Source organism: Pseudomonas sp. 9.3L, assembly GCF_058536285.1.
The window spans coordinates 1299997-1356848 of sequence record NZ_JBZUBK010000001.1 but is presented as its reverse complement, the minus strand read 5'-3'; the positions used below and the strand labels follow the sequence as shown (position 1 = coordinate 1356848).

Here is a 56852-nt window from a genome sequence, read left to right as displayed (position 1 = left end):
CCGCCGCGGTAACCGATAAGCCAGCACCGAGGCCTTGTAATGCTGCTTGACCTGTTTACTCACTTACGTGCAGCCCGCGTGCCCGTTTCCCTGCGGGAATGGTTGGACCTGATCAGCGCCTTGGCGCAGCACCTGGCGTTCGCTGACAGGGAGGCGTTCTACTACCTGGCGCGCACCCTTGTGGTAAAGGATGAGCGCTATTTCGACCGCTTCGACCGGGCGTTCACGGCCTACTTCGACGGTGTGGACAGCCCTGATGACGCCTTGCAGGCCGCTATTCCTGAAGACTGGCTGCGCAAGACCTTCGAACGTAGCCTAAGCGCCGAGGAGCGTGCCCAGTTGCACGCCATGGGTGGTTTGAACGCGCTCATCGAGGCGTTCAAGGCGCGGCTGGCGGAACAGAAAACCCGTCACGCTGGCGGCAATAAGTGGATAGGTACGGGGGGGACCAGCCCTTTCGGCTCAGGCGGCTTCAACCCTGAAGGCATCCGTATGGGGGAGGCAGGCGATCGCCAGGGCAAGGCCTTGAAAGTGTGGGAACAACGCGAATACAAGAACCTGGACGATCAGGTGGAGCTGGGTACGCGCACCCTCAAGATGGCCCTGCGCAGGCTACGTACTTTTGCCCGCGAGGGTGCGGCCGAAGAGCTGGACATCGACGGCACCATCGACCACACCGCCCGGGATGCGGGGCTGCTCAACATTCAGTTAAGGCCGGAGCGCCGCAACCGGGTCAAGCTGTTGCTGCTGTTCGACATCGGCGGCTCGATGGATGACCATGTCAAAACCTGCGAAGCGTTGTTCTCGGCCTGTAAAACCGAGTTCAAGCACCTTGAGTACTACTACTTTCACAACTTCGTGTATGAGGCGGTGTGGAAGAACAACCTGCGACGTACCTCCGAACGCACGGCCACCTACGACCTGCTCAACACCTATGGGGCGGACTACAAAGTGATCTTCGTAGGCGACGCGGCCATGGCGCCCTACGAGATCACCCACCCTGGCGGCAGTGTAGAGCACTGGAATGAAGAAGCAGGGGCCGCGTGGATGCGGCGTTTTCGGGATAAATTCCAGAAGATCATCTGGATCAACCCTTACCCCAAGGATGCCTGGCATTTCACTGCGTCTACTGCGCTGGTACGTCAACTGGTAGACGACAGGATGTACCCCCTCACGCTGGCCGGGCTCGAAGAGGGCATTCGTCACCTGACCAAATAATGTAAATGACGACCCTGTTCGGCAACTGGCGTTACCTCCCACAAGAGCGCCTGCAGGGGCGCCTGCAAGGGCACCCGCTAATCATGAGGCGCAAGCGATTTTTTGTGGGAGAGAACGCAGCCAACGGCGAAATTCGCGAAAAGACGCGAACTTGTACCAAGCGTTTAGGGCTTTCGCAAAATCACGCTACCAATGGAATACCCTGCGCCAAATGAGCTCAGTACCCCGACCGCCCCACTGGGCAGGTCATCCTGGTGGATGTGCAGGGCTATCACCGACCCTGCGGAGCTGGTATTGCCATACGTATCGAGGATAACCGGCGCTTCCTCAGGCGTGGCGTCGCGGCCTAATAGCTTTTTGGCAATCAGCTGGTTCATGCTCAGGTTCGCCTGGTGCAGCCAGAACCGTGAGACCTGAGTAACGTCGATCGCGTTCTCTGCCAAGTGGTTGGCGATCAGCTCAGCCACCATGGGGCAGACTTCCCGGAACACCTTTCGGCCTTCCTGCACGAACAGTTTATCGTCGGCGCCCAGGCCTTCCTCTGCCGTTCGGTTGAGGAAGCCGAAGTTATTACGGATGTTGTTGGAAAACTGCGTTAGTAATTTGGTGCTGACCACCTCGAACTGGTGAGGTGAGCTGGCAAGGTCTGCCCGCTCTACCAAGACAGCGGTCGCAGCGTCGCCAAAGATAAAGTGGCTGTCACGGTCACGGAAATTCAGGTGCCCGGTGCAGATCTCGGGGTCTACCACCAGTACCGCGCGGGCTTGACCCAGCTGTACGGCATTGCAAGCGGTTTGAATACCGAAGGTGGCCGAGGAGCACGCCACGTTCATGTCAAAACCAAACCCCTGGATGCCCAAGGCCTGCTGCACTTCGATAGCCACTGCTGGGTAAGGGCGCTGCAGGTTGGAACAGGCGACGATTACCGCATCCACATCCGCCGCGGTACGGCCGGCACGCTCAAGGGCCTGTCGTGCGGCGGCCACCGCCATTTCACACAAAATGGACGGGCTGTCGTTACTGCGTTCTGGCAAGCGAGGCAGCATGCGCTGTGGGTCAAGGATGCCGGCTTTGTCCATCACGAAGCGGCTTTTAATGCCCGAGGCTTTCTCGATGAACGCGGCGTTGGACTCACCCAGCGGCGCTCGCTCCCCACGGGCGATGGCATCAGCGTCAGCGGTGTTTTGCTGGTGTACCCAGGTATTGAACGACTCCACCAGCTCGTCATTGCTGATGCTATAAGGCGGTGTGAACAGCCCGGTGCCGCTGATAACGACCTTGTGCACGTGCGTTTCTCTCGAAGGTGGCGCCTGGTCAGGCAGACCCAGGCGATTTTGCCACATCCACAACGAACGTGCCCATTGGCGTCAGGCCTCCACCAGCGCCCATTGCTTAGCCAGGCGCTTGTCAGAAATCGGTACCTTGGTGCCTAATTGTTGAGCGAACAGCGACACGCGGTACTCCTCCAGCCACCAGCGATACAGCACCAGGTTAGGGTCTCGCTTGCCCTCCTGGGCGTGTTTGAGCGCACGGGCCTGATAACGCGCCCACAGCTCGCTCAGCTCGCTGCTCCAAACCCGATCACGCTGCACCTGGGCACCGACCTTATCAAGCCGCAGCTCGATGGCCTTAAGGTAGCGAGGTAACTCCTTGAGCCAGGGCATGGGCGTCTCTCTCACAAAACCTGGGTATACCAGGCCGGCCAACTGCTGCTTGATGTCATTGAAGGCAACTGCCTGAGCCAGGTCGATACGCCCCTTGAAGCGCTTCTGCAGGCCGTGCCACAACGTAAGAATCTCCAGCACGAGGCGCGACAGGCGCTCAGCGTGCTCGGCCCAGCCTCCGCGCTTGCGTTCAGCGAGGCGAGCGAGGCCTTCGCCGTCACGCGGCAGGCTGGTTTCGCCGTCCAGAATGCAACTGTCCAGGCTGGCCAGCAGGATGTCCTCCACCAGCGCCTCGATGCGGCCCAAGTCTCGGTAAAGCAAACCCATTTGCGTCTGCCCAGGCAATTTGCCTCGCAGGAAACGTGCAGGCTCGGCCAATTGTTGCAGCAACAGCCGTTGCAGGGCTCGCCGATGCTGATGCTCTGCCTCGGCAGTGGTAGCGAAGCGGCCCTCGCGCACTTCCCCCTGCTCCTCTACCAACGCGGGGTACACCGTGAGTTGCAACCCGGCCACCTGATGGCGAGCGGTTTGCGCCACGGCAGCAAATGCCTTGGGCTGCACCGGTGCTGGCGCTTGGGCGGCCTTGGGCATGGCCAGTGCAGCTTGACCCTCTTGGGCAAACCGTGCCGAGAGGGTATCCAGGTCGCGACCTTCCCCCAGGAACTTACCCGTGGCATCTACCACTTCCAGGTTCATGCGCAGGTGCCCTTCCAACTGGCGTTCAGCCTCGACCCAGTCGTCTTCGCTTACACGAGCACCGGTCATACGGGTCAGCTCTGCGCCCAGCGCCTGGGGCAAGGCACCCTGACCAAAGACCATGCGGCCCAGGGCGGCCTTGACAAAGTCGGGTACGGGCACGAAGTTCTTGCGTACGGCTTTAGGCAGGTTGCGCACCAAGGCAATACACCGCGCCTCGATCAGGCCCGGCACCAGCCAGGCCAGGCGCTCGGCAGGCAGGGTGGACAGCAACGGGGCGGGCACGCGCAAGGTGACGCCATCGCGTGGGGTGCCCGGTTCGAAGTGATAACTGAGCGGCAGTGAAAGATCACCCAGTTTTAACGTATCTGGGTACAAGGTCGCCGTGACCTCGTGGGCCTCCCGCGCCAATACGTCCTCTTCACGCATGATGAGCAGGTCAGGCTGCTGTTGGCTTTCAGTTCGGTACCAATGATCGAAGGTCGCAGTCTGGTAGACCGTGGCCGGCACCCGCGCCTCGTAGAAGGCGTACAGGGTTTCTTCATCGGCCAGGATGTCTCGGCGCCGGGACTTGGCCTCCAGCTCATCAAGCCGCTCCAGCAATGCACGGTTGGCGGACAGGCAGCGCGCCTTGGACTGAATCTCGCCGCGCACCAGGCCTTCGCGGATGAACAGCTCGCGGGAAGCTACCGGGTCGATCGGCCCGAAATGCACCGGGCGCCGGCCTACGATAATCAGCCCATACAGCGTGAGCTGTTCGAACGCGACTACCTGCCCGCGTTTTTTCTCCCAGTGGGGCTCGAAGTGATTGCGCTTTATCAAGTGCTCGGCCAAGGGCTCCAGCCACTGCGCATCGATGCGCGCTACCCCTCGGGCGTAGAGCTTGGTGGTCTCGACCAATTCGGCCGCCATCAACCACTGCGGCCGCTTGCGCCCCAAGCCACTGGAGGGGTGTACCCAGAACCTGCGCTGGCGCGCGCCCAGGTAATCGCCTTCTTCGGTCTTTTGCCCTACCTGGCTCAGCAGGCCTGACAACACGGCCCGGTGCAACCGTGCGTAGTCCGCGGGCTCGGCGTTGACCGGCAATTGCAGGTCGCGGCAGATCAGCGCCAACTGGCGGTGAGCATCACGCCACTCGCGCAGGCGCAGGTAGTTGAGAAACTGCTTGCGGCACCAAGCCCGCAAGGGGTTGGAGCCTAGCGCTTGGCGTTGAGCTTCGAACCCGTTCCATAGGTTGACCAGGGCGGCAAAGTCCGAGTCTACGTCCTTCCATTGGGCATGCGCCTGGTCCGCCGCCTGCTGGCGCTCAGGGGGCCGCTCGCGCGGGTCTTGTACCGACAGCGCGCTGGCAACGATCAGCACTTCAGCCAGGCTGCCTTGCTGCGCCCCTTCGAGCAGCATGCGCCCAAGCCGCGGGTCCACCGGCAGCCGAGCCAACTGCCGCCCAAGCGGCGTGAGTTGATTGTCGCGGCTGACCGCGCGCAGCTCCTGCAACAGGTTGAAGCCGTCGCTCACGGCTTTGCCGTCTGGCGGCTCGATGAACGGGAAGGCTTCTATGGCGCCCAGACGCAGGTGCAGCATTTGCAGAATCACTGCCGCCAGGTTGGTTCGAAGGATTTCCGGGTCGGTAAAGGCGGGCCGTGCGTTGAAATCCTCCTCGCTATACAGGCGCACGCACAGGCCAGGCTCCACCCGCCCACAACGGCCCTTGCGCTGGTTGGCGCTGGCTTGGCTGACCGCCTCGATAGGCAAGCGCTGCACTTTGGCGCGGTAGCTGTAACGGCTGATACGGGCCGTACCGCTGTCGATCACATAACGGATACCGGGCACCGTGAGCGAGGTTTCCGCCACGTTGGTAGCCAGCACCACACGACGCCCTGGATGGGACTGGAAAATCCGCTGCTGCTCGGCTGGGGACAACCGTGCGTAAAGCGGCAGAATCTCGGTATGACGCAACTGCGCCTTGCGCAGGTAATCAGCGGCATCGCGAATTTCCCGCTCACCGGGCAAGAACACCAACACATCCCCGGGGCTTTTGTGGGCGTGGCGCTCCAGCTCTGCAAACTCTTCCAACGTGGCCAGAATGCCTTGGTCGATGCTCAGGTCTTCCTCGACCGTATTACCGTCTTCATCCTGCTCCCCCACCAGTGGCCGGTACCACACATCCACCGGGTAGGTCCGCCCTGACACTTCGATCACTGGCGCGCCGTCGAAATGCTTGGAGAAGCGCTCCAGGTCGATCGTAGCCGAGGTGATGATGACTTTGAGGTCTGGGCGGCGTGGCAGCAAGGTTTTGAGGTAACCCAGCAGGAAGTCGATGTTCAGGCTGCGCTCGTGGGCTTCGTCCACAATGATGGTGTCGTAGCGCTCAAGAAAGCGGTCATGCTGGGTTTCAGCCAACAGGATGCCATCTGTCATCAGCTTGACCAGGCTGCCGGGGCCGGTCTGGTCCTCGAAGCGCACCTGATACCCCACCAGCCCTCCCAGGGGCGTACCTAGCTCCTCAGCGACCCGCATGGCCACGCTGCGGGCGGCGATACGGCGAGGCTGGGTATGGGCAATCAGCCCCGCCTGGCCACGGCCCAACTCCAGGCAGATCTTAGGTAACTGGGTGGTCTTGCCCGAGCCGGTCTCGCCCGCAATGATCACCACTTGATGCTCGGCGACCAGTGTTTTGATCTCATCACGCTTGGCGGCGATAGGCAGTTGATCGTCATAGCGAATAGCAGGCACGCTGGCCCGGCGCGCCTCGACGACCGCGCAAGAGGCTCGATAACGCTCCAGCCAGCGCGCCAGTTTGGCGTCATCGGGTTTTTTGCGCAGCTCATGCAACTGCCGCCGCAGACGGTGACGGTCAGCGGTTTGGGCAAGGTCGATGTGGGTGAGCAGTGTATCGAGGGCGGGTGTAGGTTCGGTCATTAGTCTGGCCCGGGCGGGCACGGCAAAAAATGTACGCCAATTGTGGCAGATTTAGTGGCCCTTAGGGGCACGGAGGCGCAGGCTGGGTGCGCTCGGCTGAGCGCCCTGCCTGCTCCGTAGGGGATAGGGCCGCCAGCCTTTAGGCGATTTTTTTCAAGCCGAGCTTTTTGAGTTCTTCATCTCGCAGCGCTCGGCGCAGGATCTTGCCTACGTTCGTGGTAGGAAGGGCGTCCCGGAACTCGACAGACTTGGGTACTTTGTACCCGGTAAGGTTGGCGCGCATGTAGTCGAGCACCTGGTCACGGGTGAGCGTCATGCCCGGCTTGATCACCACGAACACCTTGATCACTTCACCGGATTTTTCGTCTGGTATGCCGATGGCGGCGCACTGAAGCACCCCAGGCAGCGTAACTAGTACATCTTCCAGCTCATTGGGGTACACATTGAAGCCGGACACCAGAATCATGTCCTTCTTGCGGTCCACGATACGGATGTAGCCGTCCGGCTGAATCAAAGCGATATCACCGGTCTTGAGCCAACCCTCCGTGTCGAGCATCTCAACAGTCGCCTCCGGGCGCTCCCAGTAGCCCTTCATCACCTGGGGGCCTTTCACACACAGCTCGCCGATCTCGCCAAAGCCCAGCACATTACCGCTGTCGTCAATCACTCGACACAGGGTTGAGGGCACGGGCATACCGATCGTTCCTACCTGCACACCCTGCTTGGGGTTCACGGTGGCCACCGGGCTGGTTTCAGTCATGCCGTACCCTTCGCAGACGTTGCAGTGGGTAACCTCTTCCCAGCGCTCGGCGACCACCGCCTGCAAGGCCATGCCGCCTGATAACGTCAGCTTGAGGTTGGCGAAATCCAGCCGCCGGAACTCAGGGCTGTTACACAGCGCCACGAACAAGGTGTTAAGCCCCACAAAGGCATTGAACCGCCACCTACTCAATTCCTTGACCATGGCTGGCAGGTCGCGCGGGTTGCTGATCAGCACGTTGTGGTTGCCCATCAGCATCATCGCCATGCAATGAAAGGTAAAAGCGTAGATGTGATACAGCGGCAACGGGGTAATGATCACCTCGCTGCCTTCGTTGAGGTTCGAGCCCATTGCAGCCTTGCACTGCAACATGTTGGCCACCAGGTTGCGATGGGTGAGCATGGCGCCTTTGGCGATCCCTGTAGTGCCGCCAGTGTATTGCAGCACGGCCACCTCCTCGGCACCGGGCGAGGCGTCGTTGACCTCTTTACCTTGCCCCAGTGATAGCGCCTCGTTGAAGCGAACTGCGTTAGGCAGGTGATAAGCCGGAACCATTTTCTTGACGTAACGCACCACACTGTTGACCAGCAGGCGCTTAAGGGGTGGGAGCAGGTCTGCCACCTCGGTAACGATCACGTGGCATACGGCGGTTTTGGGCACCACAACCTGCGCCAGGTGCGCCATGTTGGCCAGGCACACCAAGGCCTTGGCGCCGGAATCCTTGAACTGGTGCTCCATTTCACGGGCGGTATAAAGTGGGTTGGTATTGACCACTACAAGCCCTGCACGGATCGCACCGAACACAACCACAGGGTATTGCAGAACGTTGGGCAACTGAACTGCAATCCGGTCGCCAGGGGCCAGGTCGGTATGGTGCTGGAGCCAGGCCGCAAATGCGCCGGACAGGGCATACAGCTCGCCATAGGTAAGCGTCTTGCCCAGGTTGCTGAAGGCTGGCTTATCGGCAAACCGCTGGCACGCCTGCTGAAGCACCGCCTGGATATTAGGGTACGCGTCAGGGTCAATGTGAGCAGGAATGCCCGGCGGATACTTGTCTGACCAGAAATTTTCAGCCATGGGAACCCTGCTCCTCGCGCAGCGAAATCACCGCATTCGATGCGATTTTATAGATAGTTCAAAAGCGCGCCGAGATTATCATTTTTGCCAAAGACCGCCTAGCGCTGGTAAGGGCCAAGCGGTCATGGCATGAACGAATGCTCTGCTTCGGTCACATTCAGAACTCTTTGCATTGAGTTATGCCTCGCCGAGTTCGGCCTCGGCCTCCTCCCGCAAAGCGCGCCGCAACACCTTGCCCACCGCAGACATTGGCAATGCTTCGCGCACCGTGATGTGCTTCGGTACTTTATAGGCGGCCAAGTGGGCACGGCACCAGTCGTTCAGGCTTTGCATACTTAACGACGCGTCACGCGGCACTACGAACAGGCGAATGGCTTCACCGGTGCGCACGTCTGGCACACCGATTGCCGCGCAGTTGAGCACCTCCGGGTGCGCCATCACGACGGCCTCGACCTCGCTGGGGTACACGTTGAAGCCCGACACGATGACCATGTCTTTTTTGCGGTCCACGATGCGGATAAACCCATCGGCCTCAATTACACCAATGTCGCCTGTTTTCAACCAGCCTTGCGCATCCAGCACCAAGGCCGTGGCGTCTGGCTGCGCCCAATAGCCCTTCATCACCTGAGGGCCTTTTATACACAACTCGCCGGCATGGCCTGGAGGGAGGGGCTCACCCGCCTCCCCAATGACCTTTACTTGCGTGCCTACCAAGGGCAGCCCTACTGTGCCTACATGCCCCGCCTGGCCATAAGGGTTACTGGTGACCCCTGGAGACGCCTCGGTCAGCCCATACCCCTCGGTGATCCGGCAGCCGGTGAGTGCTTCCCAGCGCTCGGCCGTGGCACGGGACAGGGCAGTGCCGCCAGCCGTGGTGACCCTGAGGTCGGAAAAATCCACTCGTGAAATATTGGGGTGATTTATCAAGGCTTCAAAAAGGGTATTCAAGCCCACGAAAGCAGTGAATCGCCAGCGCTCCAGCGCCTGTATCAGTACGTGGATCTCGCGTGGCCGGCTGATGAGTACGCTGTGGTTACCCGTTGCTATCATGCACAGGCAGTGCGCCGTAAACGCGTAGATGTGGTACAGGGGCAAGGGTGCAATAACGGTTTCTCCACCTTCGCGGACCCAGGGCTGGCCATCCGGGGCAAGCTGCTCAAAGCCTGCCAGCACCTGTTGCATATTGGCCAACAGGTTGCCGTGGGTGAGCACCGCGCCCTTGGCGGTGCCGGTAGTACCGCCGGTGTATTGAAGCAGCGCAGTGTCTTCCCGACACAACCGCACCGGTGCGAACACGCCCTTGCGCCCGCGTGCCAGCGCGCACTTCAAGCGCACCGCGCTGGGTATCGAATAGGCAGGCAGCGCCTTATAGAGCCTGGCTACAGCGAAGTCTGCCATCCAGCCTTTCAGGGTGGGCATCGAGTCGCTGATCCGTGCCTCGATCACATACTCGATGGGCGTGTCTGCCAAGACCTCCTCAACCCGGTCGCCGAACAGGTTCAGGTAAACGAGGGCGCGGGCCCCAGAATCCTTGAATTGATGGCGCATCTCCCGAGGGGTGTAAAGCGGGTTGGTATTGACCACGACCAGGCCGGCACACAGCGCGCCAAAGACCACCACGGGGTATTGCACGATGTTGGGGAGCTGCACCGCGATCCGGTCGCCGGGCTTGAGGCCCGTGTGCTGCTGAAGCCAGGTGGCAAAGGCCAGGGCCTCGCGCTCCAGGCTGCCAAAGGTGAAGGTATGGTCCGTGTCACTGAACGCATATTTATGGGAAAAAAGTGTGCAAGAGGCGTGGAAAAGCTCCACCACCGAACTCCACGTACTGAAATCGAGCGTGGAAGGCACGCCCTCGGGGCGCTTGTCGCTCCGGACATCGGGATGCATGGTTGTTTTCCTTGTTTTAACACGCGAGCGTCTTGCCCGCGTAATGCAGGGCGGAAATTAGCAGCCTGAGCCCATATGGCAACCGCTGATCGCCGCTTATTTACATCCTGAATTGATATGCCTGAGGCGCATGGCGATACACTAGCGCCTTTACCTTCAGGAGCGCCCACCCATGACTGACAGCACCAACACCCCCTACGAAGCCCTTGAGGTTGGCCAGACCGCCAGTTATTTCCGAACGGTGAGCGAGCGTGAAGTGCAGCTGTTCGCGGAGCTTTCCGGCGACCGCAACCCGGTGCATCTGGACGCCCAGTACGCGTCTAAAACCCTGTTCAGAGAGCGAATTGCCCATGGCATGTACACCGGTGCCCTGATCAGCGCAGCCGTGGCGTGCGAGTTGCCCGGCCCCGGCACTATTTACCTGGGTCAGAAGATGACTTTTGAAAAACCGGTCAAGCTGGGCGACACCCTCACGGTGCGCCTGGAAATCCTTGAGAAATTGCCTAAATTCAAGGTGCGGATCGCCACGCGCGTATTCAACCAGCGCGATGAACTGATCGTGGACGGCGAGGCCGAGATCCTCGCACCGCGTAAGCAACAGAGCGTGACCCTGACCACGCTGCCTACCATTACAGTGGGCTGAATAAAAAAAGGCGGCCGAAGCCGCCTGAAAAAATGCCTTGCGTGTCGAGCACAACGGCTGACGCTGTGTCGAGATCACAGCCTAGCGTTGGCGCCCGTTAAGGGCGGTGACACAGATCAACGCTTCTTCGGTTTCTTTTTCGGTTTCTTTTTGGCCGTAAGGGGCATCGCCTGCTCGAACGCGCGCCGCATCTCGGCCAGGCGCTTGTCGTTCAGGTCATGTTGCCGGCGTGCGCGCTCAGCGTTGAAGTCCAGCAGGTTCGTGTCGTCAGTCATGGTCGGGGCCAGCGGCGGTGAGGCCATTATCATCCCCTGTCATCGTGCCCATGACCAGTCACACCTGAAGGTCTACCCACAACCCTTGACGAGCCGGGGCGTCCATCAGCGGCACCGCCGGCACGGTGTTGTCGGCATTGAGCGTATCGCCAGGGACCACCAACGGCTCGTCTGACGCCACGCCCAACTGGGCCTCGCGCTGACGCCGACGGCGCTGCTCATGCTCTTGCAGCAACAGCGCAGCATCTTCGCGCTCCCGGTTTCGCAGGTCTATCTCAGTCTCGCTGGAGGCCGGCTGTGGCGCCGCGACCTCCGGAATGTTCGGCGTTGGCTTGACCGGGTCGAGCTGTGGGTTGACCGGTACAAAAGGCTGCAAGCTCACAGGTGGGATCATCGGGCCTCCGATTACCTGTCCAAAGGGCTGCGGCAGGGTACTTAACCCTGCGTGCGCAGTAGGGGTTGACCGATGTATCGGCCGCTGCGCGACAAACTTGAGGGCAAGCGCCACTGCCCTTGTGCCGCGCTGAACTACAATTGCGCCAGGCAACTTTGGTTCTCGTGAAGCGATCCGTTAGAATCCTTGGCTTTTGGCAGGCGGAGTACGGCATGGCGCAGCAGTATCAACCAGGACAACGCTGGATCAGCGACAGCGAAGCGGAGCTGGGCCTGGGCACAGTGATCGCCCAGGATGGCCGCCTGCTTACGGTGCTTTACCCTTCCACCGGCGACACCCGGCAATACGCCTTGCGTAATGCCCCGCTCACACGCGTGCGTTTCTCACCTGGGGATGTGATCACCCATTTCGAGGGCTGGAAGCTCACGGTACGGGAAGTGGACGACGTGGACGGCCTGCTGGTGTACCACGGCTTCGATGCCCAACACCAACCCTGCACCCTGCCCGAAACGCAACTGTCCAATTTTATTCAGTTCCGGTTGCCCAGCGACCGCTTGTTCGCCGGCCAGATCGACCCTCTGCAGTGGTTCGCGCTGCGCTACAACACCCTTGAACACAATAGCCGCCTGATTCAGTCGCCGCTTTGGGGCCTGGGTGGGGTGCGTGCGCAACCCATTGCGCACCAGTTGCACATTGCCCGTGAAGTCGCGGACCGGATTGCGCCGCGAGTACTGCTGGCTGACGAAGTCGGCCTTGGCAAAACCATCGAGGCGGGCCTGGTGATCCACCGTCAGTTACTCGCGGGCCGCGCCAGCCGGGTCTTGATCCTGGTGCCTGAAAACCTCCAGCACCAGTGGCTGGTAGAAATGCGCCGTCGCTTCAATCTGCAGGTGTCCCTGTTCGACGCTGAGCGCTTCCTTGAAAGCGATGCCAGCAACCCTTTCGAAGATGCGCAGTTGGCACTGGTATCGCTTGAATGGCTCACCCGTTCCGAAAAGGCTCAGGATGCCTTGTTCGCCGCCGGCTGGGACATGCTGGTGGTAGATGAAGCCCACCACCTGGTATGGCACCCTACCCAGGTCAGCCCTGAATACGCGCTGGTCGATCAGCTGGCGCAGGTGATCCCCGGCGTGCTGCTGCTCACCGCGACGCCCGAGCAACTGGGCCAGGACAGCCACTTTGCCCGTCTACGCCTGCTCGATCCAAACCGCTTCCACGACCTGGAGGCCTTCCGCCGTGAAAGCGAGCACTACCGGCCAGTGGCCGAAGCGGTTCAGGAACTCCTCGATCAAGGACGTTTGTCAGAGCGTGCCCACGCTACCATCCACGAATTCCTGGGGGCCGAGGGCGAGGCCTTGCTGGGGGCGGTGCAGGACGGCGACGCCCAGGCCAGCGCACGCTTGATCCGCGAGTTGCTCGACCGTCACGGTACCGGCCGGGTGCTGTTCCGTAATACCCGGGCTGCGATCCAGGGCTTCCCTGAGCGTGAACTGCACCATCACGCACTCGAAGCGCCTGCGCAGTACGCCACCCTTCACGGCCGCGAAGCGCTGTACCCGGAAGTTGCCTTGCAACGTACCCAGACCGAAGGCGACGAAGACCGGTGGTGGCGCTTCGACCCACGGGTGGCCTGGCTGATCGACACGCTCAAGGCCCTCAAGAAGGTCAAGGTGCTGGTGATCTGCTCCCGCGCTGAAACGGCTATGGATCTGGAAGATGCCCTGCGCGTGCGTTCTGGCATCCCGTCTACCACGTTCCACGAGGGCATGAGCATTCTTGAACGAGACCGGGCCGCTGCCTACTTCGCAGACGAAGAATACGGCGCCCAGGTATTGATTTGCTCGGAAATTGGCTCCGAAGGCCGCAACTTCCAGTTCGCGCACCATCTCGTGCTGTTCGATCTGCCAGCGCACCCGGATCTACTGGAGCAGCGCATCGGCCGGCTGGATCGTATCGGCCAGAAACATGTGATTCAGCTTCACGTCCCTTACCTCGCGGGCACGGCCCAGGCGCGCCAGTTCCGCTGGTACCATGAAGCCTTGAACGCCTTCCTTAATACCTGCCCTACCGGCAATACCCTTGAGCACCACTTCGGTGAGCGGCTAAGTACTGAGCTGGCAGGCGGTAGCGAGGAAGGCTTCGACGCGCTTATCCAGGAAGCCAAGGCAGAGCGCGAGCGCCTGGAAGCCGAGCTGCACAGTGGGCGTGACCGCCTGCTGGAGCTCAATTCCGGCGGTGCTGGCGAAGGCCAGGCGCTGGTCGTCGACATAGAGGAGCAGGACGATCAGTTCGCGCTGCCTATCTATATGGAAACCCTGTTCGATGCCTTTGGCATAGACAGCGAAGACCATTCGGAAAACGCCCTGATCCTCAAGCCCAGTGAGAAGATGCTCGATGCCAGCTTCCCGCTGGGTGACGACGAAGGCGTGACCATCACGTACGACCGTGAGCAGGCGCTGGCACGTGAAGACATGCAGTTCCTGACCTGGGAGCACCCTATGGTCCAAGGCGGCATGGACTTGGTACTGTCCGGTTCGATGGGCAACACGGCCGTGGCGCTCATCAAGAACAAAGCCCTCAAGCCCGGCACGGTATTGCTGGAGTTGCTGTACGTCAGTGAGGCCGTGGCGCCCAGGGCCCTGCAACTGGGCCGTTTTCTGCCCCCTGTAGCGCTGCGCTGCCTGCTTGACGGTAATGGTAACGATCTCTCGCCCCGGGTAGCGTTCGAAACCCTCAACGATCAGCTTGAAAGCGTGCCCAAGGGCAGCGCCAACAAGTTCATCCAGGCCCAGCGCGACGCACTTTCGCCCCGCATCAATGCTGCTGAGGCGAAGGTCACGCCACGCCATGCAGAGCGCGTGGCCGAGGCACAACGCCGACTGGCAGCAGAGCTGGATGAGGAAATTGCACGCCTTACTGCCTTACGCGCCATCAACCCAAGCGTGCGCGAAAGCGAAATCGATGCACTAAGGGCTCAGCGCGAACAAGGGATGGCCATGCTGGAAAAGGCTGCATTGCGACTTGAGGCCATACGCGTATTGGTGGCTGGATAACCACGCCGCCGGCGGCGCCGCAATAGCGCTGCCGGCGCCGCTGCTACCAACCACCACTCGCCGCACCATTACTGTGCAGCTATCACTCAGTTGCACGCTCCTGGAACACAACCCAGGGCGAAACCACCACCGCCCACAACTGAGGATCACGCTCTAGCAAATCGGCAGCGTGGCGCTCACTTACTTTGCACAGGGTGCCGGCCTCTAGCCAGGCACTTACCCGCGTGTGTTGGTTTTCTGCCATGGCTTCGGCCACTGAGATAAGGTCCAGCGTTGGCGCGACCCACAACAGTGCGTCTCGGGCAAAGAAGGGCTGGAGCTCTTCCCAAGTGATTCTCGCTGTCTCACCCAGAAGTTTGGCATAGAGGGTGCTTGTCTGTTGCGTCATGGATCAGGGCCGTAAGTCTTTGAGTAGCCGCCATAATAGCGGCTGCCCTTCGCCGGAAAAACCCGGTTTCAAATTCAAGAGCCGTGGCGAGGCCTCGTTAATCCAGGCGCTTAGCCAACAGCGCCGATACCCTGCGCCCTGATTCTATAAGAAACGTTCATAAAAGCGACATTGCGCCAGCGCTTGATAACCGGCCTGCTTTTCAAGGGTTCAACCTGCGCTCTACACTGCGTCGGTCACACCAAGGGGAGCTGACCGGCTGATCGATCTTGGTGCACCCTGCCACGGCAGGCGCAGCGCCATGGTCCTACGGTGTCAGCCGCAAGGACTATAAAAACTAAAAACACACGAGTGGAGCCTTATGCACAACACTACCAAGCTGTCCAAGTTGTTTGCCGCCATGGTGCTTGCAGGCGCCGCCAGTTACTCATTCGCCGCCGACACTATCAGGGTAGGCATCGCAGGGCCCAAAACCGGCCCAGTCGCCGAATACGGCAGCATGCAATTTCGCGGCGCTCACATGGCCATCGATCAGATCAACGCCAAAGGTGGCGTGGATGGCAAAAAACTCGAAGCCGTTGAATACGACGACGCCTGCGATCCTAAGCAGGCGGTAGCCGTGGCCAACAAAGTGGTCAACGACGGTGTGAAGTTCGTGGTGGGCCACTTGTGCTCCAGTTCTACCCAGCCTGCATCGGACGTCTATGAAGATGAAGGCATCCTGATGATTACCCCGGCTGCCACCAGCCCGGAGATCACCAACCGCGGTTACAAGCTGGTGTTCCGCACCATCGGCCTGGACAGCGCCCAAGGCCCTGCGGCCGGTAACTACATTGCCGACCACGTGAAGCCTAAGATCGTGGCGGTCGTTCATGACAAACAGCAGTACGGCGAAGGCATTGCCACCGCCGTGAAAAAAACCCTGGAAGACAAGGGCGTGAAAGTCGCCCTCTTCGAAGGCGTGAATGCCGGCGACAAAGACTTCTCCTCGCTGATCGCCAAGCTCAAGCAAGCCAACGTAGACTTCGTGTACTACGGCGGTTACCACCCCGAGCTGGGCCAGATCCTGCGCCAGGCTAAAGAAAAAGGCCTGACTGCGAAGTTCATGGGCCCGGAAGGCGTGGGCAACGATTCCATCTCGCAGATCGCCGGTGAAGCGTCCGAAGGCCTGCTGGTAACCCTGCCCAAGTCATTTGACCAGGACCCAGCCAACCAGGCATTGACCAAGGCGTTCAAAGACAAAAACGAAGACCCGAGTGGGCCGTTCGTCTTCCCGTCTTATACCGCTGTGCAGATCATTGCCGACGGTATTAAAGCGGCTAAAAGCGAAGACACCGATAAAGTCGCGGAGGCCATCCATGCAGGCATGTTCAAAACCCCAATGGGCGACTTGAGCTACGACGCCAAGGGCGACCTGAAGAACTTCCAGTTCGTGGTCTACGAATGGCACTTCAACAAGCCTAAGACCGAGGCGAAGTAAACACCCCCGCTGCGGCCCCCGAAGCCCACTGCTTACCGCGGTGGGCTTTGCTTTATGAGTACCGAAGCCTGGCCTGCGTAGCCAGGCTTCCCTGAACATCTTAAAACCATCACCCGCAGCCAACCGGCGCGGCTGACGCCAGGCGCACTTCTATTGTGCCTCGCTCGGCCCATCGCACTGGCGGCATGCGGGAGGGTTTTTAGGAGCGCGGCACATGCCCGATATTTTTCACTTTCTGCAACAACTGGTTAACGGTCTTACCGTTGGCAGCACCTATGCCTTGATTGCCATCGGCTACACAATGGTCTACGGCATCATTGGCATGATCAACTTCGCTCACGGCGAGGTGTACATGATTGGCTCTTATGTCGCCTTCATGGCGCTGGCCGGCCTGGCCATGATGGGCGTGCACAGCCTGCCGGTACTGATGATCGCAGGCTTTGCCGCAGCCATCGTGGTTACCAGCGCCTATGGCTACAGCATCGAACGGGTTGCTTATCGCCCGTTGCGCAACAGCAACCGCCTGATTCCGCTGATCTCCGCCATCGGCATGTCCATCTTCCTGCAAAACGCTGTGCAGCTGTCGCAGGGGTCGGGCAACTTCGCTATTCCCAACTTGCTACCGGGCAACCTCACGTTCGGCCCAGGTGGTGCGCAGGAAGTAGTGATCTCCTACATGCAGATTCTGGTATTCGTGGTCACGCTGGTGACCATGTACGGCCTGACCCTGTTCATCGCCCGCTCGCGCATGGGCCGTGCCTGCCGCGCCTGTGCCGAAGACATGAAAATGGCCAGCCTGCTTGGCATCAACACTAACAGCGTGATCGCGCTTACGTTCGTGATCGGTGCAGCATTGGCTGCGGTTGCGGCCATGCTGCTAAGCATGCAGTACGGCGTCATTAACCCGAGCGCGGGCTTCCTGGTGGGCCTTAAAGCCTTTACCGCCGCCGTGCTGGGGGGTATTGGCAGCATTCCCGGCGCCATGCTGGGTGGGTTGGTACTGGGCGTGGCTGAGGCCTTCGGTGCAGACGTATTCGGCGACCAGTACAAGGATGTGGTTGCGTTCGGCCTGCTGGTCTTGGTGCTGCTGTTCCGCCCGACCGGCATCCTGGGTCGCCCGGAGGTAGAAAAAGTATGAGCAAGTCCATCAAGTCGGCACTGTTCAGCGCGTTGCTGGTGTGGGCCGTGGCCTACCCGGTGTTCGGCCTCAAGTTGGTGTTCGCGGGCGTCACCCTCCAAGTGCAGGGCGCAGACACCACTACCCTGGCAATCATCGCGGCCTGTTCACTTGCCTTGTTTGTGCGGGTACTGCTGGCCGGCCAGCGCACTGCACCTCGATCCCGTAGTCAGGCGCTGCTCCCTACACACATAACCGATTGGCTGACCCTGCCCAGCACTCAGCGCTGGGGGTTGGCAGCGCTTATCGTGCTGGCGTTCATTTGGCCCTTCTTCGGGTCACGCGGCGCCGTGGACATCGCAACCCTTGTGCTGATCTACGTCATGCTAGGGTTAGGCCTGAACATCGTCGTGGGCCTGGCCGGCCTGCTCGACCTGGGCTACGTAGGGTTCTATGCCGTAGGCGCCTACAGCTACGCCCTGCTCTCCCACTACCTGGGCCTGAGCTTCTGGGAATGCCTGCCGCTGGCTGGCTTGCTGGCGGCCTTGTTTGGCTTCGTGCTGGGCTTCCCGGTGCTGCGACTGCGTGGCGACTACCTGGCCATCGTGACCTTGGGCTTCGGCGAGATCATCCGGATCTTCCTGCGCAATCTCACCAGCATCACCGGTGGCCCCAACGGCATCGGTGGTATCGACAAACCCACCCTGTTCGGCTTGAGCTTCGAGCGCCGGGCCGCAGACGGCGCGCAAACCTTCCACCAGTTCTTCGGGCTGGACTACAACCCTGCGGACAAAGTGGTGTTTCTCTACCTGATCGCGCTGCTGTTGGCGCTTGTGGCCCTGTTCGTGATCAATCGGCTATTGCGCATGCCCATCGGGCGCGCGTGGGAAGCCCTGCGTGAAGATGAAATCGCGTGCCGCGCACTGGGCCTCAACCCGACCATCATCAAGCTGTCCGCCTTTACGTTAGGGGCTGCCTTTGCAGGGTTCGCGGGGAGCTTCTTCGCAGCCCGCCAAGGGCTAGTCACGCCAGAATCCTTCACCTTCATCGAATCGGCCATCATTCTGGCCATCGTGGTGCTGGGCGGGATGGGCTCGCAACTGGGCGTTATCCTGGCGGCAATCGTAATGATCCTGTTGCCTGAGTTGATGCGCGAGTTCAGCGATTACCGCATGTTGATGTTCGGTGCCTTGATGGTGCTGATGATGGTGTGGCGCCCACAAGGCCTGCTGCCTATGCAACGCCCCCATATGGAGCTGCGTCGATGAGCCGTAACCTTTTGCAAGTAAGCGATCTGTCCATGCGCTTTGGTGGGTTGCTGGCGGTCAATGGGGTGGCCCTGACCGTCAAGGAAAAACAAGTCGTGTCCTTGATCGGTCCCAATGGGGCAGGCAAAACGACAGTGTTCAACTGCCTGACCGGGTTCTACCGGCCTTCGGGCGGGCGCATCGTTCTGGACGGCGAAGAGGTGCAGGGCCTGCCGGGCCATGTGATAGCGCGCAAGGGTGTGGTGCGCACGTTTCAGAACGTACGCTTGTTCAAAGACATGACCGCAGTCGAAAACCTCCTGATTGCCCAGCACCGGCACCTGAACACCAACTTTCTGGCAGGCCTGTTCAAAACTCCGGCATTTCGCCGGAGCGAGCGCGCGGCCATGGAGTACGCCGAGCACTGGTTGGAGCGGGTCAACCTTAAGGACATGGCCAACCGCCCGGCGGGCACGTTGGCTTATGGGCAGCAGCGGCGCCTTGAAATTGCTCGATGCATGATGACCCGCCCGCGCATCTTGATGCTGGACGAACCCGCCGCTGGCCTCAACCCACGGGAAACCGACGAGCTGAAGGCGCTGATCGGGGTATTGCGCGAGGAGTACAACGCCACCGTGCTGCTGATCGAGCATGACATGAAGCTGGTTATGACCATTTCCGACCACATCGTGGTCATCAACCAAGGCACCCCTCTAGCCCACGGCACGCCTGAGCAAGTCCGGGACAACCCCGACGTCATCAAAGCCTACCTGGGGGAAGCCTGACATGCTGCAGTTTGAAAACGTATCGACCTTCTACGGAAAAATTCAGGCTCTGCACGAGGTGAACGTAGAAATCCGCCAGGGCGAGATCGTCACTCTCATTGGCGCCAATGGTGCAGGGAAGTCCACGTTGCTGATGACCCTGTGCGGGTCGCCACGGGCGCACTCGGGCAGCATTCGCTACCTGGGTGAAGAACTGGTTGGGCTGGAGTCGGCCCAAATCATGCGTAAAAGCATTGCCGTAGTGCCCGAGGGGCGGCGGGTGTTTGCCCGGCTTACCGTGGAAGAAAACCTCGCCATGGGCGGCTTCTTCACAGATAAGGACGACTACCAGGCGCAGTTGGACAAAGTGCTGGCGTTATTTCCGCGCCTCAAAGAGCGCTATAGCCAACGCGGTGGCACGATGTCCGGCGGCGAACAGCAAATGCTCGCCATTGGCCGGGCGCTAATGAGCAAGCCACGGCTGCTGCTGCTCGATGAGCCATCGCTAGGTCTGGCGCCTATTATCATTCAGCAGATTTTCGACATCATCGAACAGCTGCGCCGTGATGGCGTGACGGTGTTCTTGGTAGAGCAGAATGCCAACCAGGCCCTGAAAGTCGCAGATCGCGCCTATGTACTGGAAAATGGCCGGGTGGTCATGACAGGTACCGGCGAGGCGCTGCTGGTAGACCCAAAAGTGCGTGATGCGTACCTGGGCGGCTAACCTCGGCCACTGGGGTACCTTGCCGTACCCCATGGGGTGCAGGCCAGGAGCGTGATAACGTGGCGGCCTGCTTACCTGGAGGTCTCATATGTTTGCTGCTCGCCCATTGCTACTTGCTGCCCTGCTGCCGATGTTCGCCGGCTGCCAACTGGCGGGGTCGTTCGGAAACGACGCCCCGCCTGAGCTTTCGGGGCAAACCCGGATGCAAGGCACCCTCAAAGTGGACAGTGGGCAGTGGGTATTCGCGCCCTGCGACTCTGCGCGCACATTCATTGTGGAAGACAACGGCCGCACTGGCCTTGCCGACTATGTGACTAGCCTCCCCATGCAACCAGGGGCGTTATTCGCCGACCTACGAGGCCGCTTTGACGGCACCACCGTCGAAGGCACGCCGGGCCATCTGAACCTTCAACGCCTCTACCGTGTGGAGCGCACGCCAGGCGCGTGCAAGGACAGCAATTTTAAACTGACGCGCTTTTATGCCCAGGGCACCGGGTGGGCAGTACGCGCCAATGCCAGAGGCATGATGCTGGTACGCGAGGGGCAGCCCGACCTGGCCGTGCCCTACGTGATTGAACAAATGCCGGGGGGTGGCACCAGCTTGAGCAGTGAGGCCAATCATCAGCGCATCGAACTGTGGCTAGCCCCTCAAACCTGCACCAGCGACACGGGAGTTAGCGCACTGACGGCTGAACTGCGTACGGGCGACCAAGTGCAGCGTGGCTGTGCCTACGCCGGTGGCGCCCAGGATGATTGAACCGCGCGGCTAACCCAACCTAGACCGACGGGTGCTCGGTGGCCGATGCTCCCAGAGCAGGTATAATCGCCGGCTTGCAATTGCGCCGCGCCGTCGCGCTGGCCCCTGGACTTTCAATGCTACGAATTACCGAACTCAAACTCCCCTTGGATCACGCCGAGGACGCACTGCGCCTGGCGATTATCCAGCGGCTGGCCATCACCGAAGCCGAACTGCTGGCCTTCAGCATCTTCAAGCGCAGCTACGATGCCCGCAAAAAAAACAGCGAGTTGCTGTTCATCTATGCAGTGGATGTCGCCGTGGCACAAGAAGCCGTGCTGTTGCAGCGATTCGAAGGGGACCACAACATTAGCCCCACGCCCGACATGGCGTATCGGTTCGTGGGCCAGGCACCGGCCGACGCCGGCGCACGGCCGCTGGTAGTCGGGTTTGGCCCTTGCGGGATTTTCGCCGCCCTGGTGCTGGCGCAAATGGGCTTTCGCCCGGTGGTGCTGGAGCGTGGCAAGGAAGTACGCCAGCGCACCAAGGACACCTGGGGCCTGTGGCGTAAAGGCGAGCTGAACCCCGATTCCAATGTGCAGTTCGGCGAAGGCGGCGCCGGTACCTTCTCCGACGGCAAGCTCTACAGCCAGATCCGGGACCCTCAGCACCACGGCCGCAAGGTACTGGAAGAATTCGTCAAGGCGGGTGCGCCCGACGAGATCCTTTACGTCAACAAACCCCATATCGGCACCTTTCGCTTGACGGGCATGGTCGAAAACATGCGCCACGAGATCATCGCCCTGGGCGGGGAGATTCGCTTTGAAGCCAAGGTCACCGACCTGCTGGTGGAAAGCGGGCAAGTGGCAGGCGTCCAACTGGCCAGCGGCGAGCAATTGCTGGCACGTCATGTAGTGTTGGCGTTGGGGCATAGCGCTCGTGATACGTTCCGTATGCTGCACGCCCGCGGCGTGTTCATGGAGGCCAAGCCATTCTCGGTGGGCTTCCGTATCGAGCACCCGCAATCAGTCATCGACAAGGCCCGCCTGGGTAAATATGCCGGTCATCCCAAGTTGGGCGCGGCCGATTACAAACTGGTGTACCACGCCAGCAACAACCGCTCGGTGTACAGCTTCTGCATGTGCCCAGGGGGTACCGTGGTGGCGGCCACCTCCGAGCCAGGGCGGGTGGTCACCAACGGCATGAGCCAATACTCACGCAACGAGCGCAACGCCAATTCCGGCCTGGTAGTGGGTATCTCGCCCGAACGTGATTACCCCGGTGGGCCCTTGGCGGGGATCGAGCTACAGGAGCAACTGGAAACCGTCGCCTATGTAATGGGTGGCAGCAGTTACCATGCGCCGGGCCAATTGGTGGGGGACTTCCTGGCAGGCCGTGCCTCAACTGCACTGGGTAGCGTGGAGCCGTCCTACAAGCCCGGCGTGGCGCTCATAGACCTGGCGGCCACTTTGCCGGCATTTGCCATCGAAGCCATTCGCGAGGCACTCCCGGCCTTTGACCGCCAGATCAAAGGCTACAGCATGCACGACTCCGTGCTCACGGGCCTTGAAACCCGTACCTCCTCGCCCTTGCGAATCACCCGGGACGAGCACTTCCAGAGCCTCAACCTGAAAGGGCTGTTCCCCGCAGGCGAAGGCGCCGGGTATGCCGGGGGCATCCTGTCGGCCGGCGTGGACGGCATCCGCGTAGCCGAAGCGGTGGCCAAGGCCATTCTCGCCGCCTAGCCGCTCAGGCAGTGTGGGCCAGCACGGACGCTGGCAAGGGTGCGCCCCCCTCGACCGACGCCCGTATATGGGCGTCGGCGGGGGCCAGGTCAAACCCTTGGGCCGACAGCCAGTCGCTGCAATAGTAGGTACTGAGGTAGCGCTCTCCGCTGTCGCATAGCAGCGTAACAATCGACCCCTGACGGCCCACTTCCTTCATCTTCCCAGCAGCCGCCAGCGCACCGATCAGGTTGGTGCCGCTGGAGGCGCCCACGCGGCGGCCTAGCTGCTCGCTCAAATAATGCATGGCCGCCAACGACAGCACGTCTGGCACCTTGACCATGCTGTCGATTACCCCCGGCATGAATGACGGTTCTACCCGTGGCCGACCAATGCCCTCGATTCTTGAGCCATGGGGCAAGGTGAGGCTGCGGTCGCCACTGCGGTACGCCTCGAAAAACACCGAGCGCTCGGCATCGGCGCACAATACGCGGCTGCGGTGTTGGCGGTAGCGCACATAGCGCCCGAGCGTTGCAAGGGTACCGCCCGTGCCGGGGCTTGAGACCAGCCAGTCTGGCTCAGGGTGACGTTCCAGCCGCATCTGCTGGAAGATGGACTCAGCGATGTTGTTATTGGCCCGCCAGTCCGTAGCGCGCTCGGCATAGGTAAATTGATCCATGAAGTGCCCCCCGGTCTGGCCCGCCAGCTCCAGGGACGCCTGATGAATATGGGTAGGGTCTTCGACCAAGTGGCTCTGCCCACCATAGAAGGCGATTTGATCAATTTTTACCTGAGAGGTAGACGCCGGCATTACGGCCACGAAAGGCACGCCCAGTAGCCGCGCAAAATACGCTTCGGAAATGGCGGTGGAGCCGCTGGAAGCCTCAATAACAGGCTTGCCGGGTTTAAGCCATCCGTTACACAGGGCATACAGAAATAACGAACGCGCTAACCGATGTTTCAAGCTTCCCGTAGGGTGACTGGACTCGTCCTTGAAATACACGTCGATGCCAGGGAACCCGGGCAATTCGAAGGGGATCAAGTGAGTGTCGGCGCTTCGCTGGAAATCCGCTTCGATCAGGCGGATGGCATCCAGGGCCCAGTGGCGGTCAGTCATGCTACTCCCCAAAATTGCCCAGGGCGTCGGCGGCCCAAGGCGGACATAAATAGAAACTGATTAGGAATAGGCCAAGACCCTAGCAATTCCGGGCGTTGGCCATGTGCCAAACGGCTATAAGCTTATAGGTTCTTCATCAATGGGGCCTAGCGCGTTAGGGTACAACCCTTCAGCCCATTGCCCGGAGGACAGGATGCCCGTACGTCTCTCGCTTCGTAAATTCTTCGCCATGGAGGCCACCGGCGGCCTTCTGCTTATCATCGCGGCGCTCGCCGCCCTCGTTGCCAATAATTCTCCTGCTTCAACGGCGTACCTGGGGTTTCTCGATACGCCGGTTTGGATACGCCTTGGTCCGCTGGAGGTGGCCAAGCCTCTGTTGTTGTGGATCAACGACGGCCTCATGGCGGTGTTCTTCCTGCTGATAGGCCTGGAGGTCAAGCGTGAAATGCTGCAAGGGCACCTTGCCAAGCTTTCGCAGGTCGTACTTCCGGGCATGGCAGCCGTGGGCGGCATGGTGGTGCCGGCACTTGTTTATTGGGCGCTCAACCACCAAGACCCTGCCGCTGCCGCAGGCTGGGCCATCCCAACCGCTACTGATATCGCCTTTGCGCTGGGCGTACTGGCACTGCTCGGCAAGCGAGTACCGGCGTCGTTAAAACTGTTTCTCATGACCTTGGCCATCATCGACGACCTGGGCGCAATCACCATCATTGCCGTGTTCTATTCGGGCGCCTTGTCCACTACTGCATTGCTGATTGCAGCAGGGTGCCTGGCAGTGCTGTTTGGGCTGAACCGAGGCGGTGTGCGTCACCTGGCGCCCTACCTGTTGGTAGGGCTGGTGCTGTGGGTCTGCGTGCTCAAAAGTGGCGTTCATGCCACGCTGGCTGGCGTAGCCCTGGCCTTTTTCATCCCGCTACGCGGCGGCAGCCACGAAGACGAAGCGCCCCTGCTGCGCCTGGAGCACGCCCTGCACCCTTGGGTGGCATACGCGATCCTGCCGCTGTTCGCCTTTGCCAATGCGGGTATCTCCCTCAAGGGCGTCACCCTGGAAAGCTTCATACACAGCGTACCCTTGGGGATCACACTTGGGCTGTTGCTGGGCAAAACAGTGGGGGTATTCGGCCTGACGTGGCTTGCCGTGCGTACCGGCATGGCAGCGTTGCCCGCTGGCGCGAATTGGGGTCAGGTACTGGGCATTGCGGTGCTCTGCGGTATTGGTTTTACCATGAGCATTTTCGTAGGCTCGCTGGCCTTCGACCCCGCCACCAGCCTGTATGCGGGCCAAGACCGCATGGGTATTCTCACGGGCTCGTTCCTGGCAGCCATTGGCGGTTACCTGATCATGGCTGCCACCAGCCGGCGCGCCTAATCAATCGCTAACGGGGCGCCGGCGATCATATCGCAGCGCCCCTGGTCGGTCATTATCAGTGACTGATGCGGCTGGTGCCGTCTACGGTCATGATGCGCACGCGCTCACCCACTCGGAAGATTTCGTTTTCCTGCACCTGCTGGACATAGGCACGGGTACTGCCGTCGTCTTCACGTACCGTTACCTCTACACCCTGAGTTCGGGTAAGGCCTTCTTCGGTAGCCGAACCCAACAGGCCGCCAGCGACGGCGCCGATAACCGCAGCAACGATGCTGCCACGGCCGCCGCCCACCGAACTACCCGCCACGCCGCCTACGATGGCACCAGCGCCGCCGCCGATAGGCGTCTTGGTGCCTTCGATCTTTACGGGCCTCAGGGACTCGATCGTGCCCATGCGTACCGTTTGTACGCGTCGTGCTTCATCTCGCGAATACGTGTCGCCGGTCAGGCTAGACGTGCAGCCGCCCAGCAACAGGGTCATGGCCGTGAAACAGCTCGCTACTACCATAGAATTACGCATCGATCACACTCCGTAGGACAGACAGCCATTAGACGCCGTCCTGCAAAGCGTGTCACGAATCACGCCACTTTTGAAGCATGTGAACCGGGCTGTTGGACCATTGGATCGCCTAGGGCGCCAGGCGCTGACGCTCCCAGGCGCCGTGGTGAAGACGGTAGTCGAGGCGGTCGTGCAGCCGGCTGGACCGGCCCTGCCAAAACTCCATGCGGTCTGGCACCAGCCGGTAGCCGCCCCAATGCTCGGGGCAGCTTGGCGGTGAGTCGCCAAACCGCTGCTGGGTAAGTGCCAGCAAGTGTTCGAGCTCTGCGCGGTCAGCAATGGGCCTGCTTTGAGGAGACGCCCAGGCACCGATACGGCTGCCGAGGGGACGAACCTGGTAATAGGCTTCGGATTCAGCAGGTGCTACCTTCAATGCACGCCCTTCGATGCGCACCTGACGCTCAAGGGTAGGCCAGAAGAACGTCATCGCTGCAAACGCGTTCATGGCCAGGTGCTGACCCTTGGCGCTTTCATAGTTAGTGAAAAACGTGAAACCTTGGTCATCCATGGCTTTTAGCAACAGCACCCGGCAATGCGGCCTGCCGTCACTGTCAACCGTCGCCAACGTCATGGCATTGGCTTCGACCGGCAGCTGTTCAGTTTCTACCGCCTCATCGAACCACTGGCGGAACAAGGCGAACGGGTCTACGGAAGCTTCATTCTCCGTTAAGCCATGGCGGGTGTAGTCACGACGCATATCAGCCAGGGATTTGCTCATGGTACGCGGCTCTATCAATTCTTGGCTTGCTGGTCAGTCACAGGCTTTTTAGCCGAAACTGCCTTTTTAGCGGGGGCGGTTTTTTTCTTTGCGGTCTCAGCAGGCTTGGCGGGTGCCTTCTTGGCGCTGGCCTTTTTACTCGCTACTGCTGGCGCCGCCTTCGGTGCGTCAGGTACGGCTTTGACGTCTTGCAGGGCCACCAGCGCAGCCGCAACAGGCGTCGGTTGATCATACTTGGCCATCAGCATTGCCATGCCGCTTTCAGGTGTAACGAGCATTTCGACGCGACGGTTGAGCGCCCTGCCGGCCGGGCTGTCGTTGGCGGCGCGAGGCACCACGGCACCCATGCCACGCAAGCTTAAGCGATTACGCTGAAGGCCGCTGAGGCGGAAAATCGCAGCGATGGACTGCGCACGCTCCAAGCTTACCTTTTTGTTGAGGTCGGCTGCGCCAGACGAATCGGCGTGGCCCAGAATCAGTACAGAGGTCTTGCTGTCCGCTTCCAGCGCCTTGGCAACGTTGGTGATAGGGGCCAGAGACACTGGAAGCAGCATGGCGGGGCGATCCGGATTGAACGAGCCGTCCACCGGCGCCGTCACTACGAACATTTCTTCACCACGCTGAAGCTCGAATTTGCTGCCTTTGATGGCGTCGCGAAGCTTAGGCTCGTAAGCGTCCATCCACGCCTTGGTCACGGCCGGGTCCACCTTGGCAGCCGCCGCTATGGCTGCGGCAGGCGCGCCTTTAGGGTTAACTGCTGTTGTCGCTTTATCTTGACCAAACGGCCACCACCAATGGCCCTCGCTGGCAGCCTTGGCGTCAGACGCCGCTTCGGCCTTGGCTACGCGCTCCTGCACGGCCTGCTCAACGCCCGTGTCCTTGGTGACCTCCTTGCTGGCAGCCTCCTTACCGAAGGGCCACCAGCCTGCAACCGGGCCGGAAGCCGCGTCCTGCGAGGTATGGGCACAGCCGGTGATTGCCAGGCACAGGGCGAAAGCGAGGGTCTTCTTGGCGTACATGATCGGTCCGGAAAGTAAGTCAATAAATCGGGTTAACAAACCCGCTTAAATTGTTGATTGGGATGGTAGAACATTCCACGCGGAGTAGTTAACCGTCGGTCGCATGGGCAGGTATTGCATTACAGACATTGAGCCACCGCACGGGCTAATGACTGAGCTCGAGGATCCATCAAAATGTATGGCCCCAACGTATTGGTCACGAATCCGAAGGCCACGCCCTTGGTGGGGTCTGCAAAGCCTACCGAGCCGCCTGCGCCAGGGTGGCCGAACGCGCTTGCACCCAGGCCAAAGGTGGCGTTATCCAGGGTGGGCTGGTCCAGCATGCAACCCAGGCCGAAGCGTGTTGGCGTGAGCAAGGTGAGGTCGTCGCCGAGGCTATGCTGGCGGGTTAGTTCGTCCAGCCACTCGCTGTCCAGCAACTGGCCTTCGAGCAGCCCCTGATAAAAGCCTGCCAGGCTGCGCGCAGTGCCGTGGCCGTTGGCCGCTGGCTGCTCCATGCGTCGCCACTCGGATTTGTTGGTACTGGTAAGGATCGACGGTGGGTTGGTGAAGGCCCGGGTACTCAATGCCTGGGGCTCGCGCATCGTGACCTGCAACAGCCGCTGTGCAGCAGCATCGCCGGGGTTACCCTTGCCACGCGCTACATGGGCGACGCGGTAGAACTCCGCTTCTGGCAGACCGATATGAAAATCCAGCGCTAATGGTGCGGCCACTCGCTCGACGATCGCGCGGCCTGGGGACCGGCCGTCTACACGGCGTATCAGCTCCCCGACCAGCCAGCCATACGTAATGGCTGCGTAGCCATGGGCGGTGCCTGGCGCCCACCAGGGTTGCTCTGCCGCCAGCGCAGTGGTCATCGTTGCCCAGTCGTACAGGGCCTCGGCAGGCAACGGGTCGCGCAATGCAGGCACGCCGGCGCGGTGGCTAAGCAACTGACGCACGGTTATCGACGCCTTGCCATTGGCCGCAAACTCCGGCCAGTACTGCGCAACCGGAGCGTCCAGGCTCAGCTTGCCTTCAGCAGCGAGCTGTAATACAGCCACTGCCGTGAAGGTTTTGGTGCAGGAAAACAGGTTTACCAACGTGTCGCTGTGCCACGCCTCCTCGCCGTTCCTGTCCTGGGTGCCGGCCCAGAGGTCCAGTACGGTATCGCCGTTTACGTGCACGCACAGCGCAGCGCCCTGAGTCTGGCGATTGTCGAACAACGCAGCGAAGGCGTCGCGAACGGCTTCGAATGCTAGCGAATAATGGCCCTGTATCAGCAATGGAAACTCCAGGCGAGGCGTGAAATGCTGCATATTGTTTCAGCGATCACAGCCTTTGTGAAGCCGCCTTTGAGGAGCCCGTAGGAGGCGACGGCTAACCGATTTCCCGGCGAAACGGCGGCAGTGCATCCAGAATGGCCTTGCCATAGCGTTGAGTCACCACCCGACGGTCCAGCAAGGTAATCATGCCCCGGTCTTGCTCGGTACGTAGCAGGCGCCCACAGGCCTGGATCAACCGTAAAGAAGCGTCCGGCACCGCGATTTCCATGAAGGGGTTACCGCCCCGGGCTTCGATCCACTCGGCTAATGCCGCCTCTACCGGGTCATCCGGCACCGCGAAGGGAATCTTTGCGATGACGACGTGCTCGCAGTAAGCACCTGGCAAGTCGACACCCTCGGCAAAACTGGCCAGGCCGAACAGCACGCTGCTTTCGCCGCTGTCCACCCGCGCCTTGTGCTTATTGAGGGTCTCCTGCTTGGAGAGGTTGCCCTGGATAAACACCTGGCGACGCCATTCGCGGTCCAGGCCGTCGAACACATCCTGCATTTGCCGCCTGGATGAAAACAGAACCAGCGAGCCTTTCGAGCCTTCTACCAGGCTGGGTAACTCGCGTATGATCGCTGCCGTGTGCGCAGCCGCATCACGGGGGTCGGCACGCAAGTCTGGCACACGCAGCACGCCAGCGTCCGCATGGTGGAAGGGGCTCGGCACTACGGCCGTTACTGCGTCGCGGGGCAAGCCGGCGCGCATGCGGAAACGGTCGAAACGGCCCAGCGCCGTGAGGGTGGCCGAGGTGACCAGCGCACCAAAGGCGACATTCCACAAGTTACGACGAAGCATTTCAGCCGCCAGGATTGGGCTGGCATTGACCTCCAGGTCGTGGCCCGAGCCCACCTCCACCAAGGTCAGCCAGCGCGCCATGGGAGGGTTGCCTTCAGGGTCCTCGGCAGTAAAGGCCACCCATAGCTCCCAACTGCCCTGCGCACGGGACAACAGCGTGCCGAACAAGGGGTACCACTCTTCGGCCTGGTGGCTGGCGATACCAATGTTGACTTCGCCTTCCATGCCGTCCTTTAGCAACTCCGTGAGGCGGGTATAAAGGTCGGTCAGGCGCGAAAAGCCCTGTTTGAGCTCTATACCCATCTCGCGAATGTGCTCGGGCACCACACCACCGATGAAGCGATGACGTGGCCGCTCACGGCCAGCCATGTCTTCGCCAGGGCGGAAGTCTGCCAACTGCTCGCAGGCACCGAACATGAACTGCATCTGCGCCTTGAGTTCACGGGCAAGCTCTGGTACTTGCTCGATCAATTTGCCCAGGTCGCCGGGCAATGGATGTTGCGCCAACAGCTTGGTGAGGTTACGCGCTGTTTGCTCAAGCCAGTCGGCGGTGGAACGCAACCGAGTGAAATGGGCGAAGTGGCCGATGGCTTTGTCGGGCAAGTGGTGCCCCTCATCGAACACATACAAGGTGTCTTTTGGGTCTGGTAGCACTGCCCCACCGCCGAGGGCAAGGTCTGCCAGCACCATGTCGTGGTTGGTGACAATGACGTCCACCTTGCCCATGCCCTCCCGCGCCTTGAAGAAGGCACACTGCTGGAAGTTGGGGCAATGCCGGTTGGTGCACTGGCTATGATCGGTGGTAAGCCGCGCCCAGGTAGGGTCTTCCAGGGCCACAGGCCAAGTATCACGGTCGCCATCCCAACGGTTGCCCGCCAGCTTTTCGATCATCTGGGTGAACAGCTTGAGGCTGGCTTCATCCACATCGATGGAGAAACCTTCGTCCTCGAACAGCTGGGCGGTGGCGTTCTGCGCCTGCCCTTCTTGAAGCAGCGAGTCGAGCTTGGACAGGCACAGGTAGCGACCACGCCCCTTGGCCAGGGCAAAGGTGAAATTGAGCCCTGCATTACGCATGATGTCCGGTAGATCCTTGTGGACGATCTGCTCCTGCAGCGCCACCGTGGCCGTGGCGATCACCAAGCGCTTGCCCGCCGCCTTGGCTACAGGAATGGCAGCCAGGCTATACGCGACGGTTTTGCCGGTACCGGTGCCTGCTTCCACTGCCACTACAGCGGGGTCGCCGGTACGTCGGCCTTCTTCGTCACAGGGTACGGCGCCCAGGGCTTTGGCCACTTCGGCGATCATCAGCCGCTGGCCATAACGGGCCTTAAGCCCCTTGGCCTCGAGAAAACGGGTATAGGCGCCTTGGATGGAAGATTTGAGTTCAGTACTGAGCATGGGGTCCGGGCGCCCCGCAGGGCTGGATGGATTATCAGTGTTTCAGGAAGGCCGCTATCATACCCCCTATTGCCAAGTGCGCCGAACGAAACCCTGATGAACTCCACCACTTTTCTTTTCAGCCTACGCCTGACGGGCGCTCTGGCGGCCTTTGCCTGCTGCATTGCCTTAGCTGCGGTCATCGGCAATAGCCGTGACACGGGCCGTGTACGCCGTGCCGGCGCCGTCGCATGGGGGCTGTTCGCCTTGGTCGTGCTGTGCCTCATCGCAACGTTCAAGGCGCGCTACCCTGGCCTGGAAACCGCGCCGCGCCTCGCTCAGTGGCACGTAGGTGCAACCTTGGCAGCGGGTGCCCTGATGCTGCGCGTAAACCTGTTGGGGGTAAAAGCACAAGAGGCCGCTGGCATCCTGGGTGACCAGGCAGCGATAGCGCTCGCCGCCAGGGGCATTCGCTGGCAATTGAGCGCCGCGATTGTGCTGATCGCCTTTGGGATATTACTAGGCTTCAGCCTAAGCCAGGGCTAGCTGTCCCCATCGCGCCTACGCTTGTTGCCCATCCGTACGCCGATATCCATCAGGAATTGGAAGAACCCTTCCTGGTCTTCGAGTACGTTGCTCCAGAACGGCGAGTGGTACAGCGCGACCGCCCCGTGTACCAGCGCCCAGGCAGCGCAATAGTGGAAGTACGGCGGTACGTCTTCGAGCTTGCCTTCGTCGATACGGCCTTTGATCAACTGCGTGAGCCGCTCGAAGTTGGACGCCCTGATCCGGTGCAGCTCGGTAACCATCTCCGGCACCTGGCTGCCCCGCATGACCTTTTCTTCCAGCCGGTCAAATAGGCGGTACCGCTGCGGGTCGCGCATGCGAAACTCAAAGTACGCCCTGGAGAGGGCCTCTCGGTCACGGTCGAGGTCCGAAGACTGCAACAAGCTGTTGAGGTCACGTTCGTAGTCAAGCATCAGCCTCAGGTAAATCTCTGCCTTTGACTTGAAATGCTTATAGATGGTCCCTTTGCCGATACCCACGGTATCGGCGATCATCTCTACGGTAACGCTGTCCTCGCCCTGTTCCAGGAACAGCTTGAGCGCCGTGTCGAGGATTTCCTGCTCCCTGCGGCGGAATTCACGGACCTTTCGGGGTTCTTTCTGCATACACGGACCGAGCCTGAATCGAAGCGGGTATTATGCCTAATCGGCGTCAAATTGCACGGATCAACCCTATGTCTAGTTTTGCAGACGAATTCCCCCAGGCGCCCGGCCTGATGTACCTCAACCATGCCGCGGTCTCGCCCTGGCCCCGTCGAAGCGCGGAGGCCGTCGCCCGCTTCGCCCAGGAGAACGTGCATATTGGCGCACGCGATTACCCCAATTGGCTGCACGTAGAGCAACGCCTGCGCGAGCGGCTGCAACGGCTACTCAATGCGCCCTCCGGTGACGACATCGCGTTGGTGAAGAACACCTCTGAAGCGCTGTCATTTGTGGCGTTTGGCCTGGAGTGGCAACCTGGCGATCAGGTGGTCATCAGCGACGAAGAGTTTCCGTCCAACCGGATTGTCTGGGAAGCCCTGGCGCCACAGGGCGTAGAGGTGATCAAAGTGCCTCTCTCCGGGGATGACCCTGAAGGCGCACTGCTAAACGCCTGCGGCCCTCGGACCAAGCTGCTGGCCATCAGCGCCGTGCAGTACGCCAGCGGGCTGAAGATGGACCTACCCCGGCTCGGCCGAGGCTGCCGCGAGCGGGATGTGCTGTTCTGCGTCGACGCCATCCAGCATTTGGGCGCGGCGCCTTTCGATGTACAGGCCTACGCCTGCGACTTTGCGATGGCCGACGGCCATAAATGGATGATGGGCCCCGAAGGCCTGGGTGTCTTTTATTGCCGGGCAGAACTGCGCCCGCGCTTGCGTTTGCAGGAGTTCGGCTGGCACATGCTGGAGCACATGGGCGACTACAGCCGAGAGCAATGGGAGCCAGCACACAGCGCGCGCCGCTTCGAGTGTGGCAGCCCTAACATCTTGGGCACCATGGCCCTGGAAGCAAGCCTGGCGTTGCTCGAAGAGGTCGGCATGACGCAGGTGGAACAGCTTATCCAGGCCCGGGCCCGGCAATTGATAGAGGGGATCGAGCGCCTGCCGGGTGGGCGCATCCACTCACCACAGTCGGCGCAGCGCCAGTCGGGGATTGTGTCGTTCAGCATTGAAGGTCGAGACAACCTGGCGCTGCACAAGGCCCTGATGGCACAGGGCGTGGTGTGTATCGTTCGCGGCAAGGGCGTGAGGCTGTCGCCACACTTTTACACTACCGAAGCAGTAGCCGCCCAGGCGCTGTCGCTGGTTGAAAGCCTGAGCAAATGAGTTGTCAGCCGGCCAGGGCTGATTCCAAATCTGTTTAAAAAATGAGCACTGGTGACTGGCAGAATAAGCATGGTGGCCAATACTCAAGGTGTTGTTAGGCGCCTCTCCCCAAGCCGCCTATCAATAAAGGCGCTGCATGGACCACGCGCCTTTGTTCTACTCCTAATGGTCTTGGCCCGGTTCCCCCCCGAAACCGGGCTTTTTTTTCGAGCCGCTGCTTCTCGTAGTGAAATCAGGCACGCGACATGGGAAAGAGCCGGCGGAAATTGGCGGTGGTCTGTTCTGCAAAGGCATGGAACGGCTCGCCTCGCACGTCTGCAATGAACGCTGCCACTTCATAGACATACTGGGGAAGGTTGGGCTTGCCCCGATAGGGAATAGGCGCCAGGTAGGGGGAGTCTGTTTCTACCAGCAGGCGGTCGGCCGGCACCTGGCGAGCCACTTCCCGAAGGGCCTCGGCATTGCGGAAGGTGACGATGCCAGAGAGGGAGATATAAAAGCCCAAGTCCAGCGCCGCCTTGGCCATGGGCCAGTCTTCGGTGAAGCAATGCAATACCCCACCTTGCGGCAGCGCCGCTTCTCGCAATAACGCGAGGGTGTCTGCCTGGGCCGTACGGGTATGCACGATGACTGGCTTGCCGGTGATCGCTGCCGCCTCGAGGTGCAAGCGGAACGACGCCTTCTGCAGCTCGGCCGTTTCAGGCTCATAGTAGTAATCCAGGCCAGTCTCACCAATTGCCACCACCCGTGGGTGGTCCAGCTCGGTCAGCAGCCAGTCCAGGCTAGGGGCGCCTTCTGGGCTTACATCCAACGGGTGAATACCCACGGAGCAATCAACGTCGGCGTAGCGGTCTGCCAGTGTACGGACGGCCTGGGCGTTTTCGGCACTGACGCCGATGCACAGGAAATGCCCCACGCCCCGCTCGCGGGCAGCTGCGAGGGCGGCGTCCAGCGAGCCACCATGGGCGGAAAGGTCCAGGCGATCGAGGTGACAGTGAGAATCTACAAGCAGGGGCGCGGTATCAGTCATTGGGCTCTACATGGTGTGGGTGGGCCGGTCCGATTTCAGCGCACCGGCGAGGTAAGTCTCGATCTTGTTACGGGCTGTGGCGTCTCCATCATTGAACTGAACGCCCACGCCTGCAGCGCGGTTGCCTTGAGCGCCTCTAGGCGTAATCCACGCTACCTTGCCCGCCACGGGGATTTTTTCCGGCTCATCCATCAGGTTGAGCAACATGAATAGCTCGTCCCCTAGCCGATAACTCTTGGCGGTGGGTATAAACAGACCGCCGTTCTTGATAAAGGGCATATAAGCGGCATAGAGCACGGCTTTGTCCTTGATGGTCAAGGACAAAATACCGCTGCGGGGGCCTGGGGCACTTGGCTGGTTCATGAATGATCCTTACTGCCAGAAGAAGACCGCTTAGGCTCTGTACGAAGTGGTTTGGAACGAAGGTCAGGCAAGGCAAAAGCCGGCGAGGAAGCGGAGTTTACTGGTCGTAAATGAGCATTCCAAGCCGGTTTTTAACGCAGCATCACCGAGTGCCAAACCATTTCGTATAGAGCCTAGCCTGAAGTGGGCAACGCCAACCAGGAAACAAGTAAGGTTTCGAGTAGCAACACGCGGTTGAGGTTCGCTTTGGCCATGACCTTCTGACGGTGTTGGAGCAGCCAATCCTGCACCGCGATGATGTGCCCGGGCGATGATTTCTGGGCGAGATAGTGCAGTACCTTGCGCATGTCGCTCAAGCCCAGTTCACTGTCATCCTGTGTCAGCTGGTAGCGCAGCACGCGTTGCGCCCAATCGCAGAACCAGTCAAACAGCCAGATCAACGGCACACTGCCCCAGCTTTCGGCCAATTGACTAGGGCTTTGCTGCTGCTTGAGCAGACGCTTGACGCCGTCTACCACCAAGGTGCGCTGAACCAACGCATCCTGCTCGTGCAGCACCCTTGCCGCAAGGGGCGAATCATAGGCCAGGGCGAGCAGGTCAGCACGGGCATCGGCCTCCAGGCTGGGAAGTACCTCTGCCAGCCATTGGCTAGCCTGGGCCGCCGAGGGCAACGGGCATGGCTGTTGTACGCACCGGCTGCGAAGGGTGGGCAGCAGACGGCTTGGCTGGTGGCTGACCAACAGCAACACTGTGTTGCCTGAAGGCTCTTCCAGGCTTTTGAGCAAGGCGTTGGCCGCATTGAGGTTCATTGCCTCTACCGGCTCAATCAGTACCACTTTGCGCCCACCCAACTGGGCCGTCTGGCTTACAAACTCCACCAGGCGTCGAACTTGATCGACCAAAATGGCTTTGTCGGCCTCCTCCGGCTGAAGCAGGAAGTTGTCAGGGTGGCTGCCAGCCGTCAGCAGTAGGCAACTTTTGCAGCGGCCACACGGGTCAACGCCGGCTGTCTGACACAGCAACAGGGCCATCAGCCGCTCGGCCAGGGCTCGCTTGCCAATACCTTGAGGCCCGTGCAGCAAATACGCGTGGGGGTGGTCTTCACGGCTACCCAACTGCGCCCACAGGGTGGTCTGCCAGGGGTACAGCTCAGCCACGGGCCTGCTCCAGCCAGTGGGGTAAGGCCCCGCGCAGGCTTGCCTGGACGTCGGCCAGCGGCTGGCTGGCGTCGATGATTCGATAGCGCGCCGGGGCTGACTCGGCGCGGGCGAGATACGCCTGACGCACCGCGTCGAAGAACCCTCGCGCCTCCTGCTCAAAACGGTCGAGCCGGCCTCTGGCTGCCGCGCGGGCCAGCCCGGTCTCCACAGGGAGGTCGAAGATCAGGGTAAGGTGCGGGCGCAGCGTGCCCTGCACAAAAGTTTCCAACTGGGCAATACGCTGCAATGACACGCCGCGGCCGCCGCCTTGGTAGGCATAGGTGGCATCGGTAAACCGATCGCACAGTACCACTGCGCCTCGTGCCAATGCGGGGCGGATCACCTGCTCAAGGTGCTGGGCACGGGCAGCGAACATCAGCAGCAACTCGGTATCCACTGCCATGGGCTCATCGCTGGGGGCCAGCAACAGCTCGCGGATACGCTCGGCCAACGGCGTGCCTCCTGGTTCGCGGGTGAGCTGCACATCGAGGCCACGCTCACGCAGGCGCTCGGCGATGAAGTCCCGGTTGGTGCTCTTGCCAGCGCCTTCAGGCCCTTCCAAAGTAATGAACAAACCGCTCACGTAGGGCTTTCCTTATGGTTGAGGCGCAGGGTCTGCCGGCGCCTCTGTAGTGCCCGACGGGGCTACGGGTGCCGGGCTTGAGCGATAGTCAGTGCGGCGCTTGAGCTGGTACTGGCGAACCGCTTGATTGTGGGCGTCAATATCGTCAGAGAACACATGACTCCCATCACCCTTGGCTACAAAGTAGAGGCTGCTACCGGCTGTGGGATTAAGTGCAGCGGTGATCGCTTCTCGCCCAACCATGGCAATGGGGGTGGGCGGCAGGCCCGGATTGAGGTAGGTGTTATAAGGGCTGGGCTCGCGCAAATCAGCACGGGTGATGCGCCCGGTGTAGCGCTCGCCCATCCCATAGATCACCGTAGGGTCCGTTTGTAGCAGCATGCCGGCGGCAAGACGGCGTACGAACACGCCGGCGATTTCTCCCCGCTCTTCGGGCACACCGGTTTCCTTTTCAACCAAAGACGCCATGATGAGCGCCTGGTAAGCGTCCTTATACGGCAAATCGCTGCTACGGGCTTGCCAGGCTTCGGCCAATACGGCATCGAGGCGCGCAAACGCGTGCTCCAGCAGTTGCACGTCGCTCATGCCCTTAACGTAACTGTAGGTGTCAGGAAAGAACCGCCCTTCCGGGAAAACGTCAGGTTGGCCGATTTTGGCCATGACTTCCTCGTCGCTGAGGCCAGCCAGGGTTTGCTTGAGCTTTTCCTGACGCGCTAACGCCGCGCGTACCTGCCTGAAGGTCCAGCCCTCTACCAGGGTGAGGTTGTACTGAACCACCTCGCCACGTTGCCAAAGATCCAGCAGCTGGCGCACGGTGGTGCCAGTGGCTATGCGGTACTCGCCAGTGTGCAATGCCTGACCTTCCAGGTTGAAGCGCCAGTACAACCTTGCCCACACGGCACCGTACAATGCACCCTGGTCCTCCAGCCTATTGAGCATCCCCCCCGGTGACGCGCCGGCCGGCACTTCTACCAAGGCATCGGGTGGCAAGGCGATGAGTTGATCGAGCACGGCATGAACACGCCACACGGCCGCGCAAACGACCAGGCCCGCCAGCAGGACGAGAATTTTGAGCAGCAGCAGGATTTTGCGTAACAATGTCAGATTTCCAGAAGTTCGCAGGCCAGGCGTTGGAGTTTACGGGTGTGCGGCCCCACCGGCCAAGTCAGTTCACCACAGCGACGCACTGGCCAGATGCCGTATACGCTGTTGCAGAGAAAGGCTTCACTGGCGGCTGCCAACTGCATCATGCTGATGTCTTCCACACGGACAGCACGGCCCTGGGCCGCTTCGTATGCCAGTAATTCGGCACGTAAGGTGCCGGCCACACCACAACGGGTAAGGGCCGGGGTCATCAGGGCGTCACCTTGAACAAGGAACAGGTTGCTGAATACCCCTTCGATTACCCGGCCACTGGTATCACGCATCAAGCCTTCAGCCAGCTCACTGCCTTGCCATTCAGCCCGTGCTAGCACCTGCTCAAGCCTATTCAAATGCTTGAGGCCGGCCAGCACAGGCTGCTCGGCCAGACGCACGCTACAGGGGTGAAGCGCAACGCCCTCCGTTTGCCGTTGAGCAGGGTAAGCAGGCAAGGGGCCGGCCTGAAGAATGCGCTGGGCAGGCGCTTCAGGATCGGCCGCATACCCCCGCGCCCCCTCCCCTCGCGTGACCACCAGCTTGACCACCCCGCCTTCTACCGCAGTGGCATAGGCCAACAGCTCATCGCGCACCACTGTTAGGTCGACTGTAAGGCCTAGCCGTTCGCAACCCAGGGCCAGACGCGCGAGGTGGCGATCAGGCAGCGTCAACCTGCCGTGCCTGACCCGGATGGTTTCGAATAGACCATCCCCGTACGCCAGGCCCCGGTTGCCCACGCCGACCGCAGCCACGGGCCGCCCGTCGACCCAGGCGTCGATCACGGGTTGAACCGGCGGAACACCAGGGAGCCGTTGGTGCCACCAAAGCCGAATGAATTGGAGAGCACCACATCGATAGGCATTTTGCGCGCCTCATGGGGTACGAAATCCAGGTCGCAGTCGTCGTCGGGCTCATCGAGGTTAATGGTTGGCGGCGCCACTTGATCGCGAATGGCAAGCACACTGAAGATCGCCTCCACGGCACCTGCCGCGCCGAGCAAGTGCCCGGTCATGGACTTGGTGGAGCTGACTGCCAGGCGATGAGCATGCTCCCCGAAGACGGCCTTGATAGCGCGCACTTCGGCGAGGTCGCCCGCCGAGGTAGAGGTGCCATGGGCATTGATGTACTGCACCGCCTCGGGTGCTACACCAGCATCCTTGAGTGCATTGACCATGCAACGCGCCGCGCCCGCTCCGTCCTCGGGAGGCGAGGTCATATGGAAGGCGTCACCACTGGTGCCAAAGCCTACCAACTCCGCGTAGATACGCGCGCCACGTGCACGAGCGAATTCCAACTCTTCGAGCACCAGCGCACCCGCGCCGTCTGACAGCACGAAGCCGTCGCGCCCTTTGTCCCAGGGCCGGCTGGCACGAGTGGGTTCGTCGTTGCGTGTAGACAACGCACGCGCGGCGCCAAAGCCGCCCATGCCCAAGCCACAGGCTGCCATCTCAGCCCCGCCGGCGATCATCACATCGGCCTCGCCATAGGCGATGTTGCGGGCCGCCATGCCAATGCAGTGGGTACCGGTGGTACAGGCCGTGGAGATGGCGTAGTTAGGCCCCTGGATACCCAGATGGATAGACAGGAAGCCGGAAATCATGTTGATGATCGAGCCAGGCACGAAGAACGGCGAAATGCGCCGAGGGCCCTGCGCATGCAAAGTGCCGCAGGTTTCTTCGATATTGGTAAGGCCACCGATACCCGAGCCCATGGCTACGCCAATGCGCTCGCGGTTGGCATCGTTGATGTCCAGCCCAGCATCACGCACGGCCTGGAAACCCGCTGCCAGGCCATACTGAATGAACAGATCGAGCTTGCGCGCCTCTTTTGGGGACAGGTACTGCGCTACATCGAAATGCTTGACCGAACCACCAAAGCGGGTAGAAAACGCCGACAGGTCCGTATGCTCGATTGGACCGATGCCGCTTTGGCCGGCCAGAATGGCCTGCCAGCTGCCGGGTACGTCCACGCCCAGTGGCGACAGCATACCCATCCCAGTGACCACGACGCGTCTACGCGACACAGTGTTCTCCTTAATACTTTGTTTCAACTTCTTGCCTCATCTAAAGAAAAAACCGCACGCCTTTTGAGGCAGTGCGGTTTCTCCTTGGACAAGAAGCGTCGAGTACGACAATCAGGCCTGGTGGCTGGTGACGTAGTCGATGGCAGCCTGAACGGTGGTGATCTTCTCGGCTTCTTCGTCTGGAATTTCGGTTTCGAATTCTTCTTCCAGAGCCATTACCAGCTCAACGGTGTCAAGAGAATCAGCGCCCAGGTCTTCGACGAAGCTCGCCGTGTTGACCACTTCTTCTTCTTTGACGCCCAGTTGCTCGGCAACGATTTTCTTGACGCGTTCTTCGATGGTGCTCATACCTGGTTTTCACTCCTAGTGGATAGTCTGGCAACTGGCCGGTGTGTAAGTTTATAGGAAGGACCTCGCAATTCAAGCGCAATGCGAGCCCCACCAAATGCCGGCCGGCGACCTCTATAATCTGGATGCAGCTTTATAACGGATTTTAGGGCGCTACGTATGACATTTTTTCCGTACCGCCCAATTGAGCTGAATCACATGTACATGCCGCCGTTGACCGGAACGGTCGCTCCGGTGACATAGGCAGCGCCTTCAGACGCCAGGAAACCTACCACCTTGGCGATTTCTTCCGCCTGGCCCAAGCGGCCCAGGGGGATCTGGCCCAACAGCCCTTCGCGCTGCGCTTCAGGCAGCTCCCGGGTCATGTCTGTGTCGATAAAGCCCGGTGCTACTGAGTTCACGGTAATGCCCCGAGACCCGACTTCCCGAGCCAAGGCGCGACTGAAGCCTTCAAGGCCCGCCTTGGCTGCCGCATAGTTTACTTGCCCAGCGTTACCCATGGCACCCACCACTGAGCCGATACTGATGATCCGCCCCCAGCGCGCCTTCGTCATGCCGCGCAATACTGCCTTGGAAAGGCGATACAGGCTATTGAGGTTGGTATCGATCACATCGAACCACTCGTCGTCTTTCATGCGCAACATGAGGTTATCGCGGGTGATACCGGCGTTATTGACCAAAATTGCCGGGGCACCGAAACGTTCGGTAATGGCCTTCAAGGCCGCAGTCACAGACTCGTCGTTACAGACGTTCAGCTCCAGGCCGAGCCCTTCGACCCCATGTTCTTTCAGGGTAGCGTCGATACGCTCGGCGCCCGATGCGCTGGTGGCGGTGCCAATCACGATGGCCCCCTGACGGCCCAACTCCAGAGCGATTGCCTGGCCTATACCGCGACTTGCACCGGTGACCAGTGCGACTTTACCTTGCAGGCTCATGCCAGCTTCTCCTGTTCAGCCAAGGCCGCGCGGGCGGCGGCAAAGGCATCGGATGTGTCCAGATTGAAAGTGTCAATGCCGTCGGCGCAGCGCTTGTTCAGCCCTGATAACACCTTGCCGGGGCCACACTCCACCAATTGACGGGCACCGTGCTGCGCCAGCAGGGCCACCGACTCGGTCCACCGCACCGGCATGTAAAGCTGTGCGAGGAGATTTTGCTTAAGGTCGTCCAGGGAACCTGCAACGGTTGCGGTGACGTTCTGCACCAGCGAGATGCTGGGAAGTTGCCATTGAACGCGTGCAACCGCTTCTGCGAAACGCTCGGCGGCCGGCTTCATCAGCGCACAATGCGAAGGAACGCTCACCGGCAATGGTAAGGCGCGCTTAGCGCCCCGAGCCTTGCAGGCCTCAATGGCGCGCTCGACCGCAGCCTTGCTACCGGCGATCACGACTTGGCCTGGCGAGTTGAAGTTTACCGCGCTGACCACTTCACCATTTGCCGCTTCAGCGCAGGCTGCGATGACGTCGTCATCCTTAAGCCCCAATATCGCGGCCATGCCGCCTTGCCCGGCAGGGACGGCCTCTTGCATCAACTGGCCGCGACGCTCCACCAGCGTTACGGCGTCGGCCAGGCCAATGCTACCGGCAGCAACCAACGCGCTGTACTCGCCAAGGCTATGTCCGGCAACGTAGGCCGGGGTAGCACCACCCTGCGCTTGCCATAGGCGCCACAACGCAACCGACGCCGTAAGAATGGCGGGCTGGGTTTTGTCCGTCTGGTTCAAGTGCTCGGCGGGCCCTTGCTGGGTTAGCGCCCACAGGTCATAGCCAAGGGCATCGGACGCCTCGGTGAAGGTTTCGCCGACCAGTCGGTGTTGCTTGGCCTGCTCGGCGAGCATGCCGAGCGTCTGAGAACCTTGCCCCGGAAAGACGAATGCGAGGGATGCAGACATTGAACACGCCCTTATTTATTCGATAGTGAAAAATGCCCCTGGCCCTGCCAGGAACGAAAACTCAGTGTTGGATGATAGCCGGAACCGGCCGGTCACATTGTACCCTCGTGGCCGGTTTGCCGTGACAACTTGGCGACCAGCCCCGCGCTCAGCTTGCAGGGCAGGTCGTCTTGAACCTGACGCAGGGCTCGCTCGATGGCGGCTTGCAGCCCTTGCGTACCCGCCGCGCCATGGCTTTTGACCACAATGCCCTGCAACCCTAGAAAGCTGGCGCCGTTGTGCCTGGCAGGCACCAGCTCTTCGCGCAGCCTGCGCAGTACCGGCAACGCCAGTGCCCCGGCCAGACGGGAGGCCAGCCCACCCGTGAACTGCGCTTCTATACGTTCTCCGATCATGCTAGCCAGGCCCTCGCTAGCCTTTAGCAGTACATTGCCCACGAAGCCGTCGCAGACCACCACGTCGGCGTCACCCCGGTACACGCCGTCACCTTCTACGAACCCGACGTAGTTGATCCCCGCCCCCTGAAGCAGCACAGCGGCAGCTTTAACCTGCTGATTGCCCTTGATGTCCTCCGTGCCCACATTGAGCAGCGCCACGCGTGGCTCATGCACCCCATTGGCCTCGGCCGCCACCGCACCCATCAATGCGAACTGGTATAAGTGTTCGGCGCTACAGTCAACGTTTGCGCCCAGGTCCAGCACATGGCACTGCCCCGTACGTGTAGGAAGGGCCGCGACCATGGCGGGCCTGTGGACGCCCGGCAGGGTTTTCAACACTTGCCTTGAGAGCGCCATCAACGCGCCCGTGTTGCCTGCGCTGACCACGGCGCGCACCTTGCCATCGCGCAACGCCTCCAAGGCTACGCGCATGGACGCGTCAGGCTTGCTTCTTAACGCCTGGGAGGGTTTGTCGCTCATGCCAATGACTTCGGTCGCGGGCACGATGAACAGCCGCGTGCGATCGACTCGCTTATGGGCAGCAAGGAGGCTTTCGAGGAGTTGAGGTTGGCCTACGAGGGCCAGTTGAAGCGAGGGGTGTGTAGACAGGCAGGCGATGCAGGCCTCAACAATGTTGCGGGGGCCGAAGTCCCCGCCCATTGCGTCGATCGCGATGATCTGAGCGGACAAGGATTACTCGTCGGCGCCCTTGTCGATCACTTTACGGCCACGGTAAACGCCTTCAGGCGAAACGTGATGGCGCAGGTGAACTTCGCCAGTGGTTTTTTCCACGGACAGTGCGTTCGGCTCGAGTGCGTCGTGCGAACGGCGCATGTCGCGGGCAGAGCGGGATTTTTTGTTCTGCTGAACAGCCATAATTGATTAACTCCTAAACGTTTGGGTCACGCTTTAACTGCGCCAATACACTGAACGGGTTGGACCGCGTTACCTCGTCCTCGCTCGGTTCGGGCTCTTCGAGACCCGCCGGCTGCTGGCATTCTTCCGGATGATGAGCGGGGATGATCGGCAGCGCGAGCAAAAGCTCGTCTTCGACCACCGCCCACAGATCCAAAGGATCCTCGCCCAGTTCCAGCACGTCATAACCTTTCGGTAACGATTGGGTATTAGCACCCTCCCTCACCACGGCGTAAGTACATTCGCTATGGATCGGAAGGGTGACCAGCTCAAGACAGCGCTGGCAAACCATCTTCACGTCGACGCTGAGATCGCTGTGCATAACCACGGCGTGATCTTCGTCTCGTTTGAACATGAATTTACCCTGGACCGTACCGACATCATCGGAAAGCAGGTCGCAAAGTCTCTCCAAACTGGCGAGTGGCAGGCTACCTTCAAGGGTAGCGCCGCGATCGGCCAATTTGCGCGGGTCAACGTGAGGTGGAATCGGGTCATTCAACATAGGCGCGACATTCTAGGGATGCCCCCTGGTTGTGTCAAAGGAAATTAGGCCGTTAGCAGCGCAACGGCACAGGCGTAGAATGGGCGCCCTTCTATTAGGAGAGGCTCCTCCATGCGGCCCTTGATTTTAGCGTCCAGCTCTTCATACCGACAGGCCCTGTTGGGCCGCCTCGGCCTGCCCTTCTCAAGTGTAGCCCCAGAGATAGACGAGCAGCGCTATCCAGGCGAGCCCGCCCTTGCCTTGGTGCTGCGCCTGGCCGAAAGCAAAGCCCGCGCGCTGGCCAGCCGTTACCCCGGGCACTTGATCATCGGCTCAGACCAAGTAGCTGTGTTGACCAACGGCACGCACGAACGCGTGCTAGGCAAGCCGGGCGGGTTTGAACAGGGCTGCGAGCAGTTGCTGGCCGCCAGCGGTCAGCGCGTCACCTTCCTGACCGGGCTTGCACTACTCGACACCGCAACCGGCGAGTGCCAAGTAGACGCTGTGCCTTTCACGGTGAACATGCGACCACTCACGCCAGCCGCCATAGAACGCTACCTGCACGCCGAGCAACCCTATGACTGCGCAGGCAGCTTCAAAGCAGAGGGCTTAGGGGTCAGCCTGTTTGAAAGCACTGAGGGGCCAGACGCCACCAGCCTGGTGGGCCTCCCCCTGATCCGGCTAGTAACGATGCTGGGAACTGCTGGCGTGGCCGTACCTTGACCTAGCGCAGCGAAGGGCCATTGAAGCCCATCAACAGCGCCATCTCAGCGGCCACGCTGGCACCTAGCTTTTTGGAGAACCGGTCCAGTGGAGAATCCTCGACAGTGAAGTCAACCACATCCTTCGCCCCGATCACTTCGCGCGCCACATAGCTGGTGCTGGCTAACCCATCGATGAGGCCGAGCTGTAGAGCTTGCTCACCTGACCAGATCAAGCCAGAGAACAGCTCAGGGTGTTCTTTATCCTTTAGTCGCTCGCCTCGCCCTGCTTTTACCTGGGCAATGAACTGACGATGGGTCGTGTCCAGCACGCCCTGCCAGAACTGGGTTTCATCAGGCTTGGCTGGCTGAAACGGGTCCAGGAAGGCCTTATGCTCGCCTGAGCTGTAAGGGCGGCGTTCTACGCCGAGTTTCTCCATGGTGCCCACGAAGCCGTAGCCGGCAGCGGTAACCCCGATCGACCCTACCAGGCTGGCCTTGTCGGCGTAGATCTCATCCGCGGCACTGGCGATGTAGTACGCGCCGGAGGCGCCCAGGTCTGCGATAACCGCATACACCTTGACGTCGGGATGAAGGCCACGTAGCCGCCGAATTTCGTCATAGACGTAACCAGACTGCACAGGGCTACCACCAGGGCTGTTGATGCGCAGCAGCACGCCCTTGACCTTGGCGTCGTCGAACGCTGCGCGCAAGCTGGTCACGATGTTATCGGCGCTAGCCTCTTCCTTATCGGCAATTACGCCGCGCACGTCGATCACTGCAGTGTAGCTGTCAGCCTTGCCGGTACCTTTTTCCAATTTCGCCCACGGCGAGAAAAGGAACAGCATGCCCAACAGATAAAGAAAGGTCAGGCACTTGAAAAAGATGCCCCAGCGCCGCGCCCTGCGTTGCTCCTGCACGCTCGCCAGCAGGGTTTTTTCCAGCAGCTTCCAGCTACGCTCGTCACCCGAGCGAGGCAATGACGCCTCTTCGGCAGACGGCGCTTTCCATTGATCTGACATCCGTTTACTCGCTTGTGGCAGGTGATGAATTGCCTGGCTTGAGCCACGCGGTCAATTGGGTAAAACGTTCGATGGCCAGTACCGGCTCATACGCCATGAGCGCAGCCAGCTCAATGGCCCCGTAACCTGCGGCCACGCACGGCATGCCTGCATTACGGGCCATCTGCAGGTCAAACGCCGAGTCGCCAATCATCAGGGCGCGCCCTGGCGCAACGTTGCAGTGGGCCAGGATCTCTTCGAGCATCAAGGGGTGTGGCTTGCTGCGGGTTTCATCAGCGGCCCGGGTGATGTCGAAGAAGCGCTCCAGCCCATGTGCGTTGAGCACCCTGTCCAGGCCTCGCCGTGCCTTGCCCGTGGCGACCGCCAGCTGGTAGCCAGCGGCGCGGAACGCCTCCAGCCCCTCACGCACGCCATCGAACAGCGGTGAAGGCGTGGCTTCCAACGCCACATAGCGCTCAGAGTAATAACCTCTGAAGGCTGCCACCTGGTGCTCATCGAGCAGCGGGTACAGGGCTTGGATGGCTTCCGGCAAGCCCAACCCGATGATGCCTTTAACCTGCACGGCATCGCGTGGCTGAAGCTCAGACCGCACGGCCGCCCACTGCATGGCCTCAACGATCCGCCCAATGGAGTCGGCCAGCGTGCCGTCCCAGTCGAAAATCAGCAGATCATAGTCAGCCATTGGCCAGGCGCTCCACAGCGGTGGACCACAGGTCATCCACCGGGGCCTTCACCTCTAGCGGCGTACCGTCGGGCAGCGTCAAGGACAAGGCATACGCATGCAGGAACAGGCGCTTGCCGCCCAACTCACGGAGTTCGCGACTGAAGTCTTCATCGCCGTACTTGGGGTCGCCAGCGATGCAATGCCCGGCATGCAGCGCATGCACGCGGATCTGGTGGGTACGCCCGGTGATCGGCCGCGCCTCCACCAGGGTGGCGAAGTCGCCGAAGCGGCGCAGCACCTTGAACAAGGTCAAGGCCTCCTTGCCCTCCGGGTTAACTTCTACCATACGCTCGCCGGACCGAAGGTTGCTTTTAAGCAGCGGGGCGTTGACCTGTTTTTTACTGGTTGCCCAGTGCCCACGCACCAGTGCCATGTAACGCTTATCTACACCGTCGCCACGCAACGCCTCGTGCAGGTGGCGTAACATGCTGCGCTTCTTGGCGATCATCAGCAGCCCGGAGGTGTCCCGGTCCAGTCGATGAACCAACTCAAGCTCTTTAGCGTCAGGGCGAAGCTGACGGAACGCTTCGATGACACCAAAACTTAAGCCACTGCCCCCATGCACTGCGATACCCGCAGGCTTATTCAACACGATCAGGCCTTTGTCTTCATAAACAATGGCAGCCTCAAGGCGCTGCAACAGCCCTTGGGCTACCGGTACTGGCGCATCACGCTCGGGCAGGCGCAAGGGCGGCACTCTGACGATATCGCCCGCTTGCAGCTTGTATTCAGGCTTTATGCGGCCTTTATTAACACGCACTTCACCCTTGCGCAGGATTCGATAAACCAGCGTTCTCGGTACACCCTTGAGGGCGGTAATAAGAAAATTATCAATGCGTTGGCCGGCAAGTTCCGGCGCAACTTCAAGCAACTGAACGCCCGAAGTTGGAGGAGAGGTCATGGTCATGACGCGGATAATATCAATTTTTCAGCCATTTGAAGCACTTAATGTTTGCTGCTATAGTCCCGAGCGCCGCCATAAGCGGCCGGGGAGTGACAGACGGTTAATGACCGCCGCTTACCCAGGTGTTTAAAGAGGACGCGAGGCCGTCCGACGGGGCTTTCACCGCGCGGCGAACCAATGGTTCGCGCAAACGCAGCCAGGTACAAACGTGTCGAACTTCACTAGGGTGGTATTTTTAGCCCTTGCCGTTCGAACCCTGCGGCTATTGAACCAGCGCAGCCGTCCAACCTGGTAACCGTGAAGGTTTCGGAAATACAAGCCTTAGTTTCTAGCGTGCGACTGCCATACAGGCGTCGTGATAAATGCCAACCCGTTGCGGATTCAGCGCGCGGCAGCACCCGAATTATCAGGGATACGTGTAGGGTGGAGATGCACAGGTAGCGTGCCGCGTGGCAGGGCAGGCCCCGTTGGCGGGCCCTGCATAGATGCCCATGAGGGCGTCCGCGGTCGCAACCTGATTCCTCCTCCTGACTGAGTGCTTTTGACACCACACAAAGGCAGGAAGCGTTGCCAGGACACAGGCTCACAGCAGCCTTGCCACTGGCCGGGAAGCCCAGGCTTTCCTCGCACCTGAACACCGACCGTGAGAAGTCGTGTGTGCCGAACGCCGTTTCCGGCAGCCCGGAAACCGACGGTACTACATGAAAAGAATGCTGATTAACGCAACTCAACCCGAAGAGTTGCGTGTTGCACTGGTAGATGGCCAGCGCCTCTACGACCTGGATATCGAATCCGGTGCGCGAGAGCAGAAAAAAGCCAACATCTACAAAGGCCGTATTACACGTATCGAGCCAAGCCTCGAAGCGGCATTTGTAGACTTCGGCTCTGAACGTCACGGCTTCCTGCCGCTCAAGGAAATCTCCCGCGAATACTTCAAGAAGGCGCCCGAGGGGCGCGTCAATATCAAGGAAGTATTGAGCGAAGGCCAAGAAGTCATCGTTCAGGTTGAAAAAGAAGAGCGCGGTAACAAGGGCGCGGCCCTTACCACCTTTATCAGCCTGGCAGGCCGCTACCTGGTACTGATGCCAAACAACCCTCGCGCTGGCGGTATCTCGCGCCGCATCGAGGGCGAAGAGCGCAACGAACTGCGCGAGGCTCTCAACGGCCTGGTGGCACCCGCCGACATGGGGCTGATCGTGCGCACCGCAGGCCTGGGCCGCAGCAGCGAAGAAATGCAATGGGACCTGGATTACCTCTTGCAACTGTGGACGGCCATCAAAGAAGCCTCCTTGGATCGTTCCGCCCCCTTCCTGATCTACCAGGAAAGCAACGTCATCATCCGGGCGATTCGCGACTACCTGCGCCAGGACATCGGTGAAGTGCTGATCGACAGCGTCGAGGCGCAAGAAGAAGCCTTGACCTTCATCCGCCAGGTGATGCCGCAGTACGCCAGCAAGATCAAGCTCTACGAAGACAGCGTGCCGCTGTTCAACCGCTTCCAGATCGAAAGCCAGATCGAGACCGCCTTCCAGCGCGTGGTCGAACTGCCCTCCGGCGGGTCCATCGTCATCGACCCCACCGAAGCCTTGGTGTCCATCGACATCAACTCCGCGCGGGCAACCAAAGGTAGCGACATCGAAGAAACCGCCCTGCAGACCAACCTGGAAGCGGCTGAAGAAATTGCCCGCCAGCTGCGCCTGCGCGACATCGGCGGCTTGATCGTTATCGACTTCATCGACATGACCCCGGCGAAAAACCAACGCGCCGTGGAAGAAAAAGTCCGCGAAAGCCTGGAAGCAGACCGTGCACGGGTTCAAGTAGGCCGCATTTCCCGTTTTGGTCTGTTGGAGATGTCACGCCAGCGCCTGCGCCCCTCCTTGGGCGAAAGCAGCGGCATCGTCTGCCCACGCTGCAGCGGCACCGGCATCATCCGGGACGTTGAATCCCTCTCGCTGGCGATCCTGCGCCTGATCGAGGAAGAAGCCCTGAAGGACCGCACCGCTGAAGTGCGAGCCCAGGTGCCCATCCCGGTGGCAGCGTTCCTGCTCAACGAAAAACGCAACTCCATCACCAAGATCGAACTGCGTACCCGTGCCCGCATCATCATTCTGCCGAACGATCACCTCGAAACGCCGCACTTTGAAGTGCAGCGCCTGCGTGACGATAACCCAGAAGTACTCAACGGTCAGTCGAGCTACGAGATCGCGGCGTCCGAAACCGAAGAAGTCCAACCCGTAGCCGCCACGCGCACCCTCGTTCGCCAGGAAGCGGCGGTCAAAACCGCACCGGTGCGCGCCAACGCCCCGATGCCTGCGTCGGAAGAGCCTGCTCCAGCGCCTGCGCCGCAACCCAGTGCCGCGCCTGCCATGGCCGAGCCCAGCCTGTTCAAAGGCTTGGTAAAGTCGCTGGTCAGCCTGTTCGCTGGAAGCAAAGAAGCACCCGCTCCGGTCGCCACCGCTACCGTAACGCCGCCCAAGCCCGCCGCCGAGCGCACTGGCCGCAACGAAGAGCGCCGTAACGGTCGCCAGCAAAGCCGTAACCGTAACGGCCGCCGCGATGAAGAGCGCAAGCCACGTGAAGAGCGGGCACCGCGTGAAGACCGTGCCAGCCGCGAAGAACGCGCCCCGCGTGAAGCGCGTGAAGACGCGCCGGTCGCTCGTGAAGAACGCGCGCCTCGCGCACCTCGCGAAGCCCGTGCCCCTCGTGAAGACCGTCGCTCCCGGGAAGACCGCCCTGTTCGCGAACTGCGCGAGCCTCTGGACGCCGCCCCGGCTCAGCCGCGCGAAGAACGCGCCGAGCGCCCTGCCCGCGAAGAACGTGCCCCACGTGAACAACGCGAGCCGCGTGAAGAACGTGCGCCACGCGAAGAACGTACCACCCGTGAAGACCAGGCCCCGCGTGAGGAGCGTGCTCCACGTGAAGAACGCGCCCCCCGCGAGGAGCGCGCACCACGTGAAGAGCGTCAGCCACGCCCTGCCCGTGAAGAGCAGCCGCAAGAAGAACCCAACACCGCCGAAGAGGCCTTGCTGGGTGACGAGCAGCAGGATGACAACCAGGACGGTAACGAAGGCGAGCGTCCTCGTCGCCGCTCCCGTGGCCAGCGTCGTCGCAGCAACCGTCGCGAGCGTCAGCGTGATGCCAATGGCGAGTTGATCGGCGACGGCGAAAGCGAAGACGCGGACGGCACCGAAGCCACTGCCGAATCCGCAGCCCCGGTTCCCCTGGCCACCGCTGCCACCGCGACTGCGGTAGCCGCTGAAGTTGCCCTGCAAGCCCCTGCACGTGAAATCGTAGCTAGCCCTACCGCGGAGGCTCAAGCACATCAGCAGGCGGAACGAGCGACGGCCAGCGTAGCGCCTGAGGAGGCTGTGGCCGCCCCGGAAATAATCACCACCCCGCCAGACCAGGCGGCCAGCATCGTGCCTGAGCCGTTGGAGCGATTGGCTGCCCCACTTGCAGAGGCTGCACCTGAGCCACTGCCTGCGTCAGCCGTAGCGCCCATCGTGGAACAACCGGTACAGCAGGTTGACGCACCGGCGGCCACCCCTGCGGCTGAGCTATCGGTCGCTCCTGTCTCGGAGCACGCCGTAGCGGTCTCGGCCAGCGAACCGGCAGCAGCGGAACACGCAGCGGCTGAACAGGCGACTGACAACCGCACGGCGGTAGAACAGCCTGCGGTTGAGCAACAGCCCGCATCGCCCGCAGAGCCTGTGGATACCACACCGGCAAGTGGGGCTGCTATCGGTGAGGCTGCTTTCACCGAAGCCACACCCGCCAGCGATATGCCTGCGGAACCGGCTTCCGCTCCAGCCATGCTGGCAAATGGGCGCGCACCCAACGACCCACGTGAAGTGCGTCGTCGCAAGCGTGAGGCTGAATTGGCGGCTGCGGCAGCACGGGAAGCCGAGGACGCAGCACGCTTGACCAACGCCAGTGCGCTGGCTCAGGTGGAAGCGCCGGTTGAGGTAGAGGTGCAAGCACCCGTCGTGGTTGACCCGGCTGACGTTAAAGCAAGTGCCGAACCCGCTTCAACGCCTTTGCTAGCGATCACCGAACCTACCGCTGCGCCCGTGATCGACGAGAATGTGCAACGTGCCGAGGACGTGAGCGACAAAGGTGACGAAAGCGATGCGCTGAACAAGGAGCCCAAGCCCCTGGCGTAAACCAGGGCCTCAGGCCCCTAAAGAGAAGCCCCTGTCATCATTCGGTGACAGGGGCTTTTTGATGTGCACTGGCTCAGAACTACTCTGCCATCAATGACGTCAGCGCCAACATTTTAAGCCCAGGAGTTAGCGTCAAGGCTGCGTTAAGCAATTGGTCACGATGTCGGCCCGCTGCTTTGGCCATACCTTGAATGGCGCTACACTTGGCGTCCAGATCAGTCATAGCGGCAATGCGATTGACGAATGACTGGATATGATTTGCTGGCATCGCCTTGAGCCTCTGCCCCAAGCCGAGAATCGCAGCACTTTGAGCCGCTTCGCTCGTCATGCTCAAGGTGGCATCCACTAGTTGCAATCTCTGCTCTTCATCAAGCGCCTGCATGTTAGCGGCTAACCCGCGGATGGCATTGCCCTTCAAGGGTTCATCCTCTATAGCCAGAGCAGCGTCGACCAACCGGCTGCGTTGATGAGTATCCAGGGCACCCAATCCCCCACCCAGACCTTCTATGGCAGCACTTCTGTGCGCTTCGTGTTCGAAGGCCAAACTCGCCTCCAGCAACCGATCACGCTGGTCGAGCGTAAGACCTCGCAGGCCGCCGCCAAGCCCTGCCAGCGTATAGGGTTGACGGGGATCCTCCATAAAAGTAAACGCAAGATTGACCAAGCACGTGTGTGCACTGGTCGCCTGCTCATTTCCGGTCTCCTGAAGTACCCGGCCGCAGATCTGGATCATAGTGTGCTGGTGTTGCTCACTGAGCCTGGGCAGTACCTCCTGGGTGCACCGGTGCATGCACAGGTTGTAAGCGTCAGGGCTCATGCCAGGTAATGCCTTAGCTATGTTTTTCGCGACCCTAACTATATGTTCGTCATTGGTAAGTGAGAGCGTCGCATCGATCAGCGTATTTAATCGGTCCAGGGTGAACAGAAACGCCTTGCCACCTAGCGCTCTTAAGGCGTCAGCCTTGAGTTCCACGTCAGAAATTCCGTTAGCAGCGTCTATCAGCGCGTTATGGTCCTCAGGCTTCAATGCCTCGGCACCAGCAGCCAACCCTACGATGGCGCCGCTTTGGTACTCCTCGTCTCCAATGTCTAACACTCGGTCTACCAATTGACCCCGCTCCTCCTCATCAAGGGACGCTAATCCAACGCCGAAGCCAGGCAGTGTGTTACTCAACCCTTCGCTGCTCATGTTCAGAAGGATGTCTGTCAGATGAGATCGTTGTTTGGGCCTTAGTACGTGTAGGCCGGATCCCATACTGCTGATGAGCAGGCTAAGATCATCCTCAAAACTAGTGCCTTCCAGCTCAGTGACGGCTTTGACCAGACGGTCCCGTTGCCTTTCATTGAAGGCCGGTAACAACGATGCCCAGTCACTCAGCACGTTAACCCTGTCCTTCTGGTCTTCGGTCGCAAAGGCTCCGTCCAAGGCCCTATCCTTATGTTTAACGGACGCCAGTTTAAATAGAGGTAAGGAAAGAAACTTCAGCGGACCTGGATGTAAGCGATGGATCGTTTTAACCACCTCTTTCAAGGCTTCGTGGCTACTGTGGGCATTAAGGTCATGCTCCAATAGGCTTTTTAAAAACTGATTACTGGTAGTCAGACTATATAGCGCCCGTGCCGCCTCGCGCCTGTCCGGGTTGGCGTGAACCTCTGAAAACACCGCCTGCAGTGTTTCATTGGGTAGTTTGGCAAGCGGGGCTGGCTGCGTAGCAGGCTCACTTGGGAGGTTGATCGGGTGAAGGATCTGATGCGGATAATTCGGGATTCGAGTAGCCATGCGCGTAAGGTTCCTTGGCATTAGCCAGACTGAGTACCCTGGCGGGCATTCCAGTTCCTTACTCGACTTGCCTGTTTACCTGCCTAAGCCGGGCAAATCCGTCAACACATCTACATCCCGCACTACCCCTGGGTCCTTCACCTCTACCCTGACCACACAGCCGGGCTCAAGCAGCGCGCGCGCGCCCTGGTCACCGCTCAGCGCTGCCAGCCCTGGCCCAAAGGCTGCGCCAAAGCCTACGGGGTGCCCGCGCTGGCCTTTATAAAGCGGCACACAGGCACATTCAGGGGTTAGGCCAGCGGCCACCTGCTGCAGGGTGTCAGGGCGCACCCATGGCATGTCGCCCAGTGCCACTAACCAACCGTCAGCAGCCGGGCGTGCGCGTACCGCTGCACTGAGGCTGTCGCCCATGCCAGCGGACGCCACCTCAAGGCAATCGAAGCCTAGCTGCGTGCCGAGGGTTATCAACGCATCAGACCCTTGCCGAACCACCAACAGCCGATCCCCGCGCCACGCAGTGAACGCCCGCAGTGCATGCTCGAGTACGGGCCGCATAGAACCGTCCAGGCCTGCGCAAGGCGCCAGGAGTTTATTAGCCCCCGGCCCTGCCGACGCTTCAAAGCGACGGCCGAAGCCTGCGGCCAGCACAATTGCACAGGGCAGGTTCACGGTGCAGCACGGTTCTTGATCGCGACCACTTCTGCCATCAACGACAGGGCAATTTCCGCAGGCGTGTGGCTGCCGATGGGCAAGCCAATAGGGCCATGCAAGCGGGCCAGGGCCGTGGCACTCACTCCCAAGGTCGCCAGATTGGCCCGGCGCTTTTCGCTGTTTATCCGAGAGCCCAGGGCGCCTACGTAGAAGGCTCGCGAATCCAGCGCCGTGAGCAGCGCCATGTCATCCAGCCGGGGGTCGTGGGTAAGCGCAACGATGGCGGTACGCTCATCAGGCGCTATGGCCAGCACGGCGTCGTCCGGCATACCGGGTATGAACCGGCCGTGTTCGGGCAGCCAGCCTTGAGTGAATTCTGTACGCGGGTCACACACCAACACTTCGAAATCCAGCATCCGCGCCAGCTCTGCTACATAACGCGATAGCTGCCCGGCGCCTATCAACATCAAGCGCCAGCGCGGCCCATAGAGCGTACGCAAGGTGTGGCCATCGAAGCTGTGAACTGCGTCGGGCCCGGCGGTGTACAAGGTCACGTGGCCCGTGGCTATGCTCAGCTCACGCACCACCACCTGATGGTCGGCGCAGCGGGCCATTAAGGCGTCGATCCAGCCAAGGCTAGTGACCCATTCTTCGGTCAGGCGCAGCGTACCGCCACAGGGCAGGCCGAATCGAGCCGCCTCCTCTACGGTGATGCCATAGGTGACCAGCTGCACCTGAGGGGCCACCGCGCGCAGGCGACCGTCGTGCAGCCGGGCAATCAGGTCGTCTTCGATGCAACCGCCCGACACCGAGCCGCTGACCACGCCGTCGTCGCGCAGCGCGAGCATTGCACCCGGCGGCCGGGGAGCGCTGCCCCAGGTCTGTACCACGGTGTACAGCGCCACCGTGCGCCCCTCTGCGACCCAATCCCTCAGGTCACGCAATACGCCAAGATCGACGCTGTCCATCCGTTGCCCCTTTCAATGATGCAGGCCGCACTGTTCGCGGCCTTTGCATCGGACGACGGGGAAGCGCCAGGGTTCATGCACGCGGGAGGAGATTGGGTTCCATTTCCAGGGCAACGCCAAAGCGAGCCTGAACATCGGCCTGGATATCTTGGGCAAGGGCCAGGATCTCGGCACCGGTGGCAGCGCCATGGTTCACCAGCACCAACGCTTGGTCGGCGTGTACGCCCACCTCGCCCCGCGTGTAGCCTTTCCACCCCGCCTGCTCGATCAACCAACCCGCCGCCACCTTGGCCTGGCCGTCGGCTTGCGGGTAGGCCACCACGCCAGGGAACCGTTCCCGCAATACAGTGGCCTGCGCCGCTGAAATGACGGGGTTTTTGAAAAAACTTCCGGCGTTGGGCAATAGCCTAGGGTCGGGAAGCTTCTCGGCGCGAATCTGGCAGATGGCCGCGCTGACATCCTGAGGCGTGGGGTGCGTTATGCCCATGTTCGCCAGCCGCTCACGGACAGGGCCGTACTCCAAGTGCAGCACCGGGGCCGTTTCGAGCCAGAACCGCACCCGTAGAATTACCCAGCGGCCAGGGGTCTGTTTGAACAGGCTGTCCCGGTAGCCAAAGCGGCAGGCGCTCAGCGTTAAGTTGTGTACCTGGCCACTATGCCGGTCCAGAGCGGTAAGCCCACCGAACAGGTCTTTGATCTCCACACCATACGCGCCTACGTTTTGCACCGGCGAGGCGCCCACAGTGCCAGGGATCAGGCTGAGGTTTTCCATGCCGCCGAAGCCCTGCTCCAGCGTCCAGCAGACAAAGGCATGCCATGGCTCCCCCGCCTCGGCTTCTACCAGCACCCGGCTGCCCTCGGCGCTTACCACCCGGCGCCCTTGGCTCGCCAGGCGGATCACCAGCCCTGGCACATCACGCAGTAGCAGCACGTTGCTGCCGCCCCCCAGCAGGGTCACCTCAAGCCGCTCAGCCTTTGCGTACGCCAACGCTTCAACCAGTTGGCGATCGTCAGTGACATCCACGAAATGATCAGCGCGCACGTCCACGGCAAAACTGTTGTAGGGCCTGAGCGAGACGCCTTGACGAATGCTCAGGCTCATCCCGCCTCCAGCATGCGCCGCACCCGCTCCAAGTCTTCAGGGGTGTCTATGCCAGGCGGCAGCGCCACGGGCGCATCTGCTACGTGGATACGTACACCGTGCCAGAGGGCGCGTAACTGCTCCAACGACTCGGTTTTTTCAAGCCAGCAGGGGCCCCACTGAACGAAGTTCTGCAGGAAGCCTGCGCGGTAGGCATAGATGCCGATATGACGACGGTAAGGCACACCCTCCGGCAATTGCCCAGGCTGCTGAGCGAAGGCATCGCGGGCCCACGGCAACGGCGCACGGCTGAACGTAAGTGCCAAGCCGCTGGCATCGGCAACCACCTTCACCACGTTGGGGTTGAACAGGTGCTCGGCATCGGTGAGGGGCTCGCTCAGCGTCGCCATTCGGGCTTGGGTGTTCGCCGCGAGGTTGGTGGCCACCAGGTCGATCACCTGGGGCGGGATCAACGGCTCGTCCCCTTGAACGTTCACCACGATAGCGTCGTCGGCAAGCCCCAATGCCAAGGCTACTTCCGCCAGCCGGTCCGTGCCGGATTCATGGTCGGAACGGGTCATTACCACATCGGCGCCAAAGCCTTCGCAGGCGGCCTGAATGCGCGCATCGTCGGTGGCAACCACTACCTTGGCCGCGCCGCTGAGGCAGGCCTGTTCCCAGACGCGCTGGATCATCAGCTTGCCCGCCAGGTCTTGAAGCGGCTTGCCTGGGAACCGTGTAGAGCCGAATCGTGCAGGGATGACCACGGTGAAGGCCGGGGTCATTTATCCAGGCGCTCGTCATCGGTCAAGGTGCGGGCTTCGGTTTCCAGCATTACCGGGATACCGTCGCGGATCGGGTAGGCCACGCCAGCACCTTTGCTGATGAGCTCGGTTTTGTCCTGGCTAAGCTTAAGCGGGCCCTTGCAGAGGGGGCAGGCGAGAATGTCGAGCAGTTTGGTGTCCATGGAGATCCTTGCTTCAGAAAGGCTAGCGGGCGTGCATTGCACCCACCAGATGGGCCAGGCGGGCATCGAACCAGGCGGCAAACGC

The 56852-nt window shown here is 60.9% G+C and carries 52 protein-coding genes and 1 pseudogene (2 of these 53 only partly in view); 16 read left to right on the top strand and 37 right to left on the bottom strand.

Annotated features, from left to right (window positions below):
* Both AC4LE2_RS06205 and AC4LE2_RS06200 read left to right on the top strand, forming a co-directional pair.
* Positions 1-19 carry the 3' end of an AAA family ATPase gene (locus AC4LE2_RS06205; protein WP_491824886.1) on the top strand. The gene continues 827 nt to the left of window position 1, outside the view, so 19 of the gene's 846 nt are visible here — the last part of the coding sequence; its start codon lies beyond the left edge, outside the window; it ends in the stop codon at positions 17-19.
* 20 nt (positions 20-39) lie between these two features.
* The gene (locus AC4LE2_RS06200; RefSeq protein ID WP_491824884.1) at positions 40-1218 is read left to right on the top strand and encodes a vWA domain-containing protein; all 1179 of its coding nucleotides are present in this window, start codon (positions 40-42) and stop codon (positions 1216-1218) included.
* Positions 1219-1382: 164 nt separating this feature from the next.
* On the opposite strand, the gene AC4LE2_RS06195 is transcribed toward AC4LE2_RS06200, so the two are convergent.
* The 4 genes from AC4LE2_RS06195 to AC4LE2_RS06180 all read right to left on the bottom strand — a co-directional run bounded on the left by AC4LE2_RS06195 (position 1383) and on the right by AC4LE2_RS06180 (position 10221).
* Complete coding sequence (locus tag AC4LE2_RS06195) at positions 1383-2504, bottom strand: beta-ketoacyl-ACP synthase III (RefSeq protein ID WP_491824882.1); 1122 nt, start codon at positions 2502-2504, stop codon at positions 1383-1385.
* Positions 2505-2585: 81 nt separating this feature from the next.
* Positions 2586-6497: an ATP-dependent RNA helicase HrpA gene (gene hrpA / locus AC4LE2_RS06190; RefSeq protein WP_491824880.1), complete on the bottom strand. Its 3912-nt coding sequence runs from the start codon at positions 6495-6497 to the stop codon at positions 2586-2588.
* 139 nt (positions 6498-6636) lie between these two features.
* Positions 6637-8334 carry a long-chain-fatty-acid--CoA ligase FadD1 gene (gene fadD1, locus AC4LE2_RS06185; RefSeq protein WP_491824879.1) on the bottom strand — a complete coding sequence of 566 codons (1698 nt, stop codon included), beginning with the start codon at positions 8332-8334 and terminating at the stop codon, positions 6637-6639.
* Positions 8335-8511: 177 nt separating this feature from the next.
* A complete protein-coding gene (locus AC4LE2_RS06180) occupies positions 8512-10221 on the bottom strand; it encodes an AMP-binding protein (protein ID WP_491824878.1) in 1710 nt (569 codons plus the stop codon).
* Between the two features lie 172 nt (positions 10222-10393).
* Between AC4LE2_RS06180 and AC4LE2_RS06175 the strand changes: the two genes are divergently transcribed.
* The gene (locus tag AC4LE2_RS06175) at positions 10394-10864 is read left to right on the top strand and encodes a MaoC family dehydratase (RefSeq protein WP_491824877.1); all 471 of its coding nucleotides are present in this window, start codon (positions 10394-10396) and stop codon (positions 10862-10864) included.
* Between the two features lie 116 nt (positions 10865-10980).
* Here the strand turns inward: AC4LE2_RS06175 and AC4LE2_RS06170 are convergent, their stop codons facing one another.
* Complete coding sequence (locus tag AC4LE2_RS06170; RefSeq protein ID WP_491828197.1) at positions 10981-11166, bottom strand: hypothetical protein; 186 nt, start codon at positions 11164-11166, stop codon at positions 10981-10983.
* A 31-nt stretch (positions 11167-11197) separates the two neighbouring features.
* Positions 11198-11533, bottom strand: a complete 336-nt coding sequence (locus AC4LE2_RS06165) for an aspartate-semialdehyde dehydrogenase (protein ID WP_491824875.1) — start codon at positions 11531-11533, stop codon at positions 11198-11200.
* Positions 11534-11745: 212 nt separating this feature from the next.
* Between AC4LE2_RS06165 and rapA the strand changes: the two genes are divergently transcribed.
* A complete protein-coding gene (gene rapA, locus AC4LE2_RS06160) occupies positions 11746-14586 on the top strand; it encodes an RNA polymerase-associated protein RapA (RefSeq protein ID WP_491824873.1) in 2841 nt (946 codons plus the stop codon).
* Positions 14587-14668: 82 nt separating this feature from the next.
* Here the strand turns inward: rapA and AC4LE2_RS06155 are convergent, their stop codons facing one another.
* On the bottom strand, positions 14669-14974 hold the full coding sequence (locus tag AC4LE2_RS06155) for a DUF2288 domain-containing protein (protein WP_491824872.1): 306 nt from the start codon (positions 14972-14974) through the stop codon (positions 14669-14671).
* A gap of 361 nt (positions 14975-15335) precedes the next feature.
* Between AC4LE2_RS06155 and AC4LE2_RS06150 the strand changes: the two genes are divergently transcribed.
* The 7 genes from AC4LE2_RS06150 (at position 15336) to AC4LE2_RS06120 (ending at position 22787) form a co-directional block, all read left to right on the top strand.
* The gene (locus AC4LE2_RS06150) at positions 15336-16454 is read left to right on the top strand and encodes a branched-chain amino acid ABC transporter substrate-binding protein (protein WP_491824870.1); all 1119 of its coding nucleotides are present in this window, start codon (positions 15336-15338) and stop codon (positions 16452-16454) included.
* 214 nt (positions 16455-16668) lie between these two features.
* Positions 16669-17592, top strand: coding sequence for a high-affinity branched-chain amino acid ABC transporter permease LivH (livH, locus tag AC4LE2_RS06145; protein WP_491824868.1), 924 nt, complete (start codon positions 16669-16671; stop codon positions 17590-17592).
* Positions 17589-18839: a high-affinity branched-chain amino acid ABC transporter permease LivM gene (locus tag AC4LE2_RS06140; protein WP_491824867.1), complete on the top strand. Its 1251-nt coding sequence runs from the start codon at positions 17589-17591 to the stop codon at positions 18837-18839. The genes livH and AC4LE2_RS06140 overlap by 4 nt, the downstream gene beginning before the upstream one ends.
* Positions 18836-19603, top strand: coding sequence for a high-affinity branched-chain amino acid ABC transporter ATP-binding protein LivG (livG, locus tag AC4LE2_RS06135; protein ID WP_491824865.1), 768 nt, complete (start codon positions 18836-18838; stop codon positions 19601-19603). The genes AC4LE2_RS06140 and livG overlap by 4 nt, the downstream gene beginning before the upstream one ends.
* 1 nt (position 19604) lies before the next feature.
* Positions 19605-20306, top strand: coding sequence for an ABC transporter ATP-binding protein (locus AC4LE2_RS06130; RefSeq protein ID WP_491824863.1), 702 nt, complete (start codon positions 19605-19607; stop codon positions 20304-20306).
* 88 nt (positions 20307-20394) lie between these two features.
* Positions 20395-21063, top strand: coding sequence for a hypothetical protein (locus AC4LE2_RS06125; RefSeq protein ID WP_491824861.1), 669 nt, complete (start codon positions 20395-20397; stop codon positions 21061-21063).
* Positions 21064-21179: 116 nt separating this feature from the next.
* Positions 21180-22787 (top strand): NAD(P)/FAD-dependent oxidoreductase, encoded by a 1608-nt coding sequence (locus AC4LE2_RS06120; protein ID WP_491824859.1) that lies wholly within the window; start codon positions 21180-21182, stop codon positions 22785-22787.
* Positions 22788-22791: 4 nt separating this feature from the next.
* Here the strand turns inward: AC4LE2_RS06120 and AC4LE2_RS06115 are convergent, their stop codons facing one another.
* The gene (locus tag AC4LE2_RS06115) at positions 22792-23883 is read right to left on the bottom strand and encodes a PLP-dependent cysteine synthase family protein (RefSeq protein ID WP_491824857.1); all 1092 of its coding nucleotides are present in this window, start codon (positions 23881-23883) and stop codon (positions 22792-22794) included.
* A 193-nt stretch (positions 23884-24076) separates the two neighbouring features.
* Here AC4LE2_RS06115 and nhaA point away from each other — a divergent pair, with 193 nt between their 5' ends.
* Entirely contained in the window at positions 24077-25252 is a 1176-nt protein-coding gene (gene nhaA, locus AC4LE2_RS06110; protein WP_491824855.1) for a Na+/H+ antiporter NhaA, read from the top strand.
* Positions 25253-25307: 55 nt separating this feature from the next.
* On the opposite strand, the gene AC4LE2_RS06105 is transcribed toward nhaA, so the two are convergent.
* The 5 genes from AC4LE2_RS06105 to dinG all read right to left on the bottom strand — a co-directional run bounded on the left by AC4LE2_RS06105 (position 25308) and on the right by dinG (position 31052).
* Positions 25308-25772 carry an outer membrane lipoprotein gene (locus AC4LE2_RS06105; RefSeq protein ID WP_491824853.1) on the bottom strand — a complete coding sequence of 155 codons (465 nt, stop codon included), beginning with the start codon at positions 25770-25772 and terminating at the stop codon, positions 25308-25310.
* A gap of 109 nt (positions 25773-25881) precedes the next feature.
* Positions 25882-26529: a pyridoxamine 5'-phosphate oxidase gene (pdxH, locus tag AC4LE2_RS06100; protein ID WP_491824852.1), complete on the bottom strand. Its 648-nt coding sequence runs from the start codon at positions 26527-26529 to the stop codon at positions 25882-25884.
* A 14-nt stretch (positions 26530-26543) separates the two neighbouring features.
* Entirely contained in the window at positions 26544-27548 is a 1005-nt protein-coding gene (locus tag AC4LE2_RS06095) for an OmpA family protein (RefSeq protein WP_491824851.1), read from the bottom strand.
* A 119-nt stretch (positions 27549-27667) separates the two neighbouring features.
* Positions 27668-28813, bottom strand: a complete 1146-nt coding sequence (locus AC4LE2_RS06090; RefSeq protein WP_491828065.1) for a serine hydrolase domain-containing protein — start codon at positions 28811-28813, stop codon at positions 27668-27670.
* A gap of 94 nt (positions 28814-28907) precedes the next feature.
* Positions 28908-31052, bottom strand: coding sequence for an ATP-dependent DNA helicase DinG (dinG, locus tag AC4LE2_RS06085; protein WP_491824849.1), 2145 nt, complete (start codon positions 31050-31052; stop codon positions 28908-28910).
* A 96-nt stretch (positions 31053-31148) separates the two neighbouring features.
* Between dinG and AC4LE2_RS06080 the strand changes: the two genes are divergently transcribed.
* Positions 31149-31577, top strand: a complete 429-nt coding sequence (locus tag AC4LE2_RS06080; protein WP_491824847.1) for a hypothetical protein — start codon at positions 31149-31151, stop codon at positions 31575-31577.
* Here the strand turns inward: AC4LE2_RS06080 and AC4LE2_RS06075 are convergent.
* The gene (locus AC4LE2_RS06075) at positions 31574-32203 is read right to left on the bottom strand and encodes a TetR/AcrR family transcriptional regulator (RefSeq protein ID WP_491824845.1); all 630 of its coding nucleotides are present in this window, start codon (positions 32201-32203) and stop codon (positions 31574-31576) included. The two genes, AC4LE2_RS06080 and AC4LE2_RS06075, sit on opposite strands and share 4 nt — an antisense overlap.
* Positions 32204-32271: 68 nt before the next feature.
* On the opposite strand from AC4LE2_RS06075, the gene AC4LE2_RS06070 reads away from it, so the two are divergent.
* Positions 32272-33402, top strand: a complete 1131-nt coding sequence (locus AC4LE2_RS06070) for an aminotransferase class V-fold PLP-dependent enzyme (protein ID WP_491824844.1) — start codon at positions 32272-32274, stop codon at positions 33400-33402.
* Between the two features lie 232 nt (positions 33403-33634).
* Here AC4LE2_RS06070 and AC4LE2_RS06065 read toward each other — a convergent pair whose 3' ends face one another.
* From AC4LE2_RS06065 to AC4LE2_RS06005, 13 genes are all read right to left on the bottom strand, one after another.
* Entirely contained in the window at positions 33635-34414 is a 780-nt protein-coding gene (locus tag AC4LE2_RS06065) for a TatD family hydrolase (protein ID WP_491828064.1), read from the bottom strand.
* Positions 34415-34438: 24 nt separating this feature from the next.
* Positions 34439-34795 carry a PilZ domain-containing protein gene (locus AC4LE2_RS06060; RefSeq protein ID WP_491824842.1) on the bottom strand — a complete coding sequence of 119 codons (357 nt, stop codon included), beginning with the start codon at positions 34793-34795 and terminating at the stop codon, positions 34439-34441.
* Positions 34796-34968: 173 nt separating this feature from the next.
* Positions 34969-35952 (bottom strand): DNA polymerase III subunit delta', encoded by a 984-nt coding sequence (locus tag AC4LE2_RS06055; RefSeq protein ID WP_491824840.1) that lies wholly within the window; start codon positions 35950-35952, stop codon positions 34969-34971.
* Complete coding sequence (gene tmk / locus AC4LE2_RS06050; protein WP_491824838.1) at positions 35945-36577, bottom strand: dTMP kinase; 633 nt, start codon at positions 36575-36577, stop codon at positions 35945-35947. Before tmk ends, AC4LE2_RS06055 begins: the two co-directional genes overlap by 8 nt.
* Before the next feature lie 12 nt (positions 36578-36589).
* A complete protein-coding gene (mltG, locus tag AC4LE2_RS06045) occupies positions 36590-37675 on the bottom strand; it encodes an endolytic transglycosylase MltG (RefSeq protein ID WP_491824836.1) in 1086 nt (361 codons plus the stop codon).
* Between the two features lie 2 nt (positions 37676-37677).
* Complete coding sequence (gene pabC, locus AC4LE2_RS06040) at positions 37678-38493, bottom strand: aminodeoxychorismate lyase (protein WP_491828063.1); 816 nt, start codon at positions 38491-38493, stop codon at positions 37678-37680.
* Entirely contained in the window at positions 38493-39737 is a 1245-nt protein-coding gene (fabF, locus tag AC4LE2_RS06035) for a beta-ketoacyl-ACP synthase II (protein WP_491824834.1), read from the bottom strand. The genes pabC and fabF overlap by 1 nt, the downstream gene beginning before the upstream one ends.
* Positions 39738-39848: 111 nt before the next feature.
* A complete protein-coding gene (gene acpP, locus AC4LE2_RS06030; RefSeq protein ID WP_003175607.1) occupies positions 39849-40085 on the bottom strand; it encodes an acyl carrier protein in 237 nt (78 codons plus the stop codon).
* 194 nt (positions 40086-40279) lie between these two features.
* Positions 40280-41020 carry a 3-oxoacyl-ACP reductase FabG gene (gene fabG / locus AC4LE2_RS06025; RefSeq protein WP_491824832.1) on the bottom strand — a complete coding sequence of 247 codons (741 nt, stop codon included), beginning with the start codon at positions 41018-41020 and terminating at the stop codon, positions 40280-40282.
* The gene (gene fabD, locus AC4LE2_RS06020; RefSeq protein ID WP_491824830.1) at positions 41017-41973 is read right to left on the bottom strand and encodes an ACP S-malonyltransferase; all 957 of its coding nucleotides are present in this window, start codon (positions 41971-41973) and stop codon (positions 41017-41019) included. The genes fabG and fabD overlap by 4 nt, the downstream gene beginning before the upstream one ends.
* A gap of 92 nt (positions 41974-42065) precedes the next feature.
* Positions 42066-43100 carry a phosphate acyltransferase PlsX gene (gene plsX / locus AC4LE2_RS06015; protein WP_491824828.1) on the bottom strand — a complete coding sequence of 345 codons (1035 nt, stop codon included), beginning with the start codon at positions 43098-43100 and terminating at the stop codon, positions 42066-42068.
* Positions 43101-43103: 3 nt separating this feature from the next.
* Positions 43104-43286: a 50S ribosomal protein L32 gene (gene rpmF / locus AC4LE2_RS06010; protein ID WP_168081858.1), complete on the bottom strand. Its 183-nt coding sequence runs from the start codon at positions 43284-43286 to the stop codon at positions 43104-43106.
* 13 nt (positions 43287-43299) lie between these two features.
* Entirely contained in the window at positions 43300-43827 is a 528-nt protein-coding gene (locus AC4LE2_RS06005; protein WP_491824826.1) for a YceD family protein, read from the bottom strand.
* A 111-nt stretch (positions 43828-43938) separates the two neighbouring features.
* Here AC4LE2_RS06005 and AC4LE2_RS06000 point away from each other — a divergent pair, with 111 nt between their 5' ends.
* A complete protein-coding gene (locus tag AC4LE2_RS06000; RefSeq protein WP_491824824.1) occupies positions 43939-44529 on the top strand; it encodes a Maf family protein in 591 nt (196 codons plus the stop codon).
* Between the two features lies 1 nt (position 44530).
* On the opposite strand, the gene AC4LE2_RS05995 is transcribed toward AC4LE2_RS06000, so the two are convergent.
* Genes AC4LE2_RS05995 through rluC form a run of 3 tightly spaced genes read right to left on the bottom strand, consistent with a single transcriptional unit; the run spans position 44531 to position 47160 of the window.
* Positions 44531-45529: a S49 family peptidase gene (locus tag AC4LE2_RS05995; protein ID WP_491824822.1), complete on the bottom strand. Its 999-nt coding sequence runs from the start codon at positions 45527-45529 to the stop codon at positions 44531-44533.
* Positions 45530-45533: 4 nt separating this feature from the next.
* Complete coding sequence (locus AC4LE2_RS05990) at positions 45534-46211, bottom strand: HAD-IA family hydrolase (RefSeq protein WP_491824821.1); 678 nt, start codon at positions 46209-46211, stop codon at positions 45534-45536.
* Positions 46204-47160 carry a 23S rRNA pseudouridine(955/2504/2580) synthase RluC gene (gene rluC, locus AC4LE2_RS05985; protein WP_491824819.1) on the bottom strand — a complete coding sequence of 319 codons (957 nt, stop codon included), beginning with the start codon at positions 47158-47160 and terminating at the stop codon, positions 46204-46206. The genes AC4LE2_RS05990 and rluC overlap by 8 nt, the downstream gene beginning before the upstream one ends.
* Before the next feature lie 698 nt (positions 47161-47858).
* Here rluC and rne point away from each other — a divergent pair.
* A pseudogene (gene rne, locus AC4LE2_RS05980) lies at positions 47859-50954 on the top strand (ribonuclease E); the annotation flags it as partial.
* A gap of 445 nt (positions 50955-51399) precedes the next feature.
* Here the strand turns inward: rne and AC4LE2_RS05975 are convergent.
* From AC4LE2_RS05975 to lpxK, 7 genes are all read right to left on the bottom strand, one after another.
* A complete protein-coding gene (locus AC4LE2_RS05975) occupies positions 51400-53100 on the bottom strand; it encodes a hypothetical protein (RefSeq protein WP_491824817.1) in 1701 nt (566 codons plus the stop codon).
* Between the two features lie 75 nt (positions 53101-53175).
* Positions 53176-53748 (bottom strand): nucleotidyltransferase family protein, encoded by a 573-nt coding sequence (locus AC4LE2_RS05970; RefSeq protein WP_491828062.1) that lies wholly within the window; start codon positions 53746-53748, stop codon positions 53176-53178.
* Between the two features lie 17 nt (positions 53749-53765).
* Positions 53766-54719 (bottom strand): XdhC family protein, encoded by a 954-nt coding sequence (locus AC4LE2_RS05965; protein WP_491824815.1) that lies wholly within the window; start codon positions 54717-54719, stop codon positions 53766-53768.
* Between the two features lie 73 nt (positions 54720-54792).
* Positions 54793-55821, bottom strand: coding sequence for a UDP-N-acetylmuramate dehydrogenase (gene murB / locus AC4LE2_RS05960; RefSeq protein ID WP_491824813.1), 1029 nt, complete (start codon positions 55819-55821; stop codon positions 54793-54795).
* Positions 55818-56585, bottom strand: a complete 768-nt coding sequence (gene kdsB / locus AC4LE2_RS05955; RefSeq protein WP_491824812.1) for a 3-deoxy-manno-octulosonate cytidylyltransferase — start codon at positions 56583-56585, stop codon at positions 55818-55820. The genes murB and kdsB overlap by 4 nt, the downstream gene beginning before the upstream one ends.
* On the bottom strand, positions 56582-56767 hold the full coding sequence (locus tag AC4LE2_RS05950) for a Trm112 family protein (protein WP_491824810.1): 186 nt from the start codon (positions 56765-56767) through the stop codon (positions 56582-56584). Before AC4LE2_RS05950 ends, kdsB begins: the two co-directional genes overlap by 4 nt.
* Positions 56768-56789: 22 nt before the next feature.
* Positions 56790-56852: the 3' portion of a tetraacyldisaccharide 4'-kinase gene (gene lpxK, locus AC4LE2_RS05945; RefSeq protein ID WP_491824808.1), read on the bottom strand. It continues 948 nt past the right edge of the window; the window shows 63 of its 1011 coding nt (coding positions 949-1011); its start codon lies beyond the right edge, outside the window; the stop codon is at positions 56790-56792.

Excerpts from the sequence above, each read along its gene's own strand:
- AC4LE2_RS06200 (WP_491824884.1), top strand. The coding sequence starts at position 40 with ATGCTGCTTGACCTGTTTACTCACTTACGTGCAGCCCGCGTGCCCGTT.
- hrpA (WP_491824880.1), bottom strand. The coding sequence starts at position 6,497 with ATGACCGAACCTACACCCGCCCTCGATACACTGCTCACCCACATCGAC.
- fadD1 (WP_491824879.1), bottom strand. The coding sequence starts at position 8,334 with ATGGCTGAAAATTTCTGGTCAGACAAGTATCCGCCGGGCATTCCTGCT.
- AC4LE2_RS06180 (WP_491824878.1), bottom strand. The coding sequence starts at position 10,221 with ATGCATCCCGATGTCCGGAGCGACAAGCGCCCCGAGGGCGTGCCTTCC.
- AC4LE2_RS06175 (WP_491824877.1), top strand. The coding sequence starts at position 10,394 with ATGACTGACAGCACCAACACCCCCTACGAAGCCCTTGAGGTTGGCCAG.
- AC4LE2_RS06170 (WP_491828197.1), bottom strand. The coding sequence starts at position 11,166 with ATGGCCTCACCGCCGCTGGCCCCGACCATGACTGACGACACGAACCTG.
- AC4LE2_RS06165 (WP_491824875.1), bottom strand. The coding sequence starts at position 11,533 with ATGATCCCACCTGTGAGCTTGCAGCCTTTTGTACCGGTCAACCCACAG.
- rapA (WP_491824873.1), top strand. The coding sequence starts at position 11,746 with ATGGCGCAGCAGTATCAACCAGGACAACGCTGGATCAGCGACAGCGAA.
- AC4LE2_RS06155 (WP_491824872.1), bottom strand. The coding sequence starts at position 14,974 with ATGACGCAACAGACAAGCACCCTCTATGCCAAACTTCTGGGTGAGACA.
- AC4LE2_RS06150 (WP_491824870.1), top strand. The coding sequence starts at position 15,336 with ATGCACAACACTACCAAGCTGTCCAAGTTGTTTGCCGCCATGGTGCTT.
- livH (WP_491824868.1), top strand. The coding sequence starts at position 16,669 with ATGCCCGATATTTTTCACTTTCTGCAACAACTGGTTAACGGTCTTACC.
- AC4LE2_RS06140 (WP_491824867.1), top strand. The coding sequence starts at position 17,589 with ATGAGCAAGTCCATCAAGTCGGCACTGTTCAGCGCGTTGCTGGTGTGG.
- livG (WP_491824865.1), top strand. The coding sequence starts at position 18,836 with ATGAGCCGTAACCTTTTGCAAGTAAGCGATCTGTCCATGCGCTTTGGT.
- AC4LE2_RS06130 (WP_491824863.1), top strand. The coding sequence starts at position 19,605 with ATGCTGCAGTTTGAAAACGTATCGACCTTCTACGGAAAAATTCAGGCT.
- AC4LE2_RS06125 (WP_491824861.1), top strand. The coding sequence starts at position 20,395 with ATGTTTGCTGCTCGCCCATTGCTACTTGCTGCCCTGCTGCCGATGTTC.
- AC4LE2_RS06120 (WP_491824859.1), top strand. The coding sequence starts at position 21,180 with ATGCTACGAATTACCGAACTCAAACTCCCCTTGGATCACGCCGAGGAC.
- AC4LE2_RS06115 (WP_491824857.1), bottom strand. The coding sequence starts at position 23,883 with ATGACTGACCGCCACTGGGCCCTGGATGCCATCCGCCTGATCGAAGCG.
- nhaA (WP_491824855.1), top strand. The coding sequence starts at position 24,077 with ATGCCCGTACGTCTCTCGCTTCGTAAATTCTTCGCCATGGAGGCCACC.
- AC4LE2_RS06105 (WP_491824853.1), bottom strand. The coding sequence starts at position 25,772 with ATGCGTAATTCTATGGTAGTAGCGAGCTGTTTCACGGCCATGACCCTG.
- pdxH (WP_491824852.1), bottom strand. The coding sequence starts at position 26,529 with ATGAGCAAATCCCTGGCTGATATGCGTCGTGACTACACCCGCCATGGC.
- AC4LE2_RS06095 (WP_491824851.1), bottom strand. The coding sequence starts at position 27,548 with ATGTACGCCAAGAAGACCCTCGCTTTCGCCCTGTGCCTGGCAATCACC.
- dinG (WP_491824849.1), bottom strand. The coding sequence starts at position 31,052 with ATGCTCAGTACTGAACTCAAATCTTCCATCCAAGGCGCCTATACCCGT.
- AC4LE2_RS06080 (WP_491824847.1), top strand. The coding sequence starts at position 31,149 with ATGAACTCCACCACTTTTCTTTTCAGCCTACGCCTGACGGGCGCTCTG.
- AC4LE2_RS06075 (WP_491824845.1), bottom strand. The coding sequence starts at position 32,203 with ATGCAGAAAGAACCCCGAAAGGTCCGTGAATTCCGCCGCAGGGAGCAG.
- AC4LE2_RS06070 (WP_491824844.1), top strand. The coding sequence starts at position 32,272 with ATGTCTAGTTTTGCAGACGAATTCCCCCAGGCGCCCGGCCTGATGTAC.
- AC4LE2_RS06060 (WP_491824842.1), bottom strand. The coding sequence starts at position 34,795 with ATGAACCAGCCAAGTGCCCCAGGCCCCCGCAGCGGTATTTTGTCCTTG.
- acpP (WP_003175607.1), bottom strand. The coding sequence starts at position 40,085 with ATGAGCACCATCGAAGAACGCGTCAAGAAAATCGTTGCCGAGCAACTG.
- fabG (WP_491824832.1), bottom strand. The coding sequence starts at position 41,020 with ATGAGCCTGCAAGGTAAAGTCGCACTGGTCACCGGTGCAAGTCGCGGT.
- fabD (WP_491824830.1), bottom strand. The coding sequence starts at position 41,973 with ATGTCTGCATCCCTCGCATTCGTCTTTCCGGGGCAAGGTTCTCAGACG.
- rpmF (WP_168081858.1), bottom strand. The coding sequence starts at position 43,286 with ATGGCTGTTCAGCAGAACAAAAAATCCCGCTCTGCCCGCGACATGCGC.
- AC4LE2_RS06005 (WP_491824826.1), bottom strand. The coding sequence starts at position 43,827 with ATGTTGAATGACCCGATTCCACCTCACGTTGACCCGCGCAAATTGGCC.
- AC4LE2_RS06000 (WP_491824824.1), top strand. The coding sequence starts at position 43,939 with ATGCGGCCCTTGATTTTAGCGTCCAGCTCTTCATACCGACAGGCCCTG.
- AC4LE2_RS05995 (WP_491824822.1), bottom strand. The coding sequence starts at position 45,529 with ATGTCAGATCAATGGAAAGCGCCGTCTGCCGAAGAGGCGTCATTGCCT.
- AC4LE2_RS05990 (WP_491824821.1), bottom strand. The coding sequence starts at position 46,211 with ATGGCTGACTATGATCTGCTGATTTTCGACTGGGACGGCACGCTGGCC.
- rluC (WP_491824819.1), bottom strand. The coding sequence starts at position 47,160 with ATGACCATGACCTCTCCTCCAACTTCGGGCGTTCAGTTGCTTGAAGTT.
- AC4LE2_RS05975 (WP_491824817.1), bottom strand. The coding sequence starts at position 53,100 with ATGGCTACTCGAATCCCGAATTATCCGCATCAGATCCTTCACCCGATC.
- AC4LE2_RS05965 (WP_491824815.1), bottom strand. The coding sequence starts at position 54,719 with ATGGACAGCGTCGATCTTGGCGTATTGCGTGACCTGAGGGATTGGGTC.
- murB (WP_491824813.1), bottom strand. The coding sequence starts at position 55,821 with ATGAGCCTGAGCATTCGTCAAGGCGTCTCGCTCAGGCCCTACAACAGT.
- kdsB (WP_491824812.1), bottom strand. The coding sequence starts at position 56,585 with ATGACCCCGGCCTTCACCGTGGTCATCCCTGCACGATTCGGCTCTACA.
- AC4LE2_RS05950 (WP_491824810.1), bottom strand. The coding sequence starts at position 56,767 with ATGGACACCAAACTGCTCGACATTCTCGCCTGCCCCCTCTGCAAGGGC.